Raw genomic sequence first — 57,671 nt, 5'->3', positions numbered from 1 at the left:
TCCAGAGAATCAAACGCTGGGATGAGGTGAGGGCCATGCTCGCCGAAAGGTTTCTTGATTACCTGGTCTAGCGTCATCTCAGTGAAGTTACCGAGGCGGATCAAGTTGCCGAGATGGCCCTCAACAGCTCTATCAGCAGGGAGGCCAAGCTCTACAAGCTCTTCGGTTGTTTGGTCAGGATCATAGCCCAGCATGCTGGACACATCGGCTTGAGGATCGTTGTCGATGATCAGGGTTTTGAATCCCGCCAAAGCGAACTCGATGCCGATATTGCAGGTCGTGGTGGTTTTTGCGGTGCCACCCTTCTGTACGTACGTAGAGCAGGTGATGGGGCGGGAAAAGCCTTTAGTGTTTCCATTCCCGCGACGAATCGAGGCGATCAAAAACATGTCAGCGAGCGTGTAGCTACGAACCTCAACGGATCCACGAGCTACACGAGCGATGTTGAGGTCGTTTTCCTTCTCTATGGCCTTGAGGGTCTGAGTGCTTATCATCAAGCGTTCAGCCACAAATTGTGGGGTGAAGGTTAACTGAGTGAAATCAGTGAAAGTGTACTGATCGAGGGGAGTAGCAGCTGCAGTCATGTGATTTACCAGTGCCAAGTAGGTAGGATGACCGCATTCTCATACGAATCCATACGGTCAGACAAGCATAAATGCGTTTCTACCAGATAGAGATAGGCCATAAACCGAAGTTTGTCATTAGGTCAGATCTCGAAGAACCAGCTGTCAACCGCATGACTGAATTGATAGTTAGACCGTTTTGCGGCATGAAATGTCGAGGGTAGGGCGTTCAGGATTAGGTAAGGGAGAGGCACAAAACAAAGGACAACTAGGCAGGGGGCCTAGAGCGAGCCCCGCGGTTGGCCAGGCATCGAGCGAGGTGAAGTAGGTCACGGAGCTCATAGGTGTGTCGGAGCTCAGGGCTCAGCAGACCTGTGCAGCGCTTGGCGCGACCTCATTCTGCGGCAGCGGCCAGCCGCTCGACCTCGATGCCGGCGGCCTTTGGCCTGCGGCAACACTACCGGTGTAGTCGCGGTGTGCTTAGTGTTTGGACGACCCCTGCATGCAAAGCGTCGTCTTCAGTGTGCAGATATCGGCTGGTTGTTTCGATTTTGCTGTGACCAGCCAGCGCCTTGATCATCACCAGGTCGCCGGTAGCTTTAGCCAGGTGGCTAAAGCACGAGTGGCGGAGCCAGTGTGTTGAGGCCTCTTCAAGCCGGTCGGCTAAATCAAATAGGCTGCGCTCAACAGCGAGGGCTGCAGCGCGATGCATGATGTCTTTGATCGATTTCAGGATGGTGTCGTTATGGGCGCGTTTGAGCTTTGAGTTCGAGGCTAGGAGGAGGGGGGTTGTGTCCTTAACTGGAACCTCACGTGGCAAACCGAACGCTTCGCGATACTGCAGTAGGTCCTCATAGAGGTCATCGGATATCGGTACATCTCGAATTTTGTTCCGCTTGCCCAGGACCTCCAACCACAGAACCCCGCTAGCAGAGCGCCTGATCTTGCCCATGGTTGCCCCAGTCGCTTCGAACGTCCGCACACCGGTCATGTAAAACAGGCTCAGCATGAAATGGTCACGGGCCCGTTTGCGTGGGCTTTTGGTCGCTGCAATAGCCTCGAATGCCAAGGCGATGGCAGCCTCGGGCAGCAGTCGCTTGATTGTTAAGTCCACTTCGACCTGTGGCTTTGCCACGAGCGATACGGGGTTCGCTTTCAGGCGTCCACCCTTGATCATCCATTTGTACATGCTGCCAATCTGGATCAAGGCATACTGCTGGGATGCTTTACTAAGAGGTCCTGCAAATGGTCTCCAGTCTGGGTTCGAGCGCTTGTGCTTTGTAGGTGATACCCAAACCTCAGTCGGCTGGGGGTTATCCATAAAGTCGATGTACTGGTTGATGTCCATCACCGTGATCTGTGAGAGCTGCTTACCCAGGGTGTGCATTGCCCAGAGAATGAACCTCTCCACTTCCTTTTGCATAACGCGCCTGGTCTTCGGATTTTTTCCTTTGGCATGGAGCCACATCCAGGCTGCTTCGATGTCGCTATCCGCTTGGATTACATCGACCTGATCAAAGTCGTCAGCTGACTCGCGATCGAGCAGAGCAACTTCTGACTTGGCCTGGAGGTAAGGAATTCCGTGTACGGCTGGAGAGTTCGTGCTCATCGTATGTCTCGCGTTTTGCCGTTGTAGACAAGGCAGTCGTCAATCTCATCGGGCTCGAACCAGCGCTGCGCCCCTGATGGTGCTTCGCACTGGTACTCTTCCTGTGCACCTCCAGCCGAATCGACGCCTTCCCGTGTGGCGATCACCACCAGGATGGCCCCATACGCTGCAAAGTTGTCGATCTCCCTGTCGACGACAAGCTCGGCGCCGCGGGTTAGGTACCGTCTCCAACGATAGCCGTCGGTATAGGCACCGGCGAAATCGTCGTCATCATCGTCATCATCATCATGATCCCAATTGAAAGGCTTGGGTGTCGCAGCAGGGGGCGCTATCGCTTGAGGCATTTCAGTCGATGCTTCATGGACTGCAGTTGTCTTGCGCGGCCGTTTTGTTGGTGGCGCCAGCACTAGTCGAGCTGCCTTAACGGCGGCCTGTTCGTTAGGGCTCAGTGTAGGTAGAGCTCGCGCCAGATCGTCCCATTTACAGTCCCGGTCGTCGTCTGCTGCGATGCGGCTCATGTGCTCAGGGCGAATTGACCATCGGCAAGCCACATCTGCCATGCGCCATCCCTTCTGAACGATCAGTTGCTTGAAGTCATCTCGGGACAGTTTCCCCGGGCGCAAGAGCAGCAGCCCACGAGAAATCTTTGCATTTTTGGCTTGATCCACAGCGCAAGTCTTTTGTGGTGAAAGCCCTGATTTTAGGGCCTTTCATGGTGAAATCAAGTGGCTGGATGAGCTAGGTCGACTATGTCCGGTAAGCCCTGAAATGAGCCCAAATAACCGGATCCTCACGCGCTCCTGTGTGAAATCTGACGACCTTAGCCCCTGCGAGTTGATCAGAATCGACGTAGGAGCGGCATTCGAGGGCGGTTCAAACAAACCCTGGAAGGCGCTGCGGCTCATGAGCAAGGTGAAGCTGTGCTTTTGCTATGTCCTCGGAAGTAATTCTTAGGATGCTTGCGGAACTAATTCCCAGACCATGGCGTTTTTCCTCCAAGTCCACGAATTACTTCCGGTCGTTGGCTGTCATGCCTCGGATCGTGTGGATTGCCGCCGGCGTCCGTCTGCTCGACATAGAGGGCTTCTGAAGGTTTTCTGCAACTGGTCGGACCTTGGCCGGGCAGCGGTCGCTCCGTGCTAAGCTTTGGAGGATGAGCATGGATCGATTCGACGATGGTGCTCCGCGGATGCCGTGCCGCTTTGCTTTCGCATGTTTAACTGTGGTTGTGCATTTTTCGCATATATGACTGTGGTTTCGCATTTTTAGCTGACGTAGACACTTGATCTCCAGCGCAAGCAAAATTTCCAGAACCCATTGTCCATAAGGGTTTAGCGAGAAATCAAAAACGCCTCTCTGTAAAGCCAGCTACTGATAGCGATGGGCTTTTAGAGGGGCGTTTTTTTGCCATCTGAAAAATTCGTGATAATCGGAGATATTCACGAATTTATGGCTTCATGGATATGTATCGTATGATACACAATACATTTTTGTAGTTTTCGGGGCGTGGGTGTAAGCTCCGTCCAGGGCCGCACCGCCCCGTCTGATGGGCGCGACCTTGTTGCAAGCCAGCCTCTCGCCGAGCTTGTCGACGCACAGCCTTCTGACTTTTACCTATCTACCTATCAGGTTACGGCTAATGACCAGCACCGGAATTTCATCTGACAAAAGGCTAAGTACGCGGGATCTTGTGCATCTCTACGCGAGGGAGCTACTTGATGCGGGGCGCGAAGTGCGCCAGGCGGATATTCGTGAGTGCATTTACGCCAACCACGACATAAAGGCCTCGCCCAACCTGGTGTACGAGGAGATCAAGAAATTCTGGAGCGAGATAGGCCCTGTCCTGAGTGCCAGGCTGCGAAGACCTGGTGTTCCTGACGCGGTGTGCGAGAAGCTCGATGAGATCTGGGATGTGGCTCTGAGAGCGGCAACTGACTCCCATGCGGTTGAGCGTAAAGCCCTTGAGGCGGAGGCCGCAGCTGCCGTAGTTGCGGCAAGGGTGGCGCAGGAAAATGAACGGACTGCTTCAGCGAGCCTTGAGGCCCAGCGCCGAGAGCTGGCCGGACTCATGGCGGACAAGGAGCGGCTGACTGACCAATTGGATCAGGTGAGCGCTGATGTTCGACAGCTCCAAGCAGAGCTCGCAGAGCTCAATGCAAAGCTCGTTTCCTCAAGCCAGTCGCATAACGAGGAAATCAAGCGCCTTCAGGAAGTGCACCACGGTGCAATCGAGCGCGCCCAGGAGATGCATCGTGGAGAGCTTGAGCGCCTTCAGGAGCAGCTCAAGGCAGCCAACACGGCGACAGAGACTGCCCAAGCTAAGGCCGAGACCGCCCGGGTTGCCGCAGAGCAGCACCTTGAGAAGACCGAGAACCACTTGATGATGGAGACCGCAAGGGTTCGGGACGATGAGAGAGCCAAAACAGAGAGGGTCAGCAAGGAGCTGCAGCAATCGTTGACGCTGATTGACCAGTTAAGGATTCAGCGATCGAAAGCCACTGACGAAGCGGCTGAGATGCGTGGTCGGTTAGAGGCTACCCAGCAGGGTCTGCGCGCCCTAGAAGCCCAGAACAAGGAGCTAAGAGAGTTGAACACCACCCTGCAGACTGCCCTGCTGGAAGGCTTGAGGGATGCCAAGGCGGGATCGCTAGCAGCAGACGAATAGTTTGCCTTATTGACATTTTGTCAATTTGTCAAGTGCTTATTGAATGTTTCTGATGGATGGTGGTATCTTTGTGATGCATCATTTGGTGCACCAACATAAATGAGGAAATTACATGGAAATTAACCGCAAGACTTCATCGGACACCGACACCAACCTGAAAGCACTTCTGGATGTGTTCGCCCAAAACAACTTCCAAACAGTCATCTTTTTCGCAAGTACTACCGTCGGTGGGTCAGATGATGATGGTCCAGACACGAACTGGCCATTGATGGCGGCCTTGGTTCAGACCCTTCAAGGCAATTATGATATTTACGATGGATTGTTCCTGACCGCAAAACGGTACCCGCGCTACATGGAGGTGAAGAGCGTGCTGGATGCAGCCGTAGCGGTTAGCAACGGGAGCGTTCACTTTGCGCCAGCACCACTGCCGTTCACTGCTGGCAAAACGAAGGAGGACGCTCTTGCGGTGATGCTTTCAGTCCAAACCAAGGTGTTTGACCAAGATTCGCGAGCAGATTATTTCAGGCTGCTGAGCCGAGTGACCGAAAAGCAGCTCGCTGACATGCACAATTGATCATGCCTCCCTGGCTTTCTACGTGACAGCCAGGGAGTCATGGTCAGGGTCAGCAGCTCATAGGTCCAGTTGCATCGGTGCAACCGGAATGCCCACCATCACCACTCCAGGTGCAGCCTCTACAGTGGGCAACTTCTCGGTTCGAATTAGCGTGCTCAATTTCAGTTTAGGGTCGTAGATCATCAGGTCGGCCTCCAGCACGTAATCAAATCCATCCCTTGTCCCACAGATCGGAATTTCTGCCGCTTTCACTGCTGCGCGGATACCTTGCAGCTGCTCAGCTGAGCTGGATTTTTTCTTCCTAGGTGCAACGAATGCAGTGAAGTTGGCGCCCGCCTCTGCAAGTGCCTTGAGCGCCGCAGCCTCGGCAGCGGGGCTTACCCTCCGCGTTGGTACAGCGTCTGGATCAGGGATAGCTACCGCTACAGAAACGGAAACGACTGGGGCGTCATTATTCGGTACAGTGGCAGGGTAAGTACCCTCTTGTTCTGGCGCTGAAAGCCCACTTTGCTCGGTTGTATTCACCGGCGGAGGCTCACTGATCGCGAACGCGCCGAACACATCATCAACATCATCGACGTCATCGTTACCAGGCTGCCCAGATTCCAGATTTAGGAAGTCATCCTCTGGTTCTGCCTCTGGCCCCGGCCCAAACGAGCTGAGCGACAAGCTCTGTAGATCGTCGTCTAGTAGGTCGTCATCATCACCGCCGCTCACGATCGGGTCGTCATCATCTAGTGCCGCTTGCGCATCAGCTGACATACCAGTTTGAGCGTCGTGCTCGTCGCTGGCCTCGTTAGCCGCGGTGCGGGCTGGCGAGGAGCTTTGATGTGCGTTTACATTGGTCGTCATAGCACCTGGTTTCGCTCCACTGGTGACAGCAGTTGCAGGTTGACCCTGCTCCACATCAGGCTGAGCTTGTGGTGCTGGTGCTGGTGCTGGTGCTGGTGCTGGTGCTGGTGCTGGTGCTGGTGCTGGTGCTGGTTGTGGCTTCGGCTTCTCTTCCTGCTTGCCGGCGATGTTCACCTTCGCTGCAATCTCAGCGCTGAACCCGCGAGCAACAATCGCCCGAAGCGCATCAGCTTCAGTGATACCCAGGTTGTGTGTGAACAATGGGCGCTCGATGTCCAGCTTGGTACCCATGTTGGGCAAACCACTGAGGCCGGCAAGCTCGGGGGTCGTGGCAACTGGCAGTACAATGATGCAAGGCTCCCAGGTAGTCAGATGTGCACCTGTTTGTGCGTTGCGCAATGACACCGAGTACATCGGCAAGAACCGGCTCATGTCGGCATGATTGTGCCGCGAGTACAGTAGCCCTTTTTCCTGGAGGGTTGTCATCAGGTTGAGGGTCATGCGGTAACGGCCCTCACCCTCCTCCAACGACCAGCCCATTTTGGCCAAGATCAGAGACCGTAGGTCCTTTTCCCTGATGACGATCAGTCCGTCATGCTTCTGAGCAATTTTGAGCGTGGAGTCCTTGGCCTGGTCACCGGTGCCGTTTACCCTGCCGTACTCCGTGATGATCTCGACGAAGCAGTGATAAATGGCGTTGGACTCGTCCTCAGAAATCTCGTGATCACTCAGTGTCTCTGTGATACTCGACTCGGCCGTGCCGGTCTTCTTGTCTACCAGGATCAAGAACTCCATGAGGGCTGTCATGCGGTCATCCAGGCTAAGGCCATTGCGGTCAACCGGGAAATCACTTGGGTGGTGGTAATGTGCAATGACCAGGTTCACGGCTTGTCGATCGCGTGCAGGGAGGGCCCAGTATTCTGGGAAGCGAGCAAGAATTCTCGCACCCAGGGCGTCGTGGGAGATGCGGTTGTCATCCTGAGGGGTGAGCGCTCCGCCCTCCTCCTGGGTTTTCACGCTACCGTCGGGTAGGAGGACGTAGGCTTCGAGCTTCCCGATATCGTGCGCCAGGCCCAGAATCGGGATCAGTGGATCAGTAGCGTCAAATCGATATTCCTTGTTCTTCAGGTCGATGATTTTGAACTTGGGCTTTCCACGGGCCTTTACGTAAACCCCGTCGAATACGTAAGTGCCAGCGTCCTCCAGCGCGGTGTCTGCCACGGCCAGACAATGCTCCCAAAGCCGGCGATTTCCGTGCCCCCCTTTGCGATGCGATGCGGGGAAGTGAGCATGTGCAGAATAGGTATCCCAGATGGCCCAGAAGAACGCTACATGGGCTGGCCACTTCTTCTCATTGGCGGCAACCCAGGCGAGCACTTTTTTGCTTGCAATGGGTAGGCGCTTTGACGCAGCCTCGACGCGAGGTAAAGCCAAGGTGGGCATAGGAACTTTGCCGAGCGTCGAGCGGGCGCCGTTGAGGGTGTTTCCTTTCTTGCCGGCGTACAGCTTGTTCAGTGCAGACAACCTGGTGAACCAGATAAACCAGACACCGATGAACAGGCCGGAAACAACACCCAGAATCCAGTGTGAGACGTTGTAGCCCACCAGAGGCCAGCTATCTAAAAACTCTATAGGAGAACCGCCGAAGGCCCGGGCAGTGAGCAAAAGCCACCAGAAACCGAACACGATGGCCGTTGCGCGTATGACCTTGTTGTTGGCGTTCACAGGAAAGCTCCGCTGTCTGTCTGGATCGTTGGAGACGGCGCCCCGTCAGAACTTGCTGGTTGTTCCTTCGGTACCGGAGTCCCGTTATTGTCTTTCACGGTGTTAGAGCACCCACCGCCCCCCTTCACAAAGCCACTGCAACCCCAGAAAGGAGACTTTTCAGCATTCCGCAGGTACATGGGTTTACCGCAGAGGTCACATGGAAATGACTTCGGCCGCTCCACTGGATCGCCGTCGCGATCGTTCATGGTGTGATTGCACTGCTCTCGATCAACGCAGGCCCAGAAGTGCCCTTTGGGGGCTTTGATTTTGCGCATGCCGCCTTGGCATTTCGGGCAGGAAACGACATTCCCTTTGGAGTCCCGAGTGTTCGCCGTCGGGTCGAAGTAAAACTCGACCTTGCCGGTGTCGAGCAGCTTCAGCCCTGCCTCGAACTTGGTGGATTTCTTCGGATTGACAAAGCCCTTGAGCCCAAGCACTACCTTGTCCCGGAGCAAAGTTTCTGCTTCCGATACTTTTAGCATGCGACTGGCAATCTCCCGCCATATGGAAAATCCGCACTGCCGCTCGCACATGAACGTTCGGGCCTGGATCTCAACTGCGCCACCACAGGTGGGGCAAAGAGCGCCAAGCTTCTTGACCTGGACACCTGCGTATTTGTTCTTGATGGTGTCGAGGATTGCCGTCGTCAACTCTGCAAGCTCGGACTTAAAAGCGTCCCGCTTGTACGCCCCCTTTTCCATCTGACGGAGCTTGTGCTCCCATTCCCCGGTGAGAACTGGCGACGTAAGGGCATCGATGCCGTTGTCGACCAGGAAACGGTAGACAGTCATCCCCTTTGCGCTGGGAGCAAAGTACTTCTTCTGCTGGATGAGATAGGGCTCTTTCTTTCGGCCGGCACCGTCCTTGGTGGATTGGAGCGATTCGATCATTGCAGAGCGCGTGACCGGTGTACCCAGTCCCCGCTCTTTCATCGCCTCACGAAGGTCTTCATCCTCTACCAGGCGCCCTGCCGTCTCCATCGCGCCCAGCAACGTGTCCTCGGTGTACCGTTCTGGAGGCTTGGTTTTGAGCATCTTCAGCTCGATGCCCTGCGGAGTGACTGACTCTCCCTTGACGTACCGTGCGAGCTCTTTCTTGTCGTCGGAGTCACCATCTCGATCGGTTGCGTCCTCGACGATCCCGGCTCCGTAAACCACCATCCAGCCTGGGGAGACAAGCACACGACCAGTCGACCTGAAGAGTTCGTCAGCCACCGTCGTAAGCCGGACAGTCACCGAATACTCAGCCGCTGGATGGAAAACGGCAATGAAGCGCTTGACGATCATGTCATAGATTTTCTGAACGTCCGGCTCTAGGTCCCCTGCTCGCTTTCCGGTAGGAATGATTGCGAAGTGGTCCGACACCTTCGTCGAGTCGAAAATCTTCTTGTTGGGTCGCACCCAGCCTTCATCTAGCACGCGTTGCGCGTGCTCTGCATAGGGGGTTCCTCCAAACATCCCCATGACCTTCTTCGTGTCGTTGATTGCGTCATCAGGGAGGTAAGCCGAGTCTGTTCGTGGGTAAGTGGTGAGGCTGAGCTCCAGGTAAAGCTTCTGCGCAATCTCCAGCGTGTAAGCTGCAGAAAATCCAAGCTTGCGGTTCGCCTCGCGCTGAAGTGAGGTGAGGTCGTATAGCTTGCCAGGGCCTGTCTGGGCAGGCTTGACTTCATCCACCACACTGCTCGGTGCTACTCCAGAGCACTTGCTGATCAGAGCATCCGCTTTTGCTCGATCCATGATCCGGTGCTGGGATCCGCCCTTCGCCTCGGAGGGCTGTGGTGCCACCCACTTGCCGGTGTATTTACCAGCGGCCACCCCAAAACTGCCGTGCACCTCCCAATAGGGAACCGGTCGGAAGGTTAGAATGGCCAGCTCCAGAGCACAAACCAGGGACAGCGTAGGGGTCTGCACGCGGCCGAGCGGGAAGATCTCTGCTTTGGCTGTCTCACGCTCGTAGAGGCGGGAAATCCCCCGACTTGCGTTAATGCCTACGATGTAGTCGCCCTCGCCTCGTATCTCAGCCGCCATTGCAAGGTTGTCGAAGTCAGCGCCGGGCTGCATATTCTTGTATGCCTGGCGGATGGCGTCATCGACCATGGATCTCATCCACATCCGAAGCATCGGCTTTGTGCACCCAGCCATCTTGTAAATGAGCCGAAAAATCAGTTCACCCTCGCGGCCGGCGTCACACGCGTTCGCTACAGCAGTGACATCCGGGCGCCGCATAAGGCGTTGAAGCACGTTGTAGAACTTGGCCTTGGGCTCGATGACCCTCAGGTCGAAATGGTCAGGGATCACTGGCAAATTGCCGATGTCCCGCCCGGCCTTGGCCATTTCCTCGGAGTAGATTTCAACCAGGTGGCCGGCCGCGGGGGCAAGAATTGCGTTCTCGCTCTCAAGCCATGTTTCCACCTTACTGAAGCCCCCGACCGCTTGCGCGATAGAGACCGCTACGGTTGCTTTTTCAGTGATGATCAGTGTCTTGCCCATTGCGGCTTAGTCTTCCAATACAGAATTTGATTTCTTCCTCAGCTGCCGGCTGTGACTGATGGCTGAGAAACAAAAAAGCCACCGACTCCAATGCTGGATCTCGATGGCTTCACGAAACGGGTTGAGGCAGCCCCAGCTTAATCGTCCTGTTGCTCACCTGGGGTTGCAGGCTTGCTTGCCGACTCAGAACCAAAGGCCGATGCGAACAAAGCGCTGCGTTCTGCACCGCCTTCTTTCGGTTGCGAAGCTTGAGTGCCGTGGCTCTTGAACAGTTCAGCGGCCCAGCCCGGCACGATCTTGATATGACCTGAATCGGGGGTCACAGGAGCCGGCATATCTTTGGCCTGGATGTATGGGATCTTGGACACCTCAGCGATCCCTGTTTCCTCATCAGGCAGGGAGATGGCCTTGACGTCCATACGGAACTCACCGTTGACGATGATGGGCATGCCGCGGGCAAGCTTTTCGGACAGCGGCTGCAGATTACGCCCATACCACCGAACAGGGATGCAGGCATCGGTGTCTTTCGACTGTCGAATCAGCACCACCAGGCGGTCGTTGATTGGCGTACCGTCCACGGGGTGTCGCCGGTTGCGTTCCAGATTCTTGGCTTGGATGAAGCCTGCAATGCGAATCTGGTTCGAGGCGTTTTTGTTGAGATCCATCGCCTTCCAGTCGAAGGAGTCGAGACGGTCTTCAGTACCGGCGCCGGGCTGCTGCTCCAGCGCTGCAACCGAGGCCGGAGTGCCAGAGTCTTTTGCGGCGGCATGTACGACAGCATCCCACTTCCGCATAAAGTCATCCCGGAAGCGGCCGCCCAGGTGCATAACGTTCGGCGCCTCGAAACGGATGCTCTTGAGCCGTGCAATACGGTTTTCACCCTGCATGGCGCCATCGGTGTGAACGAACGCCATGATGAGGTCCCACTCCTTGATCTCCCGAGGAATCGGCGACTTCTTGGGGTCGTAGTGGATGGGAAGCATGTGGTTTTCCGAACGGGTCTGCTGGATGAAACAGAGACCTTCGACCGGATCATTGAACCGCAGGACGCCGGCGATGTAGCCAGAGTTGAGCATCCCGTTTGGATACGAATAGGAATCAGGCTTCCGCTTTGCGTCCTGGGGCAGCATTGAGTACCTCGATACGTGAATGGCGTGGTTTTCCAAAGAATACGCAACACGTACCAATAATACAAGATGAATCAAAATCGTCTTGTCTCGCGTGAAGCGCCCGCAGAGCTACCGCCACAGGGACACACCAGGTCAAAGAAGTCTCTTTTTCCACCGGAACAAGAGATTTGAATCTTGTTGTTAACTGTGTAGAATCTTTTCCATTTAATACTGGATTTCTCTGCTTTATTTGTCTAGAGAGCGTCCCGAATCATGTTAGACGCCGCGACCAAACCGGAGCCGCACAATGCCCAAAGCTAGCGACAAGACCGCAAGTGAATCGACAGGACGGCAGTCTCAAGCGCCTGCCAAAGCACCTGCAAAAGCTGCTGCGAAGCCAGTAGCTCGAAAACGTGTTGCTGAGGCCGAGGCACAGGCTCCTCAGGCTGCCGCCACGCCTAAGAGACCTCGTGCTTCAGCCAAGGCCAAAGCAGCGCCAAAAGAAAATTCACCTGCAGCAAAAAGCACTCGAAACACCATGCCAGGCTCCCGCCTCGTCAAGCTGATTAAGAAGGTGATCGTCGATCGAGGGCTGCCCGACCGTGCAATTGCCGATGTCATGGGTATCACAGTCATCTACTGGAACTCCCTGGCTAACGGGAATCGCCAGATTCGGTCGCTTGGCAAAGAAAAGCTGTCGTTGGTGGCCGACTTCCTTGGTCTTCCGCTCATCCAAGTTTACAACCTGGCTGATTTCTTCACGCCAGAAGATTTTGTCTACAAAAAAGATCTTGATGAGCAACTCTGGCTGTCGATTGAGAAGATGGGCAGCGATCCCACCTGGGTTGGCTATATCCCGAAACAGGAAGAATGGGATCAAACCCCTCTCGCCGTTCGCATGACCATGGTGTTGCTGTATGAGCAGCTCTCCGGGCGCCAGCTGTTGGCTAAGGCGGAAATCGAGCTGCCTCATCTGAAAGGCTCGCCGACTGCTTAACCCACATCCATAGAGAAAAAAAGAAACCCCGGTCATTGACCGGGGTTTTTTGTGGGTTAGAAAATGAACGCAGTTGTTAAAGCCTGCGAGTTCGTATCCGATGCTACCGCCTTCTCAGGCTCGATTAGGGGTTGATCAGGTGCTGTTCCAAAGAAGACATTATCTTCTGACTTATGACTAGTTGGAAGTGGTGGGATCACCGAGACTTCAGGGACAATAGTCACCTCATCGTGTTCGACTTGTGGCTGAACAGAGGAAGGCGCCGAATTACTGAAGAAAACGCTGTCTTGATCCACTACTGAGGCCGGATCTGACGCTTCAACACTCAACGGATCAAACTCAGTCGCATGTTCTCCAAGAATCTTTTCAGGATCCATGCAGAATGACAGCAAGCTAGATACCTGAATGTAAGCAAGTCCTTCAATGCTCGGTCCGCTAGGGACAGCCGCTAATACCGAAGCACACATCTGTTCCAGGTTAGAGAACTTGCTTGAGAGAACGCTCATCGCTTCAGCTTTGTCCTGAACGCGACGAATCAAGCCCAAGATCCTTGATGTGGTTTTCCCGTTGCCTTTGCGAGTCCAGGAGCGATTAACGTCCTCCGCAATCTCTAATGCAGCTTGCCCGACTAAGCCTTTGACCTCCTTTTGAAGCGCATCATCTTCACCAAAGTAGCTGGTGTCGTTGATACGAATCGCCGAAGTGTCGAATGTCAGCATCCTTTCAAGTACTGAAACCTGAGGAGCATGCTGGCGGATCAAGTCTGCACGAGACTTACCACCCTGTGTTACACCTGCGTTAGTAGCCGAACTAGCCCAGTCCTCTACCATTTTTGGAAGACCGCTGAGGAATTTAGCTTTCTCCTCTAGGTACTTCTCTTTAATCGCATTAAGTACTTTTGCAAGCTCTTTGGCGTGCTGAGTAGGAACGAAGTACCCTCGGATACGATTGTTCACCTTGCGAGATACCCCTACCTTGAGAATCTCTCGCTTTGCTTCCGACCGGGACTTGTTGACCCAGGCAAACGAGCCTGAAGGCAGCATGCGGCCAACCTCACGGATGAAGTCGTCGCCATCAACTGTCTTCTCACCGGTGCTGCCACCAATGATGTAGTCAAAAAGCACAACATCCTGAAGGATGCTGATACCCAGGTCATCGGTTTGATTGGTTGTGCTCATGATGGCTCTCCTGAAATTGAAAGAACGGATCTCTTGCGAAAGACCCAGTGTCAGGAGATGTCTCACAGGCGCCCATAAACGAAAAAACCCCGGCGAACCGGGGTATGGTGAAGCGTTAGACGGTACCGACGATGGTCGACCAGATCTTCAAGATCGACGCGGCTTCATGGTGTTGAGCAAAATCCAGAACCGTCATTTGGAGAGCCAGTTTCTGGCTTTCCTCGGTCGTTTTCCCCATCTGCATGAGCAGCCTGTAGTTCATCGCCCAGTTCAGCACGTTCCGGGTGGTGATTGTGAAGTTAAGGGCCATGCCACCAGCCCCAGCGTCCTCAGTCAGAGCAATGAAATTGGCTCTGATCTTGGCAGCCAGGGTTGCCATCGCTTGCGCGATGACCACGGGGGTGCCGGTCTGCTCAACAATGAGGTTGGCCTCCCGGCCTTCCTCCATGTAGTTGCAGTACATGACGTTGAAACGGTCAATCGTGGCGATGTTCATTTTCTTCGTGCCCCTGTAACCCGCAGCACTACCTCCTTTACCGCCAGCGGAACCGCTACCATTCGTGTTGCCGGTAGCTGCGATCAAACAACCTGGCGCGATGTGAATCAACTCGCCAGTCTGATCAAGGAAGATTGGCTTACCATCGAGGATTCCATTGAGGCCCATTTGGATCTGAGGTGGCAACTGATCGAACTCGTCCAGGAGAAGAATGGAGTTAGGGGTTTTAGCCCACTGACACACCTTCCCGTTGATCCACTGCATCCCGTCAGGGCCGCAGAGTTTCCAGCTACCGAACAGGTCGGAAAGCGTAGATTCTTCAGAGCACTGGACTGTAAACACCGATCTGCCCGTCCGTGACGCGAAGGCTTCTACCAAGGTTGTTTTACCAGCGCCAGAGGGGCCGTAAATGTAGGTCGCTTTCTTGATGGAGGCCTTGAAAAAGTCCTGTGCAAGTCCAGCTGAGGCTGCCCAAACGATTAAGCGAGTTAGTAAATCCGGATCAAAACTGTATGGAACAATTTTTGGGGTGAACCGGGTTTCTTTGAAGATTTTGGTCTGCAAGCCAACAAAAAATGGCGCGTCGGTACCAAAAACTTCTGGTGCAAGACGAACAGCGATTGGGTTGAGTGTGTCGATTACGGCGTCGAGTTGTGGCTCATTGATGGACTGAAAAGCGGTCATGATCGATTCCCTGTAGACAATGGATGGCCTCTTGCGAAGGCCTGGTACAAGGGGATGCCTAACACGCGTGTAGAAGAATAAAAAAACCGGACCCCAAGGAGTCCGGCTGGTCTTACGTTGTGGTCTATACGAAACCCTGCTTAAGCGCCGCAAATACGGCTGTAGCCAGGTCGTTGTCAGTCTTAGCTACACCACAGGCCATCCCAGCATCCTGGAATAGGTTGTAGTGTTCATCACCGATCAGGACGAAGCGTACTTCGATTCCCATGAGCGCTGCCTCGTCAACGGCCGACCTCAGCATGTCGCTGTTACCTGGGTCGCCATCGGTGATGACAATCAGGATCCTGCGCGCCTCCGGCCGGTCAATGAGTTTCTTCAGCGCCCATACCACAGCAAGGTGAGTTTTCGTTTGTCCCTTGGGAGTAGGCATATACCGTTGCAGCGTGCTAGCCCAGCTATCTTCAAATGCGTGCCATTCCCGAATCACCGTGTTGTAAGTGGCAATTCCGACAGGTATGGACGTATTATTCAACACCTCACCCACTGCGACCGAAACACGGTTACAAGCTTCTTGCGCTGTGATCCTGTTGTCGTCCTTACCTTTTTCAGGTTCGGGTCCAAGTCGACTTCTCATGGACGAACTTTCATCACCCAACAAATAAAAGCAGGTGTCGATTTCCTCCGCTTGCTTTCTTTTGGTGAAGATCTGATCGTCGCCTACTGCGTACCGCCAAAGTTTTCGGGTGTTAAGTCTTCCCTCGTTTGTTGTCAAAACCTCATTTTGGGTAATAGCTTCAATAAACTGTTCGAAGGTTGCAGATAGCATTGCTGCCGTTTTCTGAGCGCCAGCCCGAAGAAGGCGTCGATTTTCAAATGATCCGCCAGACTTCGACAGACTCATTTCCTGCATCTCGTTGGATAAGTCTGGTTGATATCCGCCAGCCCGATTCTGATTGACCCCAGGCAGGCTAGAGCAAATTATATCTTCCAAACCTTTTGCATAACTTCCGCAGTCACTCTGGCTTGCGCTAAGGACTTGGTTGAGAGCGTCTGAGATATCTCCTGGTTGACCTTTCCCTTCAGTCTGACCCGGAGAACCGGGCTCGCCTTGCGTGTCGGACGGGCTACCAGGGCCTTGCTTGGGCGCAGCCGTTTGTTGGTCCTTGGTAAGTTTCAGCAGATCGACAATTTCATTGGCAGCTTTGTTTGCCCCCTGAGTATCCGGTGCATTGCAGCCTTTCACTGCAATTGCCTTGACTTGATCAACTAGCGCCGCTCCAAATGTTGCGACAGCAAGAGCACGGTAAGCGAGAGAGAACTCCTGCAGGCAGGTTTGTTCAAGGAGCTCGCTACGAAGCTCAGTGACCAGCCAGGCGACCAAGATTGACTGAGGGGTTTCTTGGCCAGCGACAGGCCCGTGAAAAATCCCTCTTTTCTTCAGGATCTTTAGGGCGTTGTGGATATTGGTGTTGGCTCCACGAAAGCGTGGCTTTGCCAAAAGCTCACCACGTGGATCCTCAAGAACGTTCAGCAATGTTCCGGAGATATCTGGTTTCATCACGACGGAGAAATCCGTGTGAAGGCCATGGCAGAGGATTTCATGGTCGAGTAGACCATTAATCAGTTCGAGATCTTCATCAGTACCCATAGCAGCAGTCTGTGGCAAGGTCAGTAGCAACCCGCCGGACTCCTGGTGATCAGGGCCAATCGAAGCCGTTTTGATATTCCCCCAGATGATGCGCACCCGTCGACCCGCCTTGTTCGCTTCCGCGATCAGCAGATGGGTGTAAAGGTAAATGTGACGCATCGAGACGTTGGACTTTGCAGGAAGCTGCGCTTGAGCGAGACTCATGGATATCCCCTGTTGTTGAATGACGGCATCGGCTATGCCTACGCCTTACAAAGGGGGATGCTTGACACGTGATTAGAAGATCACTGGTCAGTCAATGGCAGCTCGATGCCATGCTTCATCAACTGGTCGCGAAGAGCGCCATGGAGGTCCTTCATCAGTGCTGCGCCGTCAAGTGAAGGCGCTGGAGGCTGTACTGGGGCCGGCGACAGTGATTGATGGTCTAGGGGTGGCAGTAGCGCCCGCCCGTTGGCTTTGTAACGGGCGATATAGTCCTCGACAATGTCGCGCAGGAGTGCAGAGGGTGTGAGGCCTGGATGGGATGACTGCGACATCTCTGCGACGATCGCTTGAAAGTCCTCTTCGGTTGTCCGACTTACCCTGGTCGACAGCGGTTGATCAGCGCTCTCGCGACCAGCGAAGTTTATTTTCTCTGCCTGGCTAAGGTATGGCTCCAAGATCGGTGCCATCAGATCACGCACGACCTCGTCGTCCACATACTGGAAGCATTGGATTTTGACGGTTCGACTCAAGAAGCCTATGAGTATTGGCGAACTCTCAACTGCCTCAAGCAGGCGCAGCTCAGCGACGGCGTCATTCGCATACTTCCAGATGGTAGGCAGGCTGATGACATACATGCGGCCTACATCCCGGGCTATGTCCCCTGCGAGTAGCCGCTGGTAAATCGCTACCTTGACTGCGAGCGGTGTTGATTTTGCGGCCAATTTGACCTCCCTATCTATTGCTGAGCCGGAATGAGGCCCGCTTGTACAGCCCCGGCCTCTATTTCACCACGAGTGAGGCTCAGGCCAAAAAATAGAGGTCGCGTGGCACCAGATTGTCTCTCTCCGTCTAGGCTCAGATCGCCATAGCCACGACTCTCCGCATCCTTTTCGGCCAGTACAAACCCGTCATTGCAAGCGGTCAGCAGCCTCAAGCGTGAGGACGCTGACTGTTTGATTGGACTGGGAAGATACATGATGAAGAATCCGCGGCCTCCTTTCCGAGCTACTCGGCCACGGAGCTGGTGCAACTGAGCTACGCCGAAGTGTTCTGGACTCACTGCAACCATCAGTGTCAAACCCGGGAAGGTTACCCCAACCTCGATCACAGTTGAGGCGACTAACAGCTTGATTTGGCCAGATTTCATCTTCTCTATGGTTTCAGTTTTGGCCGACTCGGGAAGGCTGCCGTGAATGTAACCTACATCGTCTCCCAGAAGCTTCCGGAAACGTTCGTAGGCTGCCTCCACAGCATTCCGAGTGTCTGCCTCACCATTCACCACGGGATAGACGAACGCAGCCTGTCCGCCCTGCTTGATGACCTGCATAACCAGATCATGCAGTTTCTGCCTGGCGTTGTGGGTGATGATCCTTGTGACGATGTCCCGCGGTACCGGGGTGGACCTCAGGATTGAGATCGGTAGCCCGCCCAGTTGGACCAGCGCCACTGTTCGCGGGATCGCGGTTGCTGTTGATTCAAGGAAGTTGGTATGAGGCGCGATGAGCTTCTTTCGCTGAGCTACAGAGAATCGTTGCTGCTCGTCAGCGATGACCAGGTCAAAGACGATCCCTTCTTTGCTTGCTGCAGAAATAACTGCTGTGGTGCCCACCACGATTCCAGATGACAGGTCGATCTTGGCTTTCCCAACAGGGCCTACAACGGTGACAACGGGAATCTCGTAAAAGAGGCTGCTCAGCTCAGCCGCCAGTTGCTGGGCGAGGATCTGGCCAGGCGCGATAATGGCGACCCTGGCCCCAGCGAGATAGCTCGCGGCGGCTGGAATCATGAACGTGAATGACTTGCCGGTACTGACATCGCCCGACAATATGCGCTGCATTGGATAGGGTGACCTTAGGTCTGACACGATCTCATCGATTGCTTGGAGCTGGTCAGCAGAAGGCTTGAAAGGTGCTCGCTTGATCAGGTCAGCCACCTGGTCCCGGTCGATTCGCAGGAGAGCCCCCTTCACTGCCGGGCGGTTCCGATGCGCTTCGACGCGATTAACCAACGCCTGTATGCAGACGGCCTTGGCAATTCTCACCGCCTCCTCTCCTTCCCGGACTGAAAGGGGTGAATGCAGGTTGCGTAGCAAGTCAGCAGGGTCGTTGAGGCCTGTGAGCTTTCGAAAGTCATCCTCGTGCATCAGGGCCTGTTCCAGCAACAGGCAGGCGGCCTCATTGATGTGCGCCATAGCCGCGGTGACGGCTTCGCCAAGAACTTCGGCGCTCACCTGATTCTGCTTGCCCTGGTAGACAGGCATCACACGTCCAATCATCGCCGGAGGTATGACCATCGGATTCGACATGGTTGGCCGCCCTTCGAAGGTGACCACCTCTCCGTAAGTGTGCACAGTTGCGCCAAAGTCGTACCCCATCCACGGTTCGATCGAAGGCTTACCTATCAAGTTGATGTGCAAGCGCTGCCCTCGCCCGTCAACCACCTTGACGTATCCGCGGAACGCTCCTTTGACTTCTTGCAGTGCAACGCCGCTACGATCAAAGATCGCTCGCTCAATCAAGGTCAGAGCCATGTATGAGGCCTGCCCGATATCTGGCAAGGGAAGCACCTCAATGGGCTCGTGAAAGTCCCTGTATTCCTTTGGTACCGTCAAAAGGCACTCGGGCAGCGTTGTGAACCCCAAGCGAGTAAGTCGCCCTATGTCATGCATAATCAGATTTCGTGGCTGGTGATCGAGGATGGATAGTCACGCGTAACTATAACCCATGAGAATCAAAAGTGCTTGACGCAAAAAAGCCCTAGACGATGTATGTCGTCTAGGGCTTTGGGGTGAAACTTTTTAGTGGCTGACCCGAGAGTTGCCAGTTTGGCCTGTGATCAAACGAACCGAATCACCAGGGGTAAAGGTCTCTGCTGGATCTTTGGCCTGGGTGACGGCCTGCAAGCTGCCGTCGCTGCTCATTTTCACAGTGATTTCGATCCCGTCAGCATCATGGGCTTTCTTGTCGACTGCTGCACCAATCGCTGCGCCGACCGCGCCAGCGACAACCATTACGGCCAGTTGTCCCAAACCACCACCGCCATTGCTGCCGGCGATCGCTCCGAGGGCACCACCAGCCATACCGCCGATCGGTGAAGGCTTCCCGTTGATTTTCACGTCACGGACTGAGTCGACAACACCGAGCTCAACCTTCATTTTCTGCATAGCAGTTGCCTGGGAGTAGTCCCGGCTGGTCATATTCGAAGCGCAGCCAGACATGACAGTAGCCGTGGTGATGATCAGCAGAGTAGCGATGAGCTTTTTCATAATATGCATCCTTGAATAAGAGGTTTGCTTTGAGAGCGCGGATTTGAGGATCTTTGGTTAGCTTCACATTGACGGTATGTGCAACACGCGCTTGTAAAACGCAGCAAAAATAATCAGGAGCCGTTATGTGCTCGTGTAACTCATCTCTTAAGCCTCACATTAATCAGCCCATGGTCTGGCGCATATTTGCCGGGGGCGGGCTAGAAAATCCGCAAAAAAAAGCCCCGCTTATCCGCGGGGCCGTACAGTAGGTTTGATTTAGTTGTATGTGTTTTCGCTGGCTTTCTGCGAGATGTCACTCTGAATGTCTTCTACCTCTGGAAGAACGGTCGCATTCATGATGTCATCTACAAACTCAGACAGGTCGAGCGCTGAGAAGTCGATTTGCTGGAACTCTTCAACCGTAAATCCTCCACAACTAGGACTCTCGGGCGTTCCCCAGCCCTTCCCGATCTGCGGCTTGCCCTGCTCGTTGATGATCTTCGCCAGGATCGAGTTGTAGCAGCAGTAGGCTTCAGTTGTCTCCAGGCAGGCACCAAACACTTTCTTGGAGCAGTAGCTGCCGACGAAGTGGCAGAGATTTGCACCGCGGTGCATCCCCAGTTGCTGCTCTTCCGGTTCGCACGACTTGAGCTCCATCACCACTTGAATTGCAACCGCAATCGCAAAACTGTATGGGTCGAAGTAAAAACCATTTCCCAGAGCATAAACAGGCCCGCCTAACATTCCCGTTGCGGGAACGGCTGCTGCTCCACCCACTGCATAGCTCAGCCCGTAGACACCGAAGCTAAGGGTTGGAGCGGAGGGAGCTGAGGCCCCCAGCGCAGAGGCACCTTGCTTCACCCACTCGGCGTTATTGTATGCAAAGTCATACATGTACTTCGAGCCATAGCTCGCTAAGCCTCCACCTACTGAGGTGGCTACCTGGCCCATAATGGAAAAATTGGTTTCAGCTCCACCACTTTTACCACAGCAGTTTTTGATGCCGCCATACCCCTTACGGCATGATTCATCTTCCCCACCAAACAGCTCACCGTCCGAGCCATATACGCCGGCTTCACGTGCGGCCTCTTTGGCTGCAACAGCTTTGGCGAAATCAGTATCCGATGGGTAACTTGTATCCCAGCAGACACCCTGATAGCAGGAAACTTTAGTGCTGCAGTCCTCGGTTGTAGTAGTCTCACCTTTTTTGGTAATGCAGCTATATGTGACCTGGGCCATGACGCAGCCAATCGGGTCAGTGCTCTCGATACATGTTTCGTCGATCTTTGTACAGCCTTTATCCTCGTATTGCTGACAATCATTTTCCTTGTTTGGATTGATGCATGAGTAGTCATCATCGTACTTCCAGCATGCTTTGTAGACTGGCAAGCCGTTTATGACACGCGTTTCTGGGCCTTCGACGCATGTGTGAGAAGCGAGATAACAGAGTGGATTATCAGCCAGTGGATCGCACTGCGTGGTATCTAACTCATCGCGAGTGATGGTGTAAGTATTATCAAGCTGGATAGTGTTTGAAGGCTTTGCTGTTGCTGGGTTGTCACATCTGTAGGTTCTCTGCTCCACTAAGCAGGTGCCGTTCCAGGCTGTAGATATACAGGACGTAGAGGTCTGATAGCACCCGGCAACCTTTGAAATAGCCGCACAATAGTCAATCGAATTAGGTTCAACGCACTGGTATGTCGATCTATAACGCCAGCAAGCCTTATAAATAAGGTTGCCCGCGATGTTTCTTGTTTCGGCACCCTCTACGCATGTTTCCCCTGTTTTGCGGCAATCCGCGGCATGGGAGATTGTTGCAAAAAAAACTAATACTAGCGGTATCAGTTTCATCAATGTTTTCTGAATACTCATCTGTTATAACCCCCTACTTAGTGCGAGCATTCAGCGCACTACATTGATCAGTCCATGTTTCGGTGCAGGGGCCATTGCACAGCATCCGAGCGTACATTGTGATGTAGGTTTCGCCCCCGCCGCCAACAGCAGTGATCGTCTCAAGCTTGTTGACACCCGCAACCAAGTACGGAATAAGATTAATGTTTGGTGTCGCCCCCCAGCTGTTACCAAGTTCCCGGTTGCGCTGAACTCCATCGCCGATGTTAACTTTACCATTACTGAACAGGGACAGCTGAGTTCCGCCATAGGGGCCACTGAACAAGTAAGTTCCATTTATCTTAATTAGGATGTAATCGTCGTAATACACGGATGCTAGCGTAAACTGGGTGAGCATCGTCGGGTCTTTAACTTGGAACTCAAGCGAACGCGAATAAATACCATCGCTCCAGTAGTTGTCACCGATGGAGCCGAACTGAAGTGCATAGGTGCCGTTAGAGTTTGCCAGCGACCACGATGTATACATGTCAGATTGTGTTGTCCCTGGCACAATACCTCCGTTGTCGCATCCTACAATAGGTGGCTGGCATGCCAATGTTAGGTAACGATCACACTGGACGGTCTGAATCGCATTGTGTGTCACATTGCACTGGAAGTTTGCCTTGGCATCAACATCTACGATCTGCCCCATCGAGCAGGCCTTCTCTTCACTTAAGTTATATATGTTACAGACTTCAGTGGAGTAGATGTCTGGCGTGGTTGTGGTTTTGGTTCCACAGTTCTCGGTTATATCCCCCGGTTTGGCGTTATTGATGATCTCGCCGATGCCACTGATAATCGGGTCGTTCTCATCCACATTGACTTTGACACGCTCATATGGATTCTTGGCCAGGAAGTTGACAGCGTCACATTCTTGGTTCGCTATCTGGTCGGTGCCATCGGGTTCCGTTTTGCAACTATTGATCCGTGCAGTTCCGACGTTGAAGAGAGAGGTGCTGCCAAACTGTGATGATTGCGACGGAGTGGCCGTATAGAACGGCATCGCCTTGGCATTGGAAGAAGTCACATTGGAGGACAGTTTACTGAGGTTAGACTTGCCGAGCTCCGTTCCCTCAGAGTGTGGGTCAGCCCCAGCAGTGCTAGATAGCACCAGAGCCGCGGCCAAGGTCAGTAAGCTATGCGTTCTGAATTTCATTGGGATTGAACCTTGTTAACCTTGGTTGGCGAGTGCGGGTCTTGAGTGAACAGGCTTGGGTCTGCCGGCGGGGAGCCGTCTTCACAGACGTTCATCCCCCAGCCAACTTCGAGTGGGCCGGAGCCGCCGTTGACCTTGGGAACCTCTTGCTGCGTGAACTGGATTGCTACGCGGGCGCAGCCGGGCTGCTGGAGTTGCTCAACGACCTTGGCCTCCACCATGACTGGTTCGCGTGAGTGGGTTTTGGCTTTCCAGACGTCAGCTTGGTCCCCGGTTAATTCGGCGGATGCGTGGCCGGTTTTCACGGCTTCGATCAGAATTTCTTTCGAGGTGTCGGCGTGCGCTGTGAAGGATGCTGCGCCAAGGACGATGAGGGAGGTGCACAGGGGCAAAAGGTTGGTCTTGAATCGCATTTTTGCTTTCCAGATACTGACAGTATTTTACACGTAACTGTAAGTCAGTTCAGGCATCGAAAGCAATCTGATAGATTTGTATGAGGCCGTGCCGATCGCCGCCCGGTCACCAATGCTGAAGGACAATTGTGCGAGGTCGACACGGTGGATGAGTTCTATCGCGCCACGATGGAGTTTGCGTTCGCAAGCCCTCGTGGTTACGTGGTGCCGATGCTCGCAATGGCAGTTGTCGTCAGAGCGTTGCCACCCCGGTGGCTAGCAACGTCTCTACTTAGGAGCGCTGGGGTTCTGTCCCATGAAATAGCCCACCTCCTGGTGGGGTATTTCACGAAGGCGAAGCCAGTCGGAATGTCGCTCATACCCCGCCGCGAAGGGAATCAAATTATCCTAGGGTCAGTAGAGTTCGAGCGCCTGACCTGGGCGAATGCCTGGATAACTGCTCTTGCGCCCCTATTTGCCTTGCCAGGCCTTTATGCGCTCGCCTTTTGGCGAACCTCGAATCATTCGGGGGGACTGACTTTGGTGGATCTGAGCTGTTGGATTCTGGCAGGGCCGATAATCCTGCACTGCTGGCCATCGAGGACAGACTGGCGATTGGCCCTCATCTCGTGGCCCATTCTTGGCTTGGCTTTGCTAGCCGCGGCGCTGTACGCCTGGAGTCAAGATTTGTCGTTCCTGTTGGCCTGGAGCAGTGTGGCGTCGTAGTCAGGGCGCTTCATGTGCTTATGTGTCGCAAGCCAGTTGGTTGCGAAGCTGGTCGCGTCGTTCTGCTCTTTTGAGCTGAGCCCGAAGGACGATATGCCACCCGAATTCATCCCCGGTTTTCCCTTGTTAAGGCCGACGTAGATCATCCACCAGGAAGCAGCCATCTTCTTGTTCTCATTCATGCCATGGCCATTTTTGTACATGGCCGAGAGGATAGCCGGCGCGTTGGGCTCGCTGGCTTGCGCCGCCTTCGTCAGCCAGTTGTACGCTTCCTGATACTCTCCCCGCTCGTAGAGCATGCGCCCAAGGAGGTAGTAGGCAGTCACGTTACCGCGATTGGCGCCTTCGTTTGCCCATGTCCAGGCCCTGTCACGGTCGCCTTTGTTGAGGTAGTAGAGTGACAGGCGTACAGCGGCGAGGTCGACGGATGCGTCCTTCACAGAAGACTCGAACATCTCCATCGCCTTGGCCTCATCCTTCGCAACACCACGGCCAAGTAAGGTAAGGACGGCCAGATTGTACCTAGCAAGGGGGTAGTCAGTGCTGGCGGCTGAGAAATATGCGGCAGCGGCAGCGCTGTCCTTCTTGACGCCTTCGCCGTGGTCCAGCAGATAGCCCACCACGTTCTGTGCTCGGCTATTCCCGCCCTGGGCGAGTTCAAAAAGCTTCGGCAGTGCGGCCTTATCTCCGGCCTTGTAGGCTGCCCACGTCCGAAGCACGTCGCCTCCCTCACGGGCGGTAGAGAGTAGTCCCTTCATGGCAGAGGAGATATCTGGAAGGCCGGAGTCCCCAGCGGCTTCGCTACTGAAGTATGCAGCGGCGGAAGTGTCTGCGGAGCTGTTAGCTGCACAGGTGACGCTGGCGAGCGCTAGGGGCAGCGCCAACAAGGCCGGCAGTCGATTCGATAAAGCCATGGTCTGATACACCTTGTTTATTGATACGCGTAATGTATTCTTAAGCGCATGAAAAAACTATCCCTCCTTTTTCTTCTGGCAGGTGTGCTGACCGAGATGTCCTCGGCTGCTCACGCGGACTGCTTCGCCGACGCCGCTGCCCGCTATAGGGTCAGCGAGAAGCTGCTCCGCGCCATCCAGATCACCGAAAATCGCCCGGGTAAAGCTGACGCAGTGAGCCCTAAGAACAGCGACGGCAGCTGGGACATTGGGCTGATGCAGATCAACTCATCTTGGCTCCCTGCGCTGTCGAAATACGGCATCGGTGAGAAAGAGCTTTTAGATCGCTGTGTCAGTGCAAATGTTGGGGCGTGGATCCTAGCAAGCAACATCGCCTCTCACGGCCACGTCTGGAAAGCTGTTGGCGCATACAACAGTCCCAACGAGAAAAATCAGCGGATATATATTCAGGAAGTTATGAGTAACTATGGTGGTCTATAAATGAAACAGCTATTCAGCAGTGGTTTTGCTGTCTTGTTATTCGGGTGGATACTGTACACAGTATCGCCTGAAGAGCCCTGTGAGCGAGTAGACCGTGGGGCTTTACCGATACGAGTGGTTTTTGATGCGGTTCGTTGGGCTGGCACGAACTATCTCAGTACTGACTCACGGATTGATTTGCTGCTCTGGAGCATTGCAGCCGATAAAGCCGTGCAAAATTTCATCTCGCGTTTGTTCTATGGCCCAGAACTCACTTGCACTAGCGGCCAGGCTAAATAGGAGCTGACTGTGGCAAAAGAGCCAGATCTTTTTATTTTCAACTCGCCATCGGATAAGCCTGCGGCCACGTACTTGAACGATTTGTTCCTGATGGCTGCTCAGAAAAGAATCCCGGATATTCATTTTCAGTGGGTTCAAGGGCATGTGTATATTCAATTGCGTGAAGACGGCAAGCTCAGACACTTTGATACCGTAGAGCCGGCGATGGGCAAAATGATCGATACGAAAATTCGATCGCGAGCCACCATGGACCTCTCTCAGCATCAGATTCCCATCGACGGGCGCATCGGGTTGAGATATCCGGGTATTGAGCTAGAAGTTCGAGTGAGCTTGGTTCCAAGCCACAACGGGCAAAAAATCGTATGCCGGTTGCTCGATCAAGAAAACGCGTCGATGGACCTCGAACGCATCAGGATGCCAATGCTGGTTGAGCATGCTTTCCGCGAGATGATCAACGAACCTCAAGGGTTGATCCTCGTCACCGGTCCAACCGGCTCAGGGAAAACCACCACCCTCTACGCTGCGCTCAACGCAATCAACGATGGAACGCTTAACATCTGTACGATCGAGCATCCTGTCGAGTATGTGGTCAAGGGCTTTGTCCAAATCAACGTTACACCCCAGCTCAGTTTCGCCTTGGGGCTTCGGGCTCTATTGCGTCAGGATCCAGACGTCATTCTGATTGGTGAGATCCGTGACCAGGAAACCGCACAGATTGCCATTCAGGCTGCGAACACTGGTCACCTGGTATTCGCTACCTTGCACTCCAACAGCGCCGCTCAAGCTGTCCCGCGGATCATTGATCTGGGTGTCGACGCCCAGACGCTAGCTTCCGTTCTAATTGGCGTGATTGCGCAAAGGCTGGTCCCAACTTTGCGGGCGGATGTAGAACATGAGTGGGCGCCCATAAATGATGTTGAGCGTATGTGGCTGAAGAAAAATGGGCTACCAGCAGTGACTGGATACGTACCAATAGCGGCATCGAAAGAAGCATTCTCCGGTAAATGCCCAATTATTGAACTTATCAGATCGGACAAGCAAGTTCGCTCAGCCATAGTCAGTGGCGGTAGCGAGATGACAGTCCTTAACGCTGCTGCGCGACAAAACCAATTCGACACGTTAGGCCAATCCGCCGTGCGGATGGTGACTGATGGCGTGACCACTATGTCACGGGTGCGGACCCTGATTAAAGACGACTCAGTCAAACCGACAGTCAGACGCATCGGCGATGTTCTGATTGCGCAAGGCATAATCACCTTTACTCAAGCGAATCAGGCAGCGGAGCTGCAACTCCGCTGCACTATTGAAGGAAAGGTGAAAAAGTTCGGGCAAGCCCTCATCGATCTGAAGTTTGCCTCACAAGATGACGTAGTAAATGCGCTTGGCTTCACCGAGGGTGCTGTCGAGTTTTTGAACGACCTAGCCGCCGCCCGAGAAATTAACTTCAAAGCACTGAAGGAAACTGTTGAGTTGTGGCGTGCCGAGCGTAATCAAGAATCGATTTTCGACATGCTCATCGAGCAGAACCTGATCAGCAAGGAACGGTTATATGAAGAAGTTTATAGCGCAGATGGCTATGGCAGCCCTACTGGCCACTCCAGTCCTCTCGATAGCGCAGGAGTCGCAGCCATCACTGCCGTATAGGGAGGTTTCGGCTCAGGCAGAAGACAGTCACAAGGTAGTGGTGTTCTTCTCGTTCGCATGCCCTGTCTGCGCTTCATACGACCAGACCTTCTCACGCTGGGCGAAAACGTTGCCGCCCGGCTGGTCAGCTGAGTTCCTTCCTGTAGCGGTTCCCGACAAAGGGAACTACATCGCAGCTCGTGCATTCTTCGCTGTCCAGGATGCAGATCCGAGCCGACTTGCTGCATTCATGTCAGCGGCCTATACGCTGATCCAGCAAAACGGCATGACAATGGAGGACCCTGGCACGTGGTCGAGAGCGGTAGCGATGGCAGACGTCCAGGGTTTCAATGAGGCCTGGCATAACGTCACGCAACAAAGACTGGAGAGAGCATTTGCCAAGCTCCTCACATATGGCGTCGACGCCACACCGTCCATGGTGATCAGCGGTAAGTATGTGATCACGCCTGACGACGTCTCAGGCGATAGTGCACTCTATATGAACCTGGCCAACGGTATGATTTCTAAGGTGATGCAAGAGCGTTAATACCGGGTGTCTGGTTTGTCCGTTAAAGCTTGTGAATACGCCTAACCCCCGTACTGACGGGGGTTTTGCATTTGTAGAGCAAGCTGCGACCTGGTTAGACCGCCATGCTATTGCTCCAGGCCCCCGCGGCACTCGTCAAAGATTCAGCGGAATGCCTGGTTAGCGTTGTAGGAGATGGCAGAGGTGAAGGTTGCACACCGGCATGGTACGAAAAAGCCCGACTATGTCGGGCTTTATTCAGTACCTATGGTTAGTGACTGCCTCCTCTTGTCGTTGGCGGCTTGGCGTCCCCGTCACCCTTGTCCTCCGGGCCCACAACAGTGTTCTGCAACGTCATTACTCGTGTAGCTGGCGCTGGCTTCTCTCCGCCGGAGAACGGGGACTGGTACGCATCCGCTGCCCCCATCATGCCCTCGCCATATGGGCTACCTTGACCACTTTCTGAGGCTGCTTGTTGAGGTTCTCCTGCTGAAAGACCGGCGCTAGCCGGCGATTGAGGCCCGGCGGTCATTAAACCCCCTCCAGACCCTGTCATCAGGTCACCAGCTTCAGCGTTCGTGTTCATCGGTGTGACAAGGGGCTGACCTAGCGCTGGGGATTGCCCATTTTCGCCGGGAGCAGCCATCAAGTTGCCTGCATGACCACCTAAAGGAGCGAGAGCATCAGCTGGCGCCGGCATTGGAGCTACAAGAGGCTGACCACTCTGTGCCGGAGCAGCTTCGCTTTGAAGCACTGAGCGCACGCTCGAACCAGGCTCATAACGCTCGGGCTTGCCGTTGGCGGCCACATCAGCGTTGTAGCTATCTGCCATCTGGTCGGAAGCGATCATCATGCCCGGAACCACTGATACGTTCCCAGCAAGCTTAGTAGCGCCGGTAAATTCACGACCCGCTGTGCGCGCGGCCGTCGTGGCGTCTTTTGCGGTTTTTGCCGCCTCTGCCACATGCTCGGCGTTCACAACACGCGAAGCTTGACCTTGGCCACGGAGCAAAGCTGGTACTTCGTGGCCGGCGGCGTTGACAACGCGTGCTGCCTGCGCAACCTCAGTACCAGCCTCTGCGGTCTTGAGAGCAGTTGCCGCCCCTCGCGCAGCCATAGCGGCCCTTCCAGCTTGCACACCTTTGAGGGCTGCGCCTCCCCACCCTGCGCCGGGGACAAGCATCGTAGCAGCCGTCACGGCCATCGCAGTTTTAGGGTTCTCTTGTTCCCATTGTTGCTCTGCCTGGCCAACGCCCACCATTGTGTTAGTGATAGGTTTCGTCGACATTGTGTCGCGAATCTGTTCCGGGCTAATCGTAGGGTCAGAATTTTCAATTGCCGTTTTACCTGCCCGCATCTGCTCCTGCGATTTGGCATGGCTACTCGGCAGTTGGGACGAAACATATGTCTCGCGGTCTTCGTAAGAGCGGTATGGATCCATTCCCGACGATACCTCTCTGAGTTCGCTTTGCTGCGGAGCGCCTGTAGGTCCGATCTGATCTGGATTGACTCCAGGAACATTCATCGACGGGTTGCCGATGTTCGCACGAGAGACCGGACCGGCTGGGTTGTCACTGACCTGGGCTGCTTTTCCACCTACGCCTTTGAATTTTCCAGCATCTCCTTCGGTTGGACCACCCACAACGTTGCCCGTCATAGCCGAAATGACATTCGCGAATTCAGTTTCAGCGCCGATCGACTTGAGAGCCCACAGTTGAGCGGACTCACGTGCACCTACCATTCCCGTGGAATTTTGGGCATAGCGTGTTTCCAGCTCGGGGAATTTCTGGTTGAACGCACTGCGCTGCGAATCACTAAGCCCGGCGATAGCCTGGTTGAGGGCCTGCATGCCCTGCGGGGACCGCGTGAGATTCCCGCCTGTGGTCTCCTCACTGATCTGCACATTTGCAGAAACGCCAGCTTCCGCCGAGGTAGCTTGTTGGAAGCGATTGAAAGACGACTGGGTATCGGCGGTGGTTGCACTGAGGCGGCGACCCAGCGCGTTTTCCGTAGCGGCTTCTCTTCCAGTGCTGTGAGAGAATGTACTAGCAACCGCAGCCTTCCAACCAGACATGTCGCTCTCGTTCTTAGAGATCTCCGCACCAAATTGGGATGCGATCGTAGACGCCTGGGCTTTGGTCATTTCCTTAGCAGTTGCGTTCTGAATACCGGCAGAAACACCTCCGAAAATGCCGCTGATTCCGACCTTGGCATCGAATGCCTCCCTGAACTGACTCAGCTCCTTACCAGAGAAGCCCAAGGATTGACCAATGCTATCTCCAAGCTTCATTGCCTGTTGGGAGATGTTGGTGTGCTGTCGATCAAGCGATTGCATACGCTGATCCGTCCAACTATCACCAGATTTATGCGAATACATTTGCCGTAGAGCCGCTTCGACTGCAGAAGAGCTTTCGCTCCGCTTCGAATGATCGGAGCCGAATGCACTTTGGGTGGAGGTACTGAGCGTATTTTTCAGATCTGCTTTGCTCCAGGTGGCGCCATTCAGCGATAGCCCGTTTTTGACGCTACCGGAATGCTCCGACTGGTATTGGTTACGGCTTGCAACATCGACGTGGGGGCCGTTCTTCAGAATATCCGGAGATTGCAATTTCTCGTCATTGTGGTCTCGGCCGGACCAGCGGCTGGCGAGGCTCACCATGCCGTAGGCTGTCAGCCCGAGCATTGCTGCAGAAATTAGCGGTGTTGCCGCCAGCATGTCCGAGGCAGTACCGAGTCGTGTCGCCAGGACGTCGTAGTAGACGGCCTTCAGGTTGCTTGGAACGAGGCCTTTCTCGGTGAATTCAGCCATCTTTTCAGCGACATCGTTTTGAATGTACATCTGAATGACTGCGGAAAATGGCAACCAAGATGTTGTCCAAATTCCGAAACCTAAGAATTTTACATACATCATCAGAGATCCAGCCCCTTTGAAAAGGCTGTAAATGATGACGATAGGGGCGAATCCGAAGAAAAGGATTTGAAGGAAGACCATTGTCGGCATCATCATTTTGGCAAAGAAACTACCAGATGCCGCAGCATCGGAGCGGAACTGCTCGTCTTGCTGAGTCAAGGAAGTCATGCAAAGGTTGAAACTGTTTTGATCGGAAATGCTGTCCAGGCAGTTATATGTTCCCACGATAGAATTAAAGAACAGTGCGTTTACCATGAAGTCGTCAGCGCTTTGGGCTGACGACCAGAGCGAAGGTACCAGGTTGGTAATCGCAGCCATTACATCGTCAGGTGTGTAGGCACTGCCCGACGGGCTTTTATCCTTCATGCCTGCATTGATCATCTTCTTCGCATTTGCCGAAGATGGGAACGCGTCAACCTTGGCTGATAGCGTTGTCTGCGCTTCCGGGCAAGAAAGCGCTTTGCCACCAATATTCACATTGTCCCAGTAGGTGGTTAGGCCCGAGCCACGGGAATGGCCTAGCACGTAAGAGACAATATTCGTGGACTGCTGGAAGTCCTCTATGCTGAAAGTCGTCGATCCAGGAACGCAGTCAATCACATATTGTTTCAGGCTAGCCACAAGATACGGATCAACATTCTCCACGCCTTTACGAAGAGTGAGCAGTAATTTCAATGGGGTCACAAAGCCATTTTGAGTAACAGCCATATAACTTCCAGAAGTACTTTGATAAGCCGTGTTGATCTTCTCAAATAGGCCATACATGGTTGTTGTGAATAGGCTGGCTGGTGCCGCTATGACTAGCGGAACGTTGTCAACTTTGTTAACCGTCCCAGTGTAAATGTCTTCAATTTTCACATCGGCTGTGATGGTGCAGCAAGCAACCATCATGGCAAAACCAAAGAGCCCCCCAACAGGACCGTTTGCCGGAATGAACTGTTCCGAGGCACCCTTCTGGATTACGAACATAATCCCAGAGATCAATGCAATGAAGCCTCCTACCAAGTATACGCCAGTCATGAAGCCTTTGGCGTTGAATACCATTGCTACGCTGTTGAGCGTGTTATAAAAGGTAGAAACATCACCCAGTACATATACAGTGAAGTCCATAATATTTCCTAGAGGCCCGGCTTGACGAAGATGGCTGGGTTGCTGGTAAGGATCATGTTGATATATTGCTCAGTGGCAACAATTTTAGGTTGGAAGTTCGCATGTTCAGACCTGATTGCTGCCAGTTCTTGAGTTAGTTTGTTAATGTTTTGATCTACAAAGTCTGGCTTTATGCCCTTGACTCCGTTGAATGTCTGATTGGCGGCGTACAAAGCAGCCTCACCATATTTAACCGCTAACTCATTGGCGATAATTGGAGCCATTTGCTCAGCAACACCCTGAATAGCCCCCGGGAATTGTTGAACTTTTCTGATCAATGCCAGAGCTGGCGTATTGATAGATTCGATGAACTGCTTCTGAGCTGCGGTGAAGCCACAGGAACTGCCCGTGCAGCTCGTAAGCTTTCCTACGATCGACGTGCTAGCCGTGCCACTAGTTGCGCCTTGTGCGTAACCGAAGAGCATTTTGTTGGTGTAGCCCAAGGTGCCATCAAAGCTCAGAGTTTTGTTGGGGTTAATGCTCGTGCACTTGGTGCGCTCGTACCCGTTGTTGCAGTGCAGTATTTTGAGCGGGGTGCTGTTGGTGCTTGAGCCATTTTTGAAGTTCATCAACGTCAAAGTGGGGCTATAGATCTGTCCAACTTTAGGCTTCTCAGAACCATCAGAGTTTTTCGAGGAGCTGTCTGGGGCAGTCATTACAACTGCGCCAATCATACTCATCACAACTTCGTTAGCGAGGTTGCTATCGGCCTCTCCACTATCAGGATTACCTAGGTATTGGCCGGAAGAGGTGTCTGTAAGTGCCTTCCAAACAGGATTGCCGCACTCTTCGCAACTTCCGTTATTCGTACCTTTGTCAGAACTGCTGTTCGGAGAGCTGAATAGATCCGACAATCCAGCAAACAGATCAGAGAAAGAACCGGTTGCAGCAGATGCTGCCGTCGATGCTTGATCCACCATCTCTTTTCGAGCTGACGGATCTGTGAACGACTTAACAATCGAGTTAGCGACTGCGCAGGTGTTCTTCATCATCTGGTTCAGGGCTTGCAGTTTATTCTGGAAATCCTGCATTAGCTTGCCTAGCGCCGGGTTGATCGCGTCGATGGCAGCTTTGAACGCCACGCCAACAGCGTTAGCGGCAATCTGACGGAAAAGTGCAACCAGGGCGTCGGCGTTAATGAACGAAAATGACCCCGCAAACATATCAATCCCGCCACAGCCGGCGGAGAATCGGGGTGGATCGAACGCGACTAGGTTAATGTTTCGAACTGGACTTCGGAGGGCTGCGCCACCGCCGACCATACCCCCCCGGCTCTGGCTGGAGAAAGCCCCAGCGCTGGTGCTGTTCGACATGAACATACCGTCTAATGCGTCAGCCAGCCCTGCTGACGCTGGTATTGAAACCATGCTAAGCGTCGCCACAAGTAGTAACGAAACCAGCTGCTTAAATTTATTCCGCATTATTGCTGCCCCCCTCGTAGCGGCCTTCCAGTTTGTCCTTCAGGTATTTAACCCATTGCTTTGGATCTTCACTTGCACCCTGTTGAGTGTCTTCATTAGTCAAGACGCCTCGGTCATAGGAATTGATCTTCTGAGCAATGTCTTTGGGTAGTAAATTGTTGCTATCAGCTGCAATGATGATCCGCTCTGCAAGCTGATCTTGGGCCATCATCCCTTGCGATACGATGTAGTAATTATTCGGCGGAACAACAAGAACAGTAGTTGGTGTAATACGAAGGTTCAGGATGCTAGCTTGCCCGGAGTTTCTCTCGAATTCAGTCACATTCGGGAGTGGCTTGCCATCCATGGAAATAAATTTCGTGACAAATCCGTATTCCTGGGCCAGCTTTTGAACGGTATTAACTTGAGGTCGGCAGAACTCACACTTCGAATCGAAGAAAACCCACAAACCGCCAACGGTCGCAACATGCTTTAGTGCTTCGGTTACACCAGCCTGAGCGTTGCGCAGGAAGAACGGTTTCGTGTAGGTCGCGATAGGGACGCGGTTGTTTTCATCCAAAAATGGGTCGGCGGCCACAACTCGGGTTGTCATCTCTGCATAGCGCTGTGACTTGTCCATGGCAACGCGTTGCGCATATAGGTAAGCCTCAACGTTTTCCTTGCTAGGATCGTCGATCGCGGCATCCAGCAGTTTCGGCATGTTTTCCCGTAACCACGAAACAGAGAACGGCTGAATCTTGGGCTCTTCGGAGGCAGGCTTTCCTACGGGAGCTTTGGGTTCTTGACGGATCAGCGGCGGAGGCGGTGGATTCTCTTTAGGGTCTTTGTAGAAGAACCAGCCTTCTGCCTTGCGTTCGATGAACCTTGGAGAGCCACTGTCGGATTCAGCAGAGGCAGCACCTGGTAAAACGGCGAGAGATGCAGCAGCGAATACCAACAAGCATTTAGTCAATGCATAACGCGTACGCATACTATTAAATCGTTTGAATGAGGCTTTCATCAGATGATGGGCCCTACCCTGCCAATGATCAGCTTCTCATCAAGAAAGCCCCAGTAACGACCGTCGTAGCTCCGAGGCTCTGTTCCGATGACAAGAATCTTGCCCGCCGGCACCGTCATGACTCGATCCAAATCGCCAGGCTTTTTGCCCAGTTTCTCGATGAGGTCCAGCTCACCGATCAAGCGATCACCGATGTAAGCGACGTTATTCTTCACGACCAGTTTATCGCCCGGGAGTCCAGCAACCATTTTTCCGACGGTCTTCCCTTCAAAGTGTTCGCCCATAAGGCCATCCTTTGGCACGAACGCTACAAAATCGCCACGCTTCAGGTCAGCAGGCCGGCCGTAAGTGATCATGTAAAGGCGCCAGGGCAAGCAGCGGACTGACGCAAGGTCAACGCCAATCCGGTAGTCCTGGCGAAATGTCGTAACCGCTGCAATAGCGACGATGAAAGCTGCTGCGATACCAAGGATCGAATTTCGGAGAAAGCGGAGACGTGGTTTGTCCGTTCGCAAGGTTTTGAATGGGGAGACTAGTCGAGTCGCCAGTGCTTTAGCGCGCATGAGATCACTCCAGCTCAAGGCCGAGGTGTTGGGCAACCTGATCGGTTACGTTCAACCCTGCAGGGGCATTGAGGGCTACCGAGGAGTTGATGACCAGTACCCCTGAATCGGTGTATGCCTTCAGCACATTCTGAAGGTCAGTCACAAATGTGAGACCGTCTGCCTGCGCTTGCTCGGGGCTCATTCCGGCCTTATCGAGCGTTCGCTTCATCTGCGCATTGGCGAGTTTTGTGCCGTCCACCAGCACTACCTGGGCGCCAGAGTTGATGTTCTGTCCGGCGTAGTGATAGGCCATAAAGCTGGTAAAGCCGGATACAGCGAGAGCCACGACGGCGCATGTCAGAAAGGAAACACCACCAGGTGATTGCTGGGTTTTACTAACACTCGCTGGCTTCGTCCTCACCTGGTCGTCATCAGGGCGGATTTGTTCCCCGGGTTGTTGTTGGCTGTCCGCGGTATCAGTCATCTCGGCGTTTCCTAGTAGCGATGTAAAGAGGCAGCGCTCAGCGCGCAGTTGTTCGTGGAAGCATAACACGTAGCATTACGACAGCAGTATTGTTTAAGACAACAAAAAGCCCGGCTGATGACCGGGCTGTGAGCAGGCGTTATCTGCTGCCTACTAGGCTGCTGAGCTCTGGCGAGCCATGAAGTTATTGACGGCCTCTACCGCATCAATGCCACGGTCAAGATCGTCGAGGATCTCGTTACGAGCTGCGCCTTTCGAGGAGAACGTCACGTTGTGGAATTCATCTACAACAAGGCGCACGATGCCCCAGTCGGTTTCGCTACGCTTGACCATGATCTCGCTGTACTTGCCGGGCATGGTGTGCACCGTCTTCAGCATGTGAGCCCCGTAAGGTTCGATCTTGAACTGCTTGCTGTCGATAGCAGAGTCAATCGACTCAGATTTTTGCTGCAGGATGAACTGCCAGGCCGAGTTCGCGGCGATAGCCTCGGTGTTTTTCGACGCATAGACATCGCCGATAGCCTGCGTGACCACCAGCACCGCCCCGTCTTCTTTCCGCGCTTTACGGTATGCGGCGACCATTGCCTTGGCCATCATTGGGTCGTCGAGCATCTCCCAGGCCTCATCGACAATCAGGATTTTTTTCCGGCCCCGCTCGCCCAGTTGAGCTTTGTACATGTCATGGTTGATACGCGAGATCAGCTGCAGCAACACCACCTGTTGAAGCGCTGGGCGCCCTTTCAGGTCGCTCAGCTCCATGCAGATGAACGCATTGCTCATATCCAGGTTGTTCTCGCCATCGAACCACTTGGTGTATTGGCCGCCGGCGAACGGGAACAGCTGGCGCCCCAGTCGCAGGCACTCTGGGTCGTCTGACTGGTTGATGAACCAATCAGCGACGGTGGTAATGTTTGCGCGGTTGCCGAACTTCTCCCAGGTACTGGTGATGGCCTGTTCAACTCGGGACAGCTGGTAGTCGTCAAGCGTGTCCTCGGGGGCGGCCATCTTGGCGATGGTGGCTTTGAGGATATCCATTTCTTCGTGCAGGTCTTCAACGTGCGTGAAGGGGTTCAGACACACATCCGAGTCAGGCTTGAACTCGATGAATTCACCGCCAACCATCTTGCACAGCTTGAGGTAACTTCGGCCGGCGTCAATCACCCACAGCTTGGCGCCAGCAGCGAGGTAATCCGCGGCGATTTTTTGTGTGAAGAACGACTTGCCAGCACCAGCCTCAGCAAAAATGATCCCGCTGTAGTTGGTGTTCGATTCATACAGATCAACCAGAGCCGGCTGGCCGCGGCGGGTGAGCATGAGCATTGCGCCGGCCATTCCGCTGCCAGTCCACTCACCGAGTATCGGGAGGAACTGGCAGGCATGTCGCACTGCCATCGTGTGGAAACGATAGAGGTTCTTGACCCCTTCCTTTGTTGTATTCAGAGGCAGCAGGTTGTTCCAGAGAGCTTCCAAAATGCGCCGGTCTTCCCGGAGCTCGAAAGCCAGAGACGTGTAGTAGGCCTGCAGGCCCGCGGACAGCTTGTTCAGGCGCTGCTTGTCACGCGAGAAGAGGAAAATCGTGAAGTTCACCTCAACGATGATCGCGCCTTTGCCGTCGATCTCGTGGATTAGAGTGTCGATACCTTTTTTCTTGTAGCTGAGGATGGGTATCAGGTGTGCTGTCGGCCCAAAGACCTGGTGGTTGATGATTGAGGACGTTTGCTTGACTTCGTCCTTCTTCACGACCTGATCCGGATAGTGGATGGTCAACACCATGTAGTACGGCTCGGTGATCTGGTTCGAGAGTCCGTTGGGATCGCCGATCATGTGGTTCATGATCGCGAGGCTGGTGCGCTGCGGGAAGTGTTTAACGCTCAGCGCTTTCGCGTAGTGAGTGCCGTCATTGAAATTGATGGTCGACGGATCATCGTAATTGATGGAGTCGCCTGGGTAATAGATCTGATCCTTGATCAGTTGCTCTTCGTCGTAGTGTGACCGGGGAGAGTCCCACAGGTTTGTGAGGATCCGCATGAGCACCAGATAACCTACAGCATCGAGCTGGAACAGGTTAAGCGACGCTGCCTTGAGAGCCTCTGTGACCCGGTCGGCCGATTCTTTCGTGGCCGCGATGTCAGCATCGTCTGGGCGATCGTTACGGCACGGGAATTTGACCGTAACGATAATGCGCTGACGGTTGAGCATCACACCGCTGCGCTGGACCAGCGGGACATCGACTCCGCCACTAATCAGATTCGCATGCTGGCGTGAGAGTGCCTTGAGGATCGGGTTGAGCGCAGGTTTGCTGTTCAGATATGCATCGATGTATTCGCCGACATCGGGGCTCTCAAGCATCGCAATCTGAATGTAGGTGCCTGGAGCAAAGCTCATGCTCAGAGCAGACTGGAGCTTGTCAACAGTCGAAGCGCTGGCGCCTGTCAGGGCATCGGAAACAAAACATCCCCCGAGATAATGTTCATTACCGTCGGAGCAAAAGAAGATTTTGGAGTCGGGATCAATCGCCCGAACATTGAGTTTTTCTTGAGGGGTAGATTTTCTGTCCCCTTTGAGCGTCGCTTTCGAGGCTGCCATTTCACTGTTCGCCATAATTGGTGGTTGAGTAGGCTTGGAAGGCCTGGAGGGCAACCCGCAGGCAGAGCCAGTTGAAAAAGGCGCACTAGCGACCTAGTGCGCCTTGAGGGGCGTTACAGCGTTGCGGTGAAGATGTTCGTCAGCACGCCTGGGCCAACGCTTGCGGAGAGCGCTACAGCTACCCCGGTCACAACGGCCATGACCGATTGCTTGACCACGCCGATTGCCAGGCCGGTACCCAGAGCGCCGAGAGCAAAGACCTTACCGAGGGAGCCGGTCATCCAGCCGTCGAGACTGGTAACGATCTCGGTGAAGGTGGAGTCGGAGCCTGCGGTCACGTCGGCGGCCACAGCCAGGCCGATAACAGCCATGCTCAGCAGTGCACGCTTGTCGATTTTCTTGAATGGAGCAGCTGCTACTGCGGTGGTCTCGATTTGTGCGATTTGTGCGGTCATTGTGTAGCTCCCAGTGTTATCAGTTCAGATTGATGTCAGTTGTGGATGGGATTGCGGACGACGAAACTTGCGGTCCGTAATTGGTTGGTTCTGCAGCAACGTTTTCCGGTTTAGGGGCTGGAACGTTAACTGGTGGTACAGCGGTTAACTCAAGATGTGGAACCACCATGCCTTGGCCGGAATATTCGGACTTACCAAACGACCAGGTGCGTGGCTGGATCTCGGTGAAGAGATAGGACGGAAAGTGCAAATCGTCTTTACTGTCGATCCAGGGAGCGATCCAGATCCGCATAACCTGGGCCGGAACTCGAACCGGACGGGCAAGATCTGCAACAACTGGCCCTGGCACACCGTTCGACACCTTGAGGTTATGCTCAGAGCCGGCAGTCTTTCCCATATTGTCACCGTACTTTACGCTCGGTGCCTTTTGACCAATTGGCATATCGCTGTCTGTCAGCGCGGGACTTTGTTCAGTAGACTTGTAAACAGCCATTGGCGACTTACAGATGATGCCTTGCGGCATGCCTGGGCACGAGAACTCGTCTTCACCGGCGGTATTCAGCCAGGACGAACAGCCACTCAGAAGAGCAATAGGCAACAGCGCTGCGGCTAATGCTGAACGTTTCATATGATTACCTTTCATCATTTCAGTTCGATCCCTTTCACCAGCATGACCGTAACTTTTCGGCCGGCGTCGATTTCAACAACCGGTGTCATTTCGCGAGCCATCTCCATATAGAATTTGGCGATCTCGTTCGCGGAAGTAGAGAAGCCTTTAGCAACACCAGTTTGCAGAATGGTCGAAGCGTCAGCGCTTTGTGTTTGAGTCGTGCTGCTATCACTCAGGCTCAATTGAGGGATTGTTTGCGGGGTCATACCTTGAGCCAGGCCGGAGAGGCCGCCGGCGACCAAAGTCTTGGCAATCATTTGGCCCTGCTTCGATACGAGACGGCCACGCATACCTACACGCCCGTCTTCGCCAACGATGTAACCTTCCATCTTTCCTTCAATGATCTTGCCGTCCTTGCGTACGCAGGAGAACGTTTCGGTCCGGAGCATGGCGCGTTCGCTGGAGAGAACGCCGTAGCCTGAAGCCAGCGCAAAGCATTCTTTGACGTCGACGTTGTACTTGTTAGGAAGCACTGCGTCAGACTTGATGCGCATAGTTGTTGGCACAGGGTTCTTCTGCGTCGTGGAACTGGTCGGAGCATCCATACCGTTCAGCAGCACCGCTTCGAAGAACGAGCCGGCAGGCATTGCTGGAGTTGGCTTCTCTGCCTGCTTTGGGGCCTCGCTACGTGTAGTTTGCGTGCCACCGGTGATTCGCAGAGTTGCTACTTTCGGCTTCGCCTCCTGCACGGCTTCAGCAGTGCCAGTGGCACTTTCATAACCAGGCAATGCGCCATTCAGAGCTGGAGCTGCACTAGTCTTGCCCTGCTCCAGCTTTTCCAGTCGATCACTCACGCGCTTCAGCTCGCGAAGCGTGTCCTGAGTCACTGGGTCTGGTTTCTGCATACGCTGCTGTTCTTCGAGTGCACGTAGCCGATCATCCCTGCGATCCTGATCCATCTGCTTGATCGATCTGCCGAACTCATCGAGCCGTTTGTTCTGTGCAGCCATCAAAGCCATGAGTTGCTCGGGAGTATTGTTATCCCCGCGAGGCAACAGCAGTTTTGTATCGGACGTCGTGCTGGCTTTCGTGTTGGCCTTAGGTTTGTCGTTGCCGACAATTACCGTGCCGACAATCATCAGAAAACTGAAAAGGCCGGCAATGGCGACGATGGTTCGCATACGCGGACTGAGACCGTTCCACTTTTCCTTCAACTGGTCATTAATCGCCATGTTTAGTTCCTCGTTGCCGACTTATCAGAGACGATGAATACGTCAGTGGTCATGCCGGCACGAAGAGTGGCGGTTGGGAAGAATGAAACGGCCCGGACGCCTTCGCTGTAGAAAGTGCCCTCGTCAAGGTCAACGTCAGTTTTAGAGGTTCCTTGCAGACTATAACGATAGATATCGTATTCTGGCCCGGAGTAGCGGACTTTCGGGTAAGCAATTACATTGCCGATGTTAGCTGCCGATGCCGGCAGCAAACCTTCGCTGAAACCTTCAGGGGTTTTTCCGAGGGCTGCTTCACGGAGCACATAGCGGATAGTGTCGGTGTAATTGTTGCTGTCGGGAGCGTGGTTTTCAGACCCATGACCACCAGGCTCTGCCATTGGCTTGTCCAGCTGCAACGTAATCGTCTGCTGCGGAAGTTCCTTTGGAATCAGGGTCAAGGAAATAACTGGGTCATTTGGATTGGAGCCGGTCACGTAAAGTGCGACTGGCTTATCCTTGGTTTTCATCGTCGCATAAAGAGATTGGCCGATCTGGGAGATATCCAAATCGTCAGGTTGTTGGTCTACAGCTTTAGGTAAAGCGAACGGTGTGGAAATACGGTTCGGCAAGATGTTCGAAACGTAGATAACTTCGTTCCGGTCTGAGCTCACGCGAACAACCTGGGTGCGCGAATCTGAGTCGGCACCGGGCATCACGCCCAAGCCTGGAAGTGGCTGCGCTTCGACAGGTTTGACACGTTTTGCGGCTGTAGGAACAGGCGGTAGCTTGACTTCCGCCATCCCATCAGCCCATGAGATGGATGCATGGATGGTGGCCAGCACGACTAAAGCAATGGCTGAGCGTTTCACTGAAGCGCCTCCTTGGTAGGTTCTGCTGGCTTAGGTGGGTGAGACTGAAGCCACTTGAGTGTTTTGGGGTTGTTGCCCGGATAGTGGTTAAAGCCCTCAATCCATGGGCGGCCTGCGCGCATCTCGATGACGTACTCGACCACCTGGTAGTCCTGCTTCGGCCTGCCAACTGCGCTGCGCGTTTCCATCGAGCCGAGAATGAAGACCTTCTTCGTGTCCTTCTCGTAGCTGATGTCCGTGGGGGTCCAGGACACGGAGCCGGCATTCGTTGCGAATACGGGATCGTTGGCCAGCACAAACATCTGCTTGCGAACGTCCGCGTAGATCTTCGGATCAACGAAGGCGCTCACGGAGTCGGCGATGAAGTTCACGTTCTTCGGCGTGACGTTGCCCATCAGCGTTGAGGCATAGAGGCCAAAGGACTTGAGGTACTCGTCGTCCGCGTTGTTCCAGCCCACTTTCACCGCCTTGTCCAGGGTTGGTGGAACTAAGCGGGTTGTTTCGTGCTGCCCCATTTGGTTGATGGAAAGCAGCGCAACTGCTACCGAAAGGCCTACGTTCGACAAGATCAGGAAGCTGGTGAGACTTTTCAGCCCCTCCATCGTTTTCTGCATGGACTTGATTTTCATTGCGGCCCCTGTGCGTTACTTGATACATAACGCGTACGAATAAAAGCATGTTAAAGCATTAGTAGAAGTAGTCGCGCTTCAAGGAATCGTCGTAGTGCTTGTTCAGCGGCATAACGCCTGCCCAGTAGCAAAGGTGGCGAAGAACACCATCCAGCGCACCGCTTTTGAACCGCTTGAACCGCTTCACTGCATACCAGCCGCCAGCGAGGGAAGCGATCGTTGCCCAGCCCCCTAGCGCGATGCCTGCGCCCAGGCAGCCAATGAAGATCACCGCTTCATCGATCTCCCAGAAGAGTAATTGCGTCTGGCTGTCTACGTAGCGCGGGATATCGATCTCTTTCACAGAGACTTCTCCGCAGCTTTCACGATGTCGACCTCAACCCGACGGTTCAACGAACTGTCGGAATTCGAAACTGGGTCGCGCTTGCCCCGGCCGTAAACCTTGATGCTTTGCTTCTTAACACCTTGCCGGATCAGGTAGCGCGCAGCTTCGATTGCCCGGCTCTCGGACAGGTGCTGGTTGTAAATCGCCTCACCCACTTCGTCCGCATAACCGATCAGGGTAATGGTGCTACCGATGCGGAGAGCGTCAGCGATCACGTTTGTCAGCGGCCACCAACCGGTTGGTTTGGTTTTGTCGAAGTCGAAATAGAGCGTGGTCCGTGTGTGACGTGCTTCCTCGGCGATCCTTGCATCCTCTGCATCGAGCAGAGCCTCTTCTGCCGGCATCAGAGCGCGAGGCTTAGCTGGCTCAGTCACGGTCCAGATTGGGCGTTCGGCTTTCTGCTGGGTGTCACGAATAGATTCAACGAGCGCGTGACCTGCATGCGCGGGTTCAATCGCAACGCCGTAGCTATCGGGAACCACTACCTGTCGCACATCAACGGCACCTGCGGTGCTTGCTGAGAGCGCAAGCGATGCAAGCAGAATGGCTCTGTTCAAGGTGTTCATAGGATACTCGTTGGTTTTGATTGCGAAATAACACGTAGCGATAATACAGTCAGGATGCTTTTTGTTGCAACAGTCTGTTGTGGCGCCTAAAATATAGTGACGTGTTACGTATTGCAATCGCTTTTGATGCGTTAGACGTCTAACCCGCCCCACCTTATCAGCAGCTGTGCTTCATACCTCTGCATTAGGTATTCCCTCTTTGCAGAGTCGTAGGAGTCAAAAATGCAAACCAGAACAGAAGCAGCATCCCACCAAAGTCAGGCCAACGGCGATTCGCTGTGGGTCGGCCAGGGCCAAGCCGCGGCTTCTATCGGCCTGGAGGTGTGGAAAAAGGTAGAGGTAACCGACCCTGATGAGACCAAGTCATTCAACAAGGGGGGGTTCCAAGGGACCGCGATTGCACCCATCTACCAGGTCAAACGTGCCACTGAGGCCTTCGGGCCGATTGGTCTTGGCTGGGGTGTCGAGCTGATCAGCGAAGCGTACATCGACGGGAAGCCGTTCGTAGTGGATGGCCAAGTAGTTGGCAAAGAGGTCATTCACAAAGTCTACGTAGAGCTGTGGTATCTGCAGCACGGTTTCCGCGGCTCAGTGAAGCAGTTCGGAGCGACCGTCTACATCACCCGAGATGCCTTCGGAATCATCTCTAGTGATGAGGACCACGCCAAGAAGAGCTTTACGGACGCGACCTCGAAATGCCTGTCGTTGCTCGGCTTCAGTGCTGATGTCTTCACTGGCAAGTTTGATGACTCGAAATACGTCGAAGGCCTGCGGGCGGACAAGCAGCAAGGACAGGCAAGCGATGCAACTGCAGGTACGACCACCCCGGACGGGGCTGGCCAGTCGGACACCCAGGAGCAGGCAACTTCGCAACCTCCCGAGAAGACTCGGTATCAGAAGTACAAGGACCAACTGACACATATTGAACAAACGGGTCAGACCGTGAAAGACGTTCGTGGTACGCGGGAAGTCATCGCGCAGGACAAGCTCCTGTCGCAGATGGAAATCCAAACGCTCTTGCAATCGCCACTGTTGCGCTTACCAGCAGATGAGCATGACCAAGCCAATGCGCAGACTGATAAGTCGAGCGTGTTTCTCTAACCCCCACAACCCGAGTGCCTCACGGCGCCCGGGTTTTTTTTGTGCGTAGCTAAAGGCTCACCTCCATGAGTATGGATCAGATACTTCGCTCGAAAATTGGCGGCTTCAAAGACACTCTGGCACTGAGCTCGATCGGTGCTGGAGGTCTTTTGACATCGCCTTTCTTCAGCTCAGTGCCGGCCACCCTCCCCCTCGCCATGGGCGCTGCGGGTGCGGCATACATGGGCAACCGTGTCTTTGATTTCTGGAAAAACCAGCTCCTCCTTGAGTCGAAGATCAATATCCGTTCGGCTACCGACCTGGCGAACGGTGATGGCTTGCTGCTTGGCTTCACCACTGACACAGGCCAGCCTGTACGTGTCCCTGATGAAGACTTCATGCGACATGGTTTTATCCTGGGCCAGTCGGGCGTCGGTAAAACTGTCTTGGGTAAGCTGATGATGTTCCAGCAGATCCAGCGTGGCGGAGGTCTGACGTTCATCGACGGCAAGATGAACGCGGACGACATTCAAACGATCTACCAATACTGTTGCTGGGCGGGCCGCGAGCAGGACCTTTTGATCCTTAACCCGGGCAACCCATCGCTCAGTAACACCTACAACCCAATTCTGCGTGGTGACCCTGATGAGGTCGCCGCTCGCATCCTGTCGATCATCCCGTCCACCGAAAATAACCCTGGCGCTGACCACTACAAACAGTCGGCGAACCAAGGCATCACTACCCTCGTAGCGGCAATGCAAGCTGCAGGCCTCGCCTACAACTTCATCGACTTCACCATCCTGTTGATGAACCACAAAGCGATCGAGGAGCTGGAAACACTGCTGAAGAAGTCCCAGCCACACAACCCAGCCACCAAAAACCTTTCCCTGTTCCTTGAGCAGTACAAGGTTGGTGGAAAGCCGGGCATGGAGAACATGGTCGACATCAAGCGGATGAAGGAGACCTTCGGTGGTCTTGGCGGCCGGATGTACATGTTCGGTACGGGAAAATTCGGTGATGTGATGAACACCTATGCCCCGGAGATCGATCTGTTCGAAGCTATTCGGGCGAAGAAGATCATCTATGTCGCGCTCCCAACGATGGGTAAAAACGAAGCTGCCGCCAACTTCGGCAAAATGTTCCTCGGTGACATGCGGACGGCCATCTCATGGATCCAGGCGCTGCCAGAAGAAGAGCGCCCTAACCCCCCGCATTTCAATTTCATGGATGAGCTGGGTAGCTACGCTGTTCAATCCTTGGCTCGTCCCTTCGAGCAGGGGCGAAGCGCACAGATGGCGCTGTTCCCTGCCGCCCAGACCTTGGCCAACCTGGATGTGGTTTCCCCTGACTTCAAAGAGATGGTCATCGGTAACACCTGGACCAAGATCTTTTTCAAGATCGGTACTCAGGCGACAGCCGTCGAGTGTGCAGACCTGATCGGTATGAAGATCGGCGTCACGAAGTCATTGAGTGGCACACAGAATGAGAGCAGCAGCACGCCGCTTCTCAATGTGGCACCAGAGGGTGGCACCGGGGCCGCCGCGGGCATGTCGATCGGCGAGCGTGAGCAAGAGGAATACAAAGTCTCGCCGGATGACCTCAAAGCGCTCGGCAAGGGCGAATGCATCATCCAGTACGGCGGCGATCAGATCTTCAACGTTCGGGTACCGATGATCAGCATCGACCGGAAGCTGCAGAAGGAAATCGGCCCCATCCGAATTAATCACTTCCGCAGGGCGCCCGTGAAGGGCGCAGATTTCTTCAAGAACAGCGACAAGTACCTCGGTGGCAGCGGTCTGCCCACTGGCGGGCGGAAAAAACCACAGGAGCAGTTGAGAGATGAATAGCCTCACGTCAAAGGGCGGTGATGTTGTGCCCGGGCATACCCTTGTGCTCGATGAACATTCCGAAGGTCAGGGGCAACTGATCAGGGCGGTGATTCGGAGTCGAATTACTGCCGGCGCTGCCGTCTTCGTGGTTGGGGCGTCGATCGACGAATCACTGCTGGCAACCATGATCAGCGCCAGCACAGCCGTTGGCCGGGGTGCCGATCTACTCATCGTAAACCCTAGCAGTCCGGCGTTGAGCCACACCTACAATCCGGTGCTGCACACTGCTCCAACCAAGGTTGCCAGCCATGTCTTGAATTTCCTCGCGGATAAGGACGCGACGGGCGCATACAGTTCAGCTCCAAGTGCAGCGCTCGTTCGAGCGATTGTGTCCTCGCTGCAGCTTGCTGGCCTGCCCTACTCGTACCTTGATCTCGGCATGTTCGTGATGAAGCCAGACGCTATCGAAGCGCTGGAGGAGTATATGGCCTCGGCATTCCCCCATTCAGTTCAGCTGGGAGCCCTTCAGCAGGCCTGCAAAGCTTTCCAGGACGCAGCCGGTGATATCTGTGTGGAAAAGCTGAAAGGAAGCTTCTCGGGGCTCGCTGGGAGCTTGTGCATGCTCGGCGCCGGTAGAGCGGGTGAAGTGTTCAACAGCTATCACCCAGACGTGGTGCTACATGGGGCTCTGGTAACGCGGAAGATCGTGTATCTCGCAATTCCCTACATTGGCCGAGGCCGAGCTGCGTCAAACCTTCGCCGCATTGTGATCTCGAATTTGGCGGATGCCGTAGCGCGTTCGATTGGTGAGCCTTCCGATCCCACTGCGCTGGCGGTGTTCACTGATCCTGGTGGTTGCAATGACCCCAGCATCGAGCAGTTGCTCTCGCCAGAGACTGAACAGGTATTGAGCGTTTGGGTTGCGGCTGGGTCGCTTGACGATCTTGGGCGTGAGTCTTTGGACCTTCGCGAGGCTTGTCTGAGCCGGGCGCGCAACGTGGTGCTTTTTAAACCCCAATCCGATGCGACGGCACAGGTCTACTCCCAGCTGTTGGCGACTGAATCGGAACAGGTCCAGAGCGAGGGGAAACTGATTCAAAAACTGAGCTCGATGACCAGCACTGACTACGCAATTGTTTCCGGTGAAAACCAGGTTATTTGGGCACATGTAGCTGCCCCGGGCGAAGAGAGGGTCACCACCAGTGCGGACATCAGAAGGCCTACCAGACGCCTGCATGCCCGGGTAGCCGGCGCAGACCAATTCACGCAAACAGTTCCGGTTTAAGGGTGGGGCCAATGAACGAATTCACTGATATGCAACTGGGCAACGAGGAAGAAAATGATGTCTTCGGATCTGAGCTTCTATCTGACGATTCTGGCGGTCTTTCTGATCCTAGCGATGTTCGTAACTGGCTTGAGAGCTTTGATAGCGCCAATCTTTTCGAAGGTCTTGACGCCTTCGATCTTGATGGCGCTGCAGACGACGCTCAAGTGGATTTTCTGGGGGCTGACGAAACTGTGGTCGAGTCATATCCTTTTGCTGAAGAACTTGGGCTCGCCGCACTCAATAATCTATCCAACACTGGAGCGCAAAGACGAAAACTGAGGAAGGATGAGCTGCGCCGGCTTGATGAGGAGGATTTCGAGGATGGGGTTGCGCGCCTTGCTTTCCGCATCATCAAGGCCAACGTCGAGGCCTTGTTCGCGAAAAAGCTTCCAACCGAGGTGTATGTCACTGCGGCGCAGTGGGTATTTGGACCGACCCTTGGAGACTGGGCATTTGACAAGTGCTGTGAAGTGCTCGGCGCTCGCAAGGATGTCATCCGCTTGCGGATCCACTACGAATTCTGGCTACGCTGGTATGTGTTCCCGGTCGAGTTCCCTTTCATGATCGACCCCGTGCCCGAAGCTGTTGCAGATGAGATCTTCATTCTGGCCGGTAATGAGGGGTTCGATCTTGCTCGGGTAGCATGGGGGCAGCCCGGCATCCGATCTGCAGAGCTCCTGGCTCAGGCGTCCCAGGGCAATGTCACTGAGGCCTATCGTTCGGCTCTGGAGAGACTTTGTGATCGGTACATGCTGAGTCAGCAGAATGATTGTTGGTACCTCACTGGCCGTAACCCAGCACTGAGGGCCGTGGACCTGGCTCTGTTGCCCCACAAGCCCTTGGTTAACCAGATCTCCTGGTCCAGCATGTTCTAAGCAGGCTCATGGCAACCAGGCTCTCCTTTGAGCGAGAGCCTGGTGATATTGCACTCCACTTGGCCACATGTCTCCAAATCAGTAACCTGGCTATTGAAGAGGCAGCGCGTAACCTAAGAACACCGCATTGCACCCCTTAGCTCTAGTGCTGAGTGTTGCTTCACCCATGTTGCAAGGCTCATCACCTTTGTAAATTCTGACTCCATGGGGAATCGGGCTCTTTGAGAGATAACCAATGCTCTCCATTGATCCATTTTTATGGTTGGAATCCGGGCTGACCATTTTGTTATTTACTGTGTCGTTTCCCGCGAAAACCTCTATGTAATTAGCGGCAGGAGTGGCGCTTGCGTCGTCGATCGTATATCCAATTTTTTTAGTGGCACATCCCTTATGCTTTTCATACGTTGTGACTTCGCCGTTATTGCAGGGAGCATCTCCAACATAGAGCAGAGTTTTTCTGTCTGACTCAGTCAACTCACTCGCATCTTTGGCAGCAACGCCAGCGGTAATGCTTGAAAACAATACAAACGATAAAGCTGCACTTGCCATTTTGAGGCTTATCATTGCATTTCTCCAAATAAATTATGAGCCGGCTTTCTAGTCTAAATATCAGCGCTACGCGCTAATTACGATAGTTGAAGGGGGAGACTTCTGCTGGTCGGCCGCCACTGGCGAGCCGCTAAATCGGGGCGCTGCTACCTTAACTGCAACCCTTCCAGCGCCTGCTGGCGTATCTCGTGTCAACGGTTCTGCAAACCCGGTCACAGGGACTATCCACTTAGTCAAGCAGCAGACTGAAAAGCATGGCGGTCAAATCGAATTCAAACAGGTGGTCAGGTCAGGTCAGTGCAATCACCCACCTGGGGACTTCCCTACCCCCGCCAGACCCTCAAATTTCCGTCGTCAACATGGATGAAGCCCTGGCCTGGGTACACACCCACACCGCCACCCTCAAGGTATAGGGCTAGTCGTCGGAGGTAGTCTACCGGGACGCCTGGCACCGTCAGATCGCAGGCGCCACCTCTTAGGTGGGCTGAGTGTTTTTTGCCACCCACTTTCTGGTTGGTCGACTCTTCGCGATACCCTGAAAGTACAATGATGGGTTTCGTGATTCCGTGGATTTTGAACCAGCCTTGAATCCCAGCGAGAATGTCCAAAAGCACAGGCGACATTTGCACTGCTCTGCCGGTGTGAACATCACGCATGAGCCGGCACACGGGGTCATAGCCGGACCAAATGAGTCTGCCGTTCCAATAGACCTTGTCGACCTCTTCCCATTGCCCGGGTTTGACCTCACGCTTCAGCCAGAGGCGTCTCGGCTGATCCCAGAAGGTGCTGGCGCTTGAGAGCAGTGGTGTTGAGGTGGCGGCCAAGCCGAGGGCATAGTGCAGGAATGATCGACGGTCCAAGGCAGAGCTCCACTAACAGTGAAGCGGAGTTTATCACTGCGCATATCGTATGTGTACGTGTTGAGAATTTACAGATTATGCTAGAGCTGCCTTCGAGTCGCCTCACTGATCACTACACTGCGAGCATAAAAAAACCCGGCATGAGCCGGGTTTGGTGGGTTAGTTTAAGAGCCCTCGCATGTGCTTGAGCTGCTCGTTTAAATCGCCGACCCTGTTGGGTGGATTGAAGGTTCCAAGCTTGACTTCCAGGGCCTCTAGCACTGGCTTGAGGTTCTCCGCGGCCTTGAAGCCTGGTTTGTCAGGATCCAGAGCCTGAAGCACGTTTTTCTTGGCCATCATGTTGAACCAATCAGGTTCCCAGTTCTCGCATCCAGGTAGCGCGAAGATGGTACGTTTGGAGCCCATTTCGACTGCAGACAACATGTCGATCGGCCCTTCTACGATCATGAACTCACTATCAGAGCCTTCCCAAATCCAAGGAGATTTCCCGCCATAGCGCATGGCCTTCTTCTCCCCTTCTTTGGGCTCACGCATGAGCCGGAACTCTGCAGCACAGTGCGATTGCGACCGGAACCACAATGGGCGAAATGCACAGGCTGGCGCCTTCTTTTCGGGGTTCCACAGACCCGCTTTCACCATCAGTTCCTGCCCTGCGACTTCGGTTAAGAACTCCTTGGCCTCCATAGGGTTGTTTGGGATGGTGATCAGGATGCCTCGGTTGCAAGCCTCACGGGCCACTCCCTCGGAAATCCCACGGCCAGCAAAGTACTTGAGAGCGTCTTTCGACGGATATGTGCGAGCTTCTGCTACGCGTTGCAATACGAGCGCGAGTGCACTGTCATCACGTTGGATAGCGTCCATAGGCTTGGGTGGAATGTAGTGCTTGAGCAGTTCCACATCGGCGCCCATTAGGTCCAGGCCAGCTTCACGGTGGGACTTCTCCCAGTAAAAAGCTGCTGCAGCGACTACATCACCTTGTTCGCCGCACGAGTAACACAGCCACCCACCGTTCTTCACGCTGACTTTCACCGAGTGAATGGAAGAAGCTCCACACCCGGGGTTTGGACAGATGTTGTATCGAATTGCACCTGCTGATGGTCTCGCTCTCGCACCGAGCATGTGCTCGAAGAACCAGTCGAGCGGGACATTATCTCGCACATACTCAAAGTCGACTTCATAGGCGACTCCATTAGCATCGCGCTTGTAGGGTCCATTAGTTACTGACATTTTCTGGTTCTCCAGATGAAATCTTAATGCTCTGTGATGCTTTACGCCGGCCTGTAATCCTCACCCAGCGACAGTGGCCAGCAGCCGGGCTTCATCCCAGACGTCAATGTCTAGATCCCGGGCAGCTTCGAGTTTCGAGCCCGCTGCTTCGCCAGCAACGACAAAGCTGGTTTTGCTGGAGACCTTGCTGGAAACCTTGCCTCCTGCCCCTTCGACCAGGGCCTTGGCAGCCTCTCTGCTCAGGGTGGGGAAAGTGCCGGTGAGGACGACGATCATCCCCTTCAATGAGGCGCCACCGATGGCAGTGAAGTCATTGGGTGTGGTGATCAACGCAAGTCGGTCCGCCTCAGCACCGAGTGTCGAATCCTCAAAGAATCGGGTGATGTTGGTGGCGGTACCGTCCCCCACATCGGCGGTGGCCAGCAGTTGCGCGTACGTCGCGGCCCGGAATGCTGACCAGGACCCGAACTGCGCCGCCAGCGCTTTACTTGTGGCTTCGCCCACGCCCTCGATCCCCAGCGAGAAGATGAAACGTGGGAGGTCGGGCGACATCGAGCCTTCAATGCCCGCGATGAGGTTTTTTGCGGAGACCGGCCCAAAACCGGGCAGCGCTGCGACGGCCTTGTCGTTCAGGCTGTACAAATCAGATGGCATGCTGATCAGGCCGGCGGAGATCAGGGTTGAGACCGACTTGTCGCCCAGGTTGTCGATGTTCATCCCCAGTCGAGATGCGAAATGAGCGAGTTTGCCCTGCTTCTGTGCTGGACATTTGATTCCACCAGGGCAATGCAGCTCCACGGCGCCCTGCAGGCGCACCAGATGACTACCACACGAAGGGCACGCCGACGGCATCAAATAGCGGGAGAGGAATTCATCGCCGGCCGAGGGCACTGTACGGACTATCTCCGGTACCACATCCCCCGCTCGACGAACGATGACCTTACTACCTACCATGATGCCCTTGGCCTCGATCTGATCGGCGTTATGGAGGGTGGCACTGGAGACAACGACGCCACCGACTCGCACTGGCTTGATCTTCGCCACGGGGGTAGCAGGACCAGTCCGGCCGATCTGCACCACGATGTCTTCGACGACGGAGACGGCTTCTTCTGCCGGATACTTGAACGCGATGGCGAACCGTGGTGTTCGATTGTTCCAACCCAGCTGCTCTTGGTCAGCAAGGGAGTTGACCTTGAAGACGACGCCGTCGATAGCGACCGGGAGGTTGGAGCGATTCGAACCTACCTCATCGAAGAATGCCTTGATGCCTTCCCAGCCACGGACAACGGCCGTTTCCGGTGCAACGCTAAAGCCGAGAGTCCTCAGGCCTTCGATGATCTCCGATTGTTTGGTTGCCTTGAACGCAGCCGTGCCGTCGAGCTCCTGGGCACCATAGGCGTAGAACGACAGACGCCTGGAGGCAGTTACCTTCGGGTCTAGCTGGCGCATGCTGCCGGCTGCGCCGTTGCGGGGGTTAGCCAGTGGTTTCAGGCCCATGCTCTTGAGGCGTTCGTTCACGATTTCAAAATCGCGATTCAACATCACGACTTCGCCACGTACCTCAAGGTCGATGGGCGTAGGAAGCCTCAGCGGCAAATTCAGAATGGTTTTGGCCTGTGCTGTCACGTCCTCGCCGGTCGTACCATCACCTCGCGTGACTGCGCGAACAAAGACCCCTGCCACGTAGCGAGTCGACAGCGCCAGGCCGTCGTACTTGAGCTCCGCGGTCATCTCGATATCCGCCGGCTGTGAGAGCTCGTCCACTACAGCGCTTGCGAATGCCCTGGCCTCCTCCTCGTCCATGGCGTCTTTGAGCGACAGCATCGGCACATCGTGTTGAGCTTGCTCGAAATCATCGAGTACCCCACCGCCGACCCGCTGCGTCGGAGAGTCTGGGGCAGCGAGAGCTGGGTGCGCTGCTTCCAGTTGCTCCAGTTCACGAAACAGGAGGTTGTATTCCCCGTCCGGGATCAGGGGGGCATCGAGTCGGTGGTACGCATCCATGTGTTCAGCGACCTCTGCGCGGAGTTGAAGAACGCGTTGCTCAACCTGGGCGAATTCAGACATGGTTTTTCCACTGGCAGGATAGGTGTGTGCATGATAATAAATCTGACAGTATTATGCGTACATGTTTATTTCGCGCACCAAATCGTGCTGGTAGCAAGCCGGCCAGGAGTGAGTTGCATCATGTTCTCGAACCTTCACCTCTACCGGATTACCGAACCCTGGAGCTTGGCGCCTGCCGAACTTGCGAAGCGCCTGGAAAAAAGGGCATTCACGCCCTGCGCAGGCAGTGTCACCAAAACTCAGGGGTGGGTAGAACCGCGAGTAGGGGGCGGCCTTGTGCTGGAGGTGCAGAAGCAGATACTTCTGACACTGTGCTTTGAAGAGAAGAAAATCCCCGAGCCGGTGTTGCAGCGACACGTGGCAAAGAAGGCTGCGAAGATGCTTTCCGAAAAGGGCTACAAGCCAAGCCGAGACCAGCTCAAGGCCATGAAGGAAGAGGCGTTTATCGAACTTCTGCCCAGGGCATTCGAGGCACAGAGCACGGAGAAGGTATGGATCGACACTGCGGCCGGCCTGATCGGCATTGACTGCAGCTCACCGGCGAAAGCCGATGATGTCGTTACTCAAATCCATGATGCGATTGGCATACCCGCATCGCTGATCCGAACAGCGATGGACCCCTCCTCAGCGATGGCCACCTGGTTGATGAACAACGAGTCTCCCGACGAATTCACGGTCGACCGCGAGGTCAACCTGCAGGGGCTGGACCTTGAAAAATCCAAGGTCGGCTACGCCTCGATCAGCCTGGAGCGCGAAGAGATCCGACAGCACTTGCTCGAAGGTCGGCGCCCCGTACGGCTGGCCATGACATTCAATGAAGAGGTGTCCTTCATCCTGACCGACAAGTCGACCCTCAAGCGCATCGTATTCCTGGAGAGCGTGAACAAAGAAATTCCCGATGAGGAGGATGAAGAAGCTGCCTTTGGCGCGATGTTCGTGACTTACGTCGGCGTGCTGTCAAAGCTCGTGCCCGCACTCATGGAAGCTCTGGGCGGTGAGGAGTCCGCACAAGGGTAATCAGATTTGTAGTCGCGTGATGTGCATTACCGGGTACTAGGCGAACGCAAGGCTTAGCCACTCACCCCGGGAGAATGACCATGAAACTGACTATCGATACCGATGTTTGCAAACGCAAAGTTCAAGCTCTGTCGCTTGAGCTCGCTCTGTTCATCAGCGCGTGCTGCAATCGCTTGAAACTGATCGTTGAGATTGCTGTGATGCTGGCTAAGGCCGGTTATTTCAGGATGTTCTTTTCGCAGATCTACACCACCAGCAACATCGATGTAGACGGCTTCCGTAACGTGTTCGAGCTCGAAGGGTATCCCAGCGTCACGCCTGGCCATGTGCGTTTGCACTATCGCCAGACGGTAAACGGTCACGAGAAGGCTCGCACCAGCATGCTGGTTACTGTGCAGGAATGGGATGCAGTGGCCCGCCGTGTGGCATTCGGTTCTGGGCGCTTGGCTCAAGCTGATTAACGTTTTACAGCACCCGGCCTCACCTGAGGCCGGGTTTTTTATTACTCGCCGTACAGCGCGTCCCACGCCTCTTGGACTGCTTCGTCCGAGGCGTCGCTGAGCTCATCCAGGCTGACGTCCGCATACCCGCTGGCATGCAGCAGAGCGTCGGCGTTCTGACGGTGAAAGCCCTCGGCAGATTCTGTGAATTTCTTCGCACCGGCCATAGTTCCACGCCTCATAAACCTGCGCGTTCCAGGTGATGCCCTTTTCGACGTGCTCGACCAGGTCGCGGGTCATGACATAGCGCCCCTGGAAGTAGATGCAGGAATTCAACGCGCAAGCTGATAGTTCGCCCGGGCCTTCTCCCCGACGCTTCGCAATCTCCAAATCAGCCCAGGAACTCAGGTTGAGTTTGAAGCCTGGCTCCCAAGCAATGGTGGTCAGTTCGGTTTGCATAGTTTCTCCCGAAGCCCGGCGTGATGCCGGGCTCGATCATGTCAGTGGACGGTGCCAGGGGCTTGTTGTTTGTAGATCTTCTGCAACCTGGCCTCAGCAAGCTTCGCGATCTCAGGCTGCGCACGGAGGCGGATGGTATCCAGGGCCAGCATGGCGCTGATGTCGCCGGTGATCGACGTGAAGGTGGCATCTGGTGAGCAGCCATCGTCCAGAACGGACTCTGCTTCTGCAGAAGCCACAACGAACGTAGGTACCGATTCGACTTTGAAGGCCTTGAACAGATTGGGGTTGATCTCCCACGGCACGCCGGCCTTATTCACTTCCAGCGCAGCCTGTTTGGTCTGCATCTGGGAGCCGTTCTTGAACCCTCTCACGACCATGACGGCACCGGTTTCGCGGGCTTGTTGCGCCAGTCGCTCAAGCTTGTCCTTGGGCATCGAGAACGACACGAAGATGATGAAGTCGTTCGCGCCATGGCCACCCTTGTTCCCGTCCTTGGCAGCGTTGAATCGCGCAATGACGTCGTCGAGCGACTCGGTTTTGGTGGGAGGTGGCGCGTCGATGACCGGTACAGTGGCCTTGAACGTGCCCGCCTTCACTGGGTCAATCTTCCCGTTCAGAGCGGCACTACGAGATGCCGCCTGCTCCTGCATGATCTTCTGGATAGCTTCGTTGGAAGGCATTTCCAGCTGCTGGGACACGGCAGGCCCGGCGAAGAGGCTAGTTGCTAAGAGTAGCGCCGCCGCAGCAGTCGCGTTTACGGAAAATGCCATAGCCAAAGTCCTTGTATCCTGGGAGAGGGAACTCAGTGTTCGATTCGGTCAAAATGGTCGACCGCCCGATAGGGGAGCAGCACTTGCCTGCGATTTTTGCGGTCTCAGGCTTGGGGTAGAGGCGAGTCAGCTTGTACTGCCGCTTGTCCATGATGATCTGCGGGTAGTAGCCGCACATGGCGTCACCCCCCATTGCTGCCCATTGGGTGCCAGCAGCGTGCAGTTTTGCGAGGATGCGCGTGGTTTGCAGCCTGGCGGTTTGCTCCATGCTCAGGTGGGCCTCGTTACGGCCGGTCAACGGGTACATGTGGCCGTACGAGCCGGCGGCCCAGAAGATCGTCGACAGCGGGAAGCCTGCAGACGCTGCAACGGCATCGGCGGACATGGCCCCGATCGCCAGCATGCTCCCGAAGGGGAACGCGTAGGGGGTCAGGATGCCGGCGAGCTCGTCATCGTTGTGGGTGGGGTCCGCGAACGACATCCAGGGCACGTCGATACCGCGGTTGTCCATGCACGTGTCATCCAGGATGGCGCCCATCACATACATGGCCGGGTTGATATAGAAGTTGACCTGCATGAACGAGTCGCGGGTGCTGCCGATGCCGCTGCTCTGATCGTCAGAGATGTAGCCGAAGGCATCTGCGTTCACGCCTACGTTGACCTTCACCCCACCAAGCAAGGGGAAGCATCCCGGTACCGTGGTAACGTCGGTCATCATGTCGAACTCCCAGAACGAGGTGGGAATGCCGACCTTGGGCGGGTTGTCGCACGTGCAGAATGCGCTTTTGTTGCCACTGTCGAAGTCTTCCTGGCCATCGGAGATGAGCTCCGTCGAACCGAAAAGCTTGATCGGGAACATGCAGGACCAGCAGACGTCCGAGATCAGGTTCGGGAATTTACCGGTGCACACGCCTTCTTCAGCAGAGCTGACCGTACTGAGCAGGGTCGTTGCGACAAAGCCCAGGGCCATAAGCAGTTTTTTCATAGCTTCAACTCCTCGATCTGGAGTTCCCTACCCTTTTGGGTCAGGACCGCGGGAACGCGCTCGATCCCGAATTTCTTCGTGAGAATGCCCATCTGGTCGAAGTAGACCGGGCGCCCCCACTCCCGATCGAGCTTCAGGAACGAACCTGCGACCAGTACAACTTTGTCCCGGGGGTGCTCGTCGGTACGCTTCTTGGCGTACTGCAGCTGCTTGGGATCGCGGGCGTCGATGAAGATGATCGCTTTGCTCAGGGTGATGTGGTCCAGCGGATTGATGCGAGTGCCCGCCGGCACCAGGATGTTGCCCAAATGGTCTTTGACGGTTTCAGGGTACGTGTAGGTCGGGTCGTACATCCTGATCTGTGGCTCAACGACGGGGCCAATGCCGGGTAATGGCTTGGGGTTTTCGGCTCCGGCCAACTGCTTGTCGCGGTAGTCGTTCCAGAACTTGTCGAGTTCGCCTTTCTTGTCCATCGCTCTCAACCGACCTTGGATCATGTCGATTGCATCCTGCTCCTGGATCTCCCAGGTGTTTCCGTACTTGCCGAGCTCTTCGGCATGAAGGGTGGATGACGCGAGGTAGAGGGCGGTAAAGAAAGCGGATACGCATAAGCGGCGTAGCTTCATCACAACTCCAATGAGAATGCCCAGCCCGGGGCTCTTGATGATCGGGTGATCAAAAACCAACGTGGCCATCGAAATGGCCACGTGGAGAAGACTGTCGGAGGGGATCAGGAGCCGCCGTTGAGCCAGGCTTCCAGACGTTCGGCCGATACCAGGCCCGGCATTTTCCGCCCGTCTTCGCTCACCATCGCAGGGGTGCCCTGGAAGCCGATGCTTTCGGCCAGCGCGATATTGCGCTCGATTGGGTTGTCGCAATTCTTCGCTGGCGGCTGGGTCCCTTGCGCCAACGCTTCCCATGCAGCAGCACGCCCAGCTTCAGGCAGGCACCAGACCGATTCAGCTTTGGCACGAGCCTGTGGGTGCAGCGACTCCAGCGGATACATGAAGGTGTAAATGGTCACGTTGTCCAACTTGCTGAGGACCTCGGTTTCCAGCTTCTTGCAGTACGGGCAATCCGGGTCGGAGAACAGGTAGAGCTTCCGGGAGCCATCGCCCTTCACGCGGGTGAACGCATCGGCCAGCGGAAACTTCGAGACGTCGATTTTTTCGGCGGCAGCACGCTTGGGCGCCGTCAGGTCCTTGCGGGTCTGCATGTCGTAGATGCTGCCGAACATCAGGTAGCGACCGGAGGAATCGGTGTAGGCAATGTTCTTGCCCATGGTGATCTCGTA

50 protein-coding genes (1 of these 50 running past the window's edge) are annotated in these 57,671 nt (G+C 54.6%); 12 read left to right on the top strand and 38 right to left on the bottom strand.

The genetic code is table 11. The features are described from left to right. From APH34_RS21960 to APH34_RS29630, 3 genes are all read right to left on the bottom strand, one after another. Positions 1-584: the 5' portion of a ParA family protein gene (locus APH34_RS21960; protein ID WP_004574780.1), read on the bottom strand. It extends 538 nt beyond the left edge of the window; only the first 584 of its 1,122 coding nucleotides appear in the window; its start codon is at positions 582-584; its stop codon lies off the left edge, out of view. Positions 585-1,020: 436 nt separating this feature from the next. After that, positions 1,021-2,172, bottom strand: coding sequence for a tyrosine-type recombinase/integrase (locus tag APH34_RS21955; protein WP_004574781.1), 1,152 nt, complete (start codon positions 2,170-2,172; stop codon positions 1,021-1,023). After that, positions 2,169-2,840 (bottom strand): hypothetical protein, encoded by a 672-nt coding sequence (locus APH34_RS29630; protein ID WP_177328663.1) that lies wholly within the window; start codon positions 2,838-2,840, stop codon positions 2,169-2,171. Before APH34_RS29630 ends, APH34_RS21955 begins: the two co-directional genes overlap by 4 nt. A gap of 971 nt (positions 2,841-3,811) precedes the next feature. Here APH34_RS29630 and APH34_RS21945 point away from each other — a divergent pair. Both APH34_RS21945 and APH34_RS21940 read left to right on the top strand, forming a co-directional pair. Beyond that, entirely contained in the window at positions 3,812-4,837 is a 1,026-nt protein-coding gene (locus APH34_RS21945; RefSeq protein ID WP_023662220.1) for a DNA-binding protein, read from the top strand. Between the two features lie 112 nt (positions 4,838-4,949). Then, a complete protein-coding gene (locus APH34_RS21940; protein WP_023662221.1) occupies positions 4,950-5,411 on the top strand; it encodes a hypothetical protein in 462 nt (153 codons plus the stop codon). A 57-nt stretch (positions 5,412-5,468) separates the two neighbouring features. Here APH34_RS21940 and APH34_RS21935 read toward each other — a convergent pair whose 3' ends face one another. From APH34_RS21935 to APH34_RS21925, 3 genes are all read right to left on the bottom strand, one after another. Next, positions 5,469-7,988, bottom strand: coding sequence for a hypothetical protein (locus APH34_RS21935; protein ID WP_054902904.1), 2,520 nt, complete (start codon positions 7,986-7,988; stop codon positions 5,469-5,471). Continuing rightward, positions 7,985-10,519, bottom strand: coding sequence for a DNA topoisomerase (locus tag APH34_RS21930; protein WP_024717739.1), 2,535 nt, complete (start codon positions 10,517-10,519; stop codon positions 7,985-7,987). The genes APH34_RS21935 and APH34_RS21930 overlap by 4 nt, the downstream gene beginning before the upstream one ends. Positions 10,520-10,656: 137 nt before the next feature. Further along, positions 10,657-11,649, bottom strand: a complete 993-nt coding sequence (locus APH34_RS21925) for a hypothetical protein (protein ID WP_023662224.1) — start codon at positions 11,647-11,649, stop codon at positions 10,657-10,659. A 286-nt stretch (positions 11,650-11,935) separates the two neighbouring features. Here APH34_RS21925 and APH34_RS21920 point away from each other — a divergent pair, with 286 nt between their 5' ends. Further along, positions 11,936-12,625: an XRE family transcriptional regulator gene (locus APH34_RS21920; RefSeq protein WP_223817440.1), complete on the top strand. Its 690-nt coding sequence runs from the start codon at positions 11,936-11,938 to the stop codon at positions 12,623-12,625. A gap of 56 nt (positions 12,626-12,681) precedes the next feature. On the opposite strand, the gene APH34_RS21915 is transcribed toward APH34_RS21920, so the two are convergent. The 10 genes from APH34_RS21915 to APH34_RS21870 form a co-directional block, all read right to left on the bottom strand. Next, the gene (locus APH34_RS21915) at positions 12,682-13,803 is read right to left on the bottom strand and encodes a DUF3150 domain-containing protein (RefSeq protein WP_023662226.1); all 1,122 of its coding nucleotides are present in this window, start codon (positions 13,801-13,803) and stop codon (positions 12,682-12,684) included. 115 nt (positions 13,804-13,918) lie between these two features. Next, positions 13,919-14,983 (bottom strand): AAA family ATPase, encoded by a 1,065-nt coding sequence (locus APH34_RS21910; protein WP_023662227.1) that lies wholly within the window; start codon positions 14,981-14,983, stop codon positions 13,919-13,921. Positions 14,984-15,107: 124 nt separating this feature from the next. Continuing rightward, positions 15,108-16,835 (bottom strand): VWA domain-containing protein, encoded by a 1,728-nt coding sequence (locus APH34_RS21905; protein WP_039614020.1) that lies wholly within the window; start codon positions 16,833-16,835, stop codon positions 15,108-15,110. Between the two features lie 80 nt (positions 16,836-16,915). Further along, the gene (locus APH34_RS21900) at positions 16,916-17,470 is read right to left on the bottom strand and encodes a hypothetical protein (protein ID WP_177328662.1); all 555 of its coding nucleotides are present in this window, start codon (positions 17,468-17,470) and stop codon (positions 16,916-16,918) included. Between the two features lie 101 nt (positions 17,471-17,571). After that, a complete protein-coding gene (locus APH34_RS21895) occupies positions 17,572-19,365 on the bottom strand; it encodes a helicase-related protein (protein WP_232859932.1) in 1,794 nt (597 codons plus the stop codon). A gap of 267 nt (positions 19,366-19,632) precedes the next feature. After that, entirely contained in the window at positions 19,633-20,100 is a 468-nt protein-coding gene (locus tag APH34_RS21890) for a membrane protein (protein ID WP_039614017.1), read from the bottom strand. Positions 20,101-20,358: 258 nt separating this feature from the next. Beyond that, positions 20,359-21,954: a conjugal transfer protein TraN gene (locus APH34_RS28880; protein ID WP_177337045.1), complete on the bottom strand. Its 1,596-nt coding sequence runs from the start codon at positions 21,952-21,954 to the stop codon at positions 20,359-20,361. Positions 21,955-21,967: 13 nt separating this feature from the next. Continuing rightward, a complete protein-coding gene (locus APH34_RS21880; RefSeq protein WP_039614016.1) occupies positions 21,968-23,128 on the bottom strand; it encodes a hypothetical protein in 1,161 nt (386 codons plus the stop codon). After that, entirely contained in the window at positions 23,125-23,541 is a 417-nt protein-coding gene (locus APH34_RS21875) for a hypothetical protein (RefSeq protein ID WP_039614015.1), read from the bottom strand. The genes APH34_RS21880 and APH34_RS21875 overlap by 4 nt, the downstream gene beginning before the upstream one ends. Before the next feature lie 659 nt (positions 23,542-24,200). After that, positions 24,201-25,160 (bottom strand): tetratricopeptide repeat protein, encoded by a 960-nt coding sequence (locus APH34_RS21870; protein WP_039614014.1) that lies wholly within the window; start codon positions 25,158-25,160, stop codon positions 24,201-24,203. Positions 25,161-25,208: 48 nt separating this feature from the next. Between APH34_RS21870 and APH34_RS21865 the strand changes: the two genes are divergently transcribed. From APH34_RS21865 to APH34_RS21855, 3 genes are all read left to right on the top strand, one after another. Beyond that, entirely contained in the window at positions 25,209-25,640 is a 432-nt protein-coding gene (locus tag APH34_RS21865; protein ID WP_054902902.1) for a lytic transglycosylase domain-containing protein, read from the top strand. A gap of 288 nt (positions 25,641-25,928) precedes the next feature. Further along, on the top strand, positions 25,929-27,563 hold the full coding sequence (locus tag APH34_RS21860) for a GspE/PulE family protein (protein WP_023662235.1): 1,635 nt from the start codon (positions 25,929-25,931) through the stop codon (positions 27,561-27,563). Continuing rightward, positions 27,469-28,089 carry a thiol:disulfide interchange protein DsbA/DsbL gene (locus tag APH34_RS21855; RefSeq protein ID WP_223817437.1) on the top strand — a complete coding sequence of 207 codons (621 nt, stop codon included), beginning with the start codon at positions 27,469-27,471 and terminating at the stop codon, positions 28,087-28,089. Before APH34_RS21860 ends, APH34_RS21855 begins: the two co-directional genes overlap by 95 nt. Before the next feature lie 250 nt (positions 28,090-28,339). Here the strand turns inward: APH34_RS21855 and APH34_RS21850 are convergent, their stop codons facing one another. From APH34_RS21850 to APH34_RS21795, 13 genes are all read right to left on the bottom strand, one after another. Further along, positions 28,340-32,089, bottom strand: coding sequence for a conjugal transfer protein TraG N-terminal domain-containing protein (locus tag APH34_RS21850; RefSeq protein ID WP_023662237.1), 3,750 nt, complete (start codon positions 32,087-32,089; stop codon positions 28,340-28,342). Positions 32,090-32,097: 8 nt separating this feature from the next. Then, on the bottom strand, positions 32,098-33,495 hold the full coding sequence (locus APH34_RS21845; RefSeq protein WP_223817439.1) for a conjugal transfer protein TraH: 1,398 nt from the start codon (positions 33,493-33,495) through the stop codon (positions 32,098-32,100). Between the two features lie 43 nt (positions 33,496-33,538). Further along, positions 33,539-34,519 carry a conjugal transfer protein TraF gene (traF, locus tag APH34_RS21840; RefSeq protein ID WP_023662239.1) on the bottom strand — a complete coding sequence of 327 codons (981 nt, stop codon included), beginning with the start codon at positions 34,517-34,519 and terminating at the stop codon, positions 33,539-33,541. A 29-nt stretch (positions 34,520-34,548) separates the two neighbouring features. Then, entirely contained in the window at positions 34,549-35,112 is a 564-nt protein-coding gene (locus tag APH34_RS21835) for a S26 family signal peptidase (protein ID WP_023662240.1), read from the bottom strand. Positions 35,113-35,116: 4 nt separating this feature from the next. Continuing rightward, positions 35,117-35,578 carry a hypothetical protein gene (locus APH34_RS21830; protein WP_023662241.1) on the bottom strand — a complete coding sequence of 154 codons (462 nt, stop codon included), beginning with the start codon at positions 35,576-35,578 and terminating at the stop codon, positions 35,117-35,119. Positions 35,579-35,731: 153 nt separating this feature from the next. Then, positions 35,732-38,164 carry a type IV secretion system protein TraC gene (gene traC, locus APH34_RS21825; RefSeq protein ID WP_054902901.1) on the bottom strand — a complete coding sequence of 811 codons (2,433 nt, stop codon included), beginning with the start codon at positions 38,162-38,164 and terminating at the stop codon, positions 35,732-35,734. Between the two features lie 113 nt (positions 38,165-38,277). Continuing rightward, on the bottom strand, positions 38,278-38,619 hold the full coding sequence (traA, locus tag APH34_RS21820) for a TraA family conjugative transfer protein (RefSeq protein ID WP_016486962.1): 342 nt from the start codon (positions 38,617-38,619) through the stop codon (positions 38,278-38,280). A 19-nt stretch (positions 38,620-38,638) separates the two neighbouring features. Next, on the bottom strand, positions 38,639-39,247 hold the full coding sequence (traV, locus tag APH34_RS28870) for a type IV conjugative transfer system lipoprotein TraV (RefSeq protein ID WP_081259067.1): 609 nt from the start codon (positions 39,245-39,247) through the stop codon (positions 38,639-38,641). Positions 39,248-39,261: 14 nt separating this feature from the next. Further along, positions 39,262-40,461 carry a TraB/VirB10 family protein gene (locus tag APH34_RS21815; RefSeq protein WP_054902900.1) on the bottom strand — a complete coding sequence of 400 codons (1,200 nt, stop codon included), beginning with the start codon at positions 40,459-40,461 and terminating at the stop codon, positions 39,262-39,264. A gap of 2 nt (positions 40,462-40,463) precedes the next feature. Beyond that, positions 40,464-41,309, bottom strand: coding sequence for a type-F conjugative transfer system secretin TraK (locus tag APH34_RS21810; RefSeq protein ID WP_023662244.1), 846 nt, complete (start codon positions 41,307-41,309; stop codon positions 40,464-40,466). Continuing rightward, complete coding sequence (locus tag APH34_RS21805) at positions 41,306-41,938, bottom strand: TraE/TraK family type IV conjugative transfer system protein (RefSeq protein WP_016486959.1); 633 nt, start codon at positions 41,936-41,938, stop codon at positions 41,306-41,308. Before APH34_RS21805 ends, APH34_RS21810 begins: the two co-directional genes overlap by 4 nt. 58 nt (positions 41,939-41,996) lie before the next feature. Further along, on the bottom strand, positions 41,997-42,281 hold the full coding sequence (gene traL / locus APH34_RS21800) for a type IV conjugative transfer system protein TraL (protein WP_016486958.1): 285 nt from the start codon (positions 42,279-42,281) through the stop codon (positions 41,997-41,999). Continuing rightward, the gene (locus APH34_RS21795; protein ID WP_023662245.1) at positions 42,278-42,889 is read right to left on the bottom strand and encodes an OmpA family protein; all 612 of its coding nucleotides are present in this window, start codon (positions 42,887-42,889) and stop codon (positions 42,278-42,280) included. Before APH34_RS21795 ends, traL begins: the two co-directional genes overlap by 4 nt. Before the next feature lie 222 nt (positions 42,890-43,111). Between APH34_RS21795 and APH34_RS21790 the strand changes: the two genes are divergently transcribed. From APH34_RS21790 to APH34_RS21775, 4 genes are all read left to right on the top strand, one after another. Then, positions 43,112-43,990: a hypothetical protein gene (locus tag APH34_RS21790; protein WP_023662246.1), complete on the top strand. Its 879-nt coding sequence runs from the start codon at positions 43,112-43,114 to the stop codon at positions 43,988-43,990. Between the two features lie 65 nt (positions 43,991-44,055). Further along, positions 44,056-45,816, top strand: coding sequence for a type IV secretory system conjugative DNA transfer family protein (locus APH34_RS21785; protein WP_028699870.1), 1,761 nt, complete (start codon positions 44,056-44,058; stop codon positions 45,814-45,816). Continuing rightward, positions 45,809-47,083, top strand: coding sequence for a hypothetical protein (locus APH34_RS21780; RefSeq protein ID WP_054902899.1), 1,275 nt, complete (start codon positions 45,809-45,811; stop codon positions 47,081-47,083). Before APH34_RS21785 ends, APH34_RS21780 begins: the two co-directional genes overlap by 8 nt. An 11-nt stretch (positions 47,084-47,094) precedes the next feature. Beyond that, the gene (locus APH34_RS21775) at positions 47,095-48,000 is read left to right on the top strand and encodes a hypothetical protein (protein WP_016486953.1); all 906 of its coding nucleotides are present in this window, start codon (positions 47,095-47,097) and stop codon (positions 47,998-48,000) included. Between the two features lie 90 nt (positions 48,001-48,090). Here APH34_RS21775 and APH34_RS29335 read toward each other — a convergent pair whose 3' ends face one another. The 4 genes from APH34_RS29335 to ligA all read right to left on the bottom strand — a co-directional run bounded on the left by APH34_RS29335 (position 48,091) and on the right by ligA (position 52,703). Further along, positions 48,091-48,564, bottom strand: a complete 474-nt coding sequence (locus tag APH34_RS29335) for a hypothetical protein (RefSeq protein ID WP_128637251.1) — start codon at positions 48,562-48,564, stop codon at positions 48,091-48,093. Positions 48,565-48,872: 308 nt separating this feature from the next. After that, positions 48,873-49,373, bottom strand: a complete 501-nt coding sequence (locus APH34_RS21770; RefSeq protein ID WP_223817438.1) for a DUF882 domain-containing protein — start codon at positions 49,371-49,373, stop codon at positions 48,873-48,875. 195 nt (positions 49,374-49,568) lie between these two features. Then, the gene (locus APH34_RS21765; protein ID WP_023662249.1) at positions 49,569-50,636 is read right to left on the bottom strand and encodes a toprim domain-containing protein; all 1,068 of its coding nucleotides are present in this window, start codon (positions 50,634-50,636) and stop codon (positions 49,569-49,571) included. Positions 50,637-50,696: 60 nt separating this feature from the next. After that, entirely contained in the window at positions 50,697-52,703 is a 2,007-nt protein-coding gene (ligA, locus tag APH34_RS21760; protein WP_023662250.1) for an NAD-dependent DNA ligase LigA, read from the bottom strand. A gap of 120 nt (positions 52,704-52,823) precedes the next feature. Between ligA and APH34_RS21755 the strand changes: the two genes are divergently transcribed. Together APH34_RS21755 and APH34_RS21750 are read left to right on the top strand one after the other, a co-directional pair. Further along, positions 52,824-53,720 (top strand): recombination-associated protein RdgC, encoded by an 897-nt coding sequence (locus APH34_RS21755; protein ID WP_023662251.1) that lies wholly within the window; start codon positions 52,824-52,826, stop codon positions 53,718-53,720. 80 nt (positions 53,721-53,800) lie between these two features. Then, complete coding sequence (locus APH34_RS21750; RefSeq protein ID WP_023662252.1) at positions 53,801-54,181, top strand: hypothetical protein; 381 nt, start codon at positions 53,801-53,803, stop codon at positions 54,179-54,181. A gap of 41 nt (positions 54,182-54,222) precedes the next feature. Here the strand turns inward: APH34_RS21750 and APH34_RS29330 are convergent, their stop codons facing one another. The 5 genes from APH34_RS29330 to APH34_RS21730 form a co-directional block, all read right to left on the bottom strand. Continuing rightward, positions 54,223-54,402 (bottom strand): hypothetical protein, encoded by a 180-nt coding sequence (locus tag APH34_RS29330; protein ID WP_156358108.1) that lies wholly within the window; start codon positions 54,400-54,402, stop codon positions 54,223-54,225. Positions 54,403-54,660: 258 nt separating this feature from the next. Next, on the bottom strand, positions 54,661-55,392 hold the full coding sequence (trbC, locus tag APH34_RS21745; protein WP_023662254.1) for a type-F conjugative transfer system pilin assembly protein TrbC: 732 nt from the start codon (positions 55,390-55,392) through the stop codon (positions 54,661-54,663). Then, positions 55,340-56,377, bottom strand: coding sequence for a TraU family protein (locus APH34_RS21740; protein ID WP_016486945.1), 1,038 nt, complete (start codon positions 56,375-56,377; stop codon positions 55,340-55,342). Before APH34_RS21740 ends, trbC begins: the two co-directional genes overlap by 53 nt. Continuing rightward, positions 56,374-57,072 carry a type-F conjugative transfer system protein TraW gene (gene traW, locus APH34_RS21735; protein ID WP_023662255.1) on the bottom strand — a complete coding sequence of 233 codons (699 nt, stop codon included), beginning with the start codon at positions 57,070-57,072 and terminating at the stop codon, positions 56,374-56,376. Before traW ends, APH34_RS21740 begins: the two co-directional genes overlap by 4 nt. Positions 57,073-57,107: 35 nt before the next feature. Further along, a partial coding sequence (locus tag APH34_RS21730; protein WP_054902898.1) for a DsbC family protein occupies positions 57,108-57,671 on the bottom strand: 564 nt, incomplete at its 5' end.

This window comes from Pseudomonas sp. NBRC 111131 (assembly GCF_001320525.1).
GTDB lineage: Bacteria > Pseudomonadota > Gammaproteobacteria > Pseudomonadales > Pseudomonadaceae > Aquipseudomonas > Aquipseudomonas ceruminis.
The sequence above is the reverse complement of the archived record's forward strand: the minus strand, read 5'-3'. Positions and strand labels throughout refer to the sequence as shown.

What these genes read in the sequence shown, in the direction of transcription:
- APH34_RS21955 (WP_004574781.1), bottom strand. Translation starts at nt 2,172, where the DNA reads ATGAGCACGAACTCTCCAGCCGTACACGGAATTCCTTACCTCCAGGCC.
- APH34_RS21945 (WP_023662220.1), top strand. Translation starts at nt 3,812, where the DNA reads ATGACCAGCACCGGAATTTCATCTGACAAAAGGCTAAGTACGCGGGAT.
- APH34_RS21940 (WP_023662221.1), top strand. Translation starts at nt 4,950, where the DNA reads ATGGAAATTAACCGCAAGACTTCATCGGACACCGACACCAACCTGAAA.
- APH34_RS21930 (WP_024717739.1), bottom strand. Translation starts at nt 10,519, where the DNA reads ATGGGCAAGACACTGATCATCACTGAAAAAGCAACCGTAGCGGTCTCT.
- APH34_RS21925 (WP_023662224.1), bottom strand. Translation starts at nt 11,649, where the DNA reads ATGCTGCCCCAGGACGCAAAGCGGAAGCCTGATTCCTATTCGTATCCA.
- APH34_RS21920 (WP_223817440.1), top strand. Translation starts at nt 11,936, where the DNA reads ATGCCCAAAGCTAGCGACAAGACCGCAAGTGAATCGACAGGACGGCAG.
- APH34_RS21915 (WP_023662226.1), bottom strand. Translation starts at nt 13,803, where the DNA reads ATGAGCACAACCAATCAAACCGATGACCTGGGTATCAGCATCCTTCAG.
- APH34_RS21910 (WP_023662227.1), bottom strand. Translation starts at nt 14,983, where the DNA reads ATGACCGCTTTTCAGTCCATCAATGAGCCACAACTCGACGCCGTAATC.
- APH34_RS21905 (WP_039614020.1), bottom strand. Translation starts at nt 16,835, where the DNA reads ATGAGTCTCGCTCAAGCGCAGCTTCCTGCAAAGTCCAACGTCTCGATG.
- APH34_RS21900 (WP_177328662.1), bottom strand. Translation starts at nt 17,470, where the DNA reads ATGTATGTCATCAGCCTGCCTACCATCTGGAAGTATGCGAATGACGCC.
- APH34_RS21895 (WP_232859932.1), bottom strand. Translation starts at nt 19,365, where the DNA reads ATGGCTCTGACCTTGATTGAGCGAGCGATCTTTGATCGTAGCGGCGTT.
- APH34_RS21890 (WP_039614017.1), bottom strand. Translation starts at nt 20,100, where the DNA reads ATGAAAAAGCTCATCGCTACTCTGCTGATCATCACCACGGCTACTGTC.
- APH34_RS28880 (WP_177337045.1), bottom strand. Translation starts at nt 21,954, where the DNA reads ATGAGTATTCAGAAAACATTGATGAAACTGATACCGCTAGTATTAGTT.
- APH34_RS21880 (WP_039614016.1), bottom strand. Translation starts at nt 23,128, where the DNA reads ATGAAATTCAGAACGCATAGCTTACTGACCTTGGCCGCGGCTCTGGTG.
- APH34_RS21875 (WP_039614015.1), bottom strand. Translation starts at nt 23,541, where the DNA reads ATGCGATTCAAGACCAACCTTTTGCCCCTGTGCACCTCCCTCATCGTC.
- APH34_RS21870 (WP_039614014.1), bottom strand. Translation starts at nt 25,160, where the DNA reads ATGGCTTTATCGAATCGACTGCCGGCCTTGTTGGCGCTGCCCCTAGCG.
- APH34_RS21865 (WP_054902902.1), top strand. Translation starts at nt 25,209, where the DNA reads ATGAAAAAACTATCCCTCCTTTTTCTTCTGGCAGGTGTGCTGACCGAG.
- APH34_RS21855 (WP_223817437.1), top strand. Translation starts at nt 27,469, where the DNA reads ATGAAGAAGTTTATAGCGCAGATGGCTATGGCAGCCCTACTGGCCACT.
- APH34_RS21850 (WP_023662237.1), bottom strand. Translation starts at nt 32,089, where the DNA reads ATGGACTTCACTGTATATGTACTGGGTGATGTTTCTACCTTTTATAAC.
- APH34_RS21845 (WP_223817439.1), bottom strand. Translation starts at nt 33,495, where the DNA reads ATGGTTTCAATACCAGCGTCAGCAGGGCTGGCTGACGCATTAGACGGT.
- traF (WP_023662239.1), bottom strand. Translation starts at nt 34,519, where the DNA reads ATGCGTACGCGTTATGCATTGACTAAATGCTTGTTGGTATTCGCTGCT.
- APH34_RS21835 (WP_023662240.1), bottom strand. Translation starts at nt 35,112, where the DNA reads ATGCGCGCTAAAGCACTGGCGACTCGACTAGTCTCCCCATTCAAAACC.
- APH34_RS21830 (WP_023662241.1), bottom strand. Translation starts at nt 35,578, where the DNA reads ATGACTGATACCGCGGACAGCCAACAACAACCCGGGGAACAAATCCGC.
- traC (WP_054902901.1), bottom strand. Translation starts at nt 38,164, where the DNA reads ATGGCAGCCTCGAAAGCGACGCTCAAAGGGGACAGAAAATCTACCCCT.
- traA (WP_016486962.1), bottom strand. Translation starts at nt 38,619, where the DNA reads ATGACCGCACAAATCGCACAAATCGAGACCACCGCAGTAGCAGCTGCT.
- traV (WP_081259067.1), bottom strand. Translation starts at nt 39,247, where the DNA reads ATGAAACGTTCAGCATTAGCCGCAGCGCTGTTGCCTATTGCTCTTCTG.
- APH34_RS21815 (WP_054902900.1), bottom strand. Translation starts at nt 40,461, where the DNA reads ATGGCGATTAATGACCAGTTGAAGGAAAAGTGGAACGGTCTCAGTCCG.
- APH34_RS21805 (WP_016486959.1), bottom strand. Translation starts at nt 41,938, where the DNA reads ATGAAAATCAAGTCCATGCAGAAAACGATGGAGGGGCTGAAAAGTCTC.
- APH34_RS21795 (WP_023662245.1), bottom strand. Translation starts at nt 42,889, where the DNA reads ATGAACACCTTGAACAGAGCCATTCTGCTTGCATCGCTTGCGCTCTCA.
- APH34_RS21790 (WP_023662246.1), top strand. Translation starts at nt 43,112, where the DNA reads ATGCAAACCAGAACAGAAGCAGCATCCCACCAAAGTCAGGCCAACGGC.
- APH34_RS21785 (WP_028699870.1), top strand. Translation starts at nt 44,056, where the DNA reads ATGAGTATGGATCAGATACTTCGCTCGAAAATTGGCGGCTTCAAAGAC.
- APH34_RS21780 (WP_054902899.1), top strand. Translation starts at nt 45,809, where the DNA reads ATGAATAGCCTCACGTCAAAGGGCGGTGATGTTGTGCCCGGGCATACC.
- APH34_RS21775 (WP_016486953.1), top strand. Translation starts at nt 47,095, where the DNA reads ATGAACGAATTCACTGATATGCAACTGGGCAACGAGGAAGAAAATGAT.
- APH34_RS29335 (WP_128637251.1), bottom strand. Translation starts at nt 48,564, where the DNA reads ATGATAAGCCTCAAAATGGCAAGTGCAGCTTTATCGTTTGTATTGTTT.
- APH34_RS21765 (WP_023662249.1), bottom strand. Translation starts at nt 50,636, where the DNA reads ATGTCAGTAACTAATGGACCCTACAAGCGCGATGCTAATGGAGTCGCC.
- ligA (WP_023662250.1), bottom strand. Translation starts at nt 52,703, where the DNA reads ATGTCTGAATTCGCCCAGGTTGAGCAACGCGTTCTTCAACTCCGCGCA.
- APH34_RS21755 (WP_023662251.1), top strand. Translation starts at nt 52,824, where the DNA reads ATGTTCTCGAACCTTCACCTCTACCGGATTACCGAACCCTGGAGCTTG.
- APH34_RS21750 (WP_023662252.1), top strand. Translation starts at nt 53,801, where the DNA reads ATGAAACTGACTATCGATACCGATGTTTGCAAACGCAAAGTTCAAGCT.
- APH34_RS29330 (WP_156358108.1), bottom strand. Translation starts at nt 54,402, where the DNA reads ATGAGGCGTGGAACTATGGCCGGTGCGAAGAAATTCACAGAATCTGCC.
- trbC (WP_023662254.1), bottom strand. Translation starts at nt 55,392, where the DNA reads ATGGCATTTTCCGTAAACGCGACTGCTGCGGCGGCGCTACTCTTAGCA.
- APH34_RS21740 (WP_016486945.1), bottom strand. Translation starts at nt 56,377, where the DNA reads ATGAAAAAACTGCTTATGGCCCTGGGCTTTGTCGCAACGACCCTGCTC.
- traW (WP_023662255.1), bottom strand. Translation starts at nt 57,072, where the DNA reads ATGGCCACGTTGGTTTTTGATCACCCGATCATCAAGAGCCCCGGGCTG.